Source organism: Stutzerimonas stutzeri (genome assembly GCF_000935215.1).
Classification (GTDB): Bacteria; Pseudomonadota; Gammaproteobacteria; order Pseudomonadales; family Pseudomonadaceae; genus Stutzerimonas.
In genome coordinates this window covers 54,680-100,836 of record NZ_JXXD01000143.1, presented here as the reverse complement: position 1 = coordinate 100,836, position 46,157 = coordinate 54,680, and the positions used below count along the sequence as shown (strand labels likewise).

At 62.7% G+C, this 46,157-nt stretch carries 39 protein-coding genes and 1 riboswitch (1 of these 40 cut by a window edge); of the genes, 19 read left to right on the top strand and 20 right to left on the bottom strand.

All coding sequences use genetic code 11. The features are described from left to right. Positions 1-22: 22 nt before the first annotated feature. From LO50_RS15585 to LO50_RS15565, 5 genes are all read right to left on the bottom strand, one after another. A complete protein-coding gene (locus LO50_RS15585) occupies positions 23-1,447 on the bottom strand; it encodes an AdeC/AdeK/OprM family multidrug efflux complex outer membrane factor (RefSeq protein WP_044315566.1) in 1,425 nt (474 codons plus the stop codon). Next, a complete protein-coding gene (locus tag LO50_RS15580; RefSeq protein ID WP_044315565.1) occupies positions 1,444-4,581 on the bottom strand; it encodes an efflux RND transporter permease subunit in 3,138 nt (1,045 codons plus the stop codon). The genes LO50_RS15585 and LO50_RS15580 overlap by 4 nt, the downstream gene beginning before the upstream one ends. Before the next feature lie 13 nt (positions 4,582-4,594). Further along, complete coding sequence (locus LO50_RS15575) at positions 4,595-5,737, bottom strand: efflux RND transporter periplasmic adaptor subunit (protein WP_044315564.1); 1,143 nt, start codon at positions 5,735-5,737, stop codon at positions 4,595-4,597. A 265-nt stretch (positions 5,738-6,002) separates the two neighbouring features. Further along, positions 6,003-6,578: a YceI family protein gene (locus tag LO50_RS15570; RefSeq protein WP_044315563.1), complete on the bottom strand. Its 576-nt coding sequence runs from the start codon at positions 6,576-6,578 to the stop codon at positions 6,003-6,005. Positions 6,579-6,603: 25 nt separating this feature from the next. Next, a complete protein-coding gene (locus tag LO50_RS15565; protein WP_023446062.1) occupies positions 6,604-7,158 on the bottom strand; it encodes a cytochrome b in 555 nt (184 codons plus the stop codon). A gap of 162 nt (positions 7,159-7,320) precedes the next feature. On the opposite strand from LO50_RS15565, the gene LO50_RS15560 reads away from it, so the two are divergent. After that, positions 7,321-8,727, top strand: coding sequence for an adenosylmethionine--8-amino-7-oxononanoate transaminase (locus LO50_RS15560; RefSeq protein ID WP_023446063.1), 1,407 nt, complete (start codon positions 7,321-7,323; stop codon positions 8,725-8,727). A gap of 81 nt (positions 8,728-8,808) precedes the next feature. After that, on the top strand, positions 8,809-9,525 hold the full coding sequence (locus LO50_RS15555; protein WP_044315562.1) for a 16S rRNA (uracil(1498)-N(3))-methyltransferase: 717 nt from the start codon (positions 8,809-8,811) through the stop codon (positions 9,523-9,525). 24 nt (positions 9,526-9,549) lie between these two features. Here the strand turns inward: LO50_RS15555 and LO50_RS15550 are convergent, their stop codons facing one another. The 8 genes from LO50_RS15550 to pilG form a co-directional block, all read right to left on the bottom strand. Further along, positions 9,550-10,020 carry a chemotaxis protein CheW gene (locus tag LO50_RS15550; RefSeq protein ID WP_031298038.1) on the bottom strand — a complete coding sequence of 157 codons (471 nt, stop codon included), beginning with the start codon at positions 10,018-10,020 and terminating at the stop codon, positions 9,550-9,552. Next, positions 10,017-11,069 carry a chemotaxis protein CheB gene (locus tag LO50_RS15545; protein ID WP_044315561.1) on the bottom strand — a complete coding sequence of 351 codons (1,053 nt, stop codon included), beginning with the start codon at positions 11,067-11,069 and terminating at the stop codon, positions 10,017-10,019. Before LO50_RS15545 ends, LO50_RS15550 begins: the two co-directional genes overlap by 4 nt. Next, a complete protein-coding gene (locus LO50_RS15540) occupies positions 11,062-18,240 on the bottom strand; it encodes an Hpt domain-containing protein (RefSeq protein ID WP_044315560.1) in 7,179 nt (2,392 codons plus the stop codon). The genes LO50_RS15545 and LO50_RS15540 overlap by 8 nt, the downstream gene beginning before the upstream one ends. Before the next feature lie 11 nt (positions 18,241-18,251). Continuing rightward, positions 18,252-19,118: a CheR family methyltransferase gene (locus LO50_RS15535; RefSeq protein WP_031298039.1), complete on the bottom strand. Its 867-nt coding sequence runs from the start codon at positions 19,116-19,118 to the stop codon at positions 18,252-18,254. A gap of 61 nt (positions 19,119-19,179) precedes the next feature. Then, a complete protein-coding gene (locus tag LO50_RS15530; protein ID WP_044315559.1) occupies positions 19,180-21,228 on the bottom strand; it encodes a methyl-accepting chemotaxis protein in 2,049 nt (682 codons plus the stop codon). Between the two features lie 75 nt (positions 21,229-21,303). Then, a complete protein-coding gene (locus LO50_RS15525) occupies positions 21,304-21,840 on the bottom strand; it encodes a chemotaxis protein CheW (RefSeq protein WP_023446068.1) in 537 nt (178 codons plus the stop codon). 41 nt (positions 21,841-21,881) lie between these two features. Beyond that, complete coding sequence (gene pilH, locus LO50_RS15520) at positions 21,882-22,247, bottom strand: twitching motility response regulator PilH (protein ID WP_003303135.1); 366 nt, start codon at positions 22,245-22,247, stop codon at positions 21,882-21,884. A 43-nt stretch (positions 22,248-22,290) separates the two neighbouring features. Further along, entirely contained in the window at positions 22,291-22,698 is a 408-nt protein-coding gene (gene pilG, locus LO50_RS15515; protein WP_003282729.1) for a twitching motility response regulator PilG, read from the bottom strand. 236 nt (positions 22,699-22,934) lie between these two features. Between pilG and gshB the strand changes: the two genes are divergently transcribed. From gshB to LO50_RS15480, 7 genes are all read left to right on the top strand, one after another. Then, positions 22,935-23,885 (top strand): glutathione synthase, encoded by a 951-nt coding sequence (gene gshB / locus LO50_RS15510; RefSeq protein ID WP_014818751.1) that lies wholly within the window; start codon positions 22,935-22,937, stop codon positions 23,883-23,885. Between the two features lie 87 nt (positions 23,886-23,972). Continuing rightward, positions 23,973-24,866 (top strand): energy transducer TonB, encoded by an 894-nt coding sequence (locus LO50_RS15505; RefSeq protein ID WP_044315558.1) that lies wholly within the window; start codon positions 23,973-23,975, stop codon positions 24,864-24,866. A 66-nt stretch (positions 24,867-24,932) separates the two neighbouring features. Further along, complete coding sequence (locus LO50_RS15500; RefSeq protein WP_044315557.1) at positions 24,933-25,502, top strand: YqgE/AlgH family protein; 570 nt, start codon at positions 24,933-24,935, stop codon at positions 25,500-25,502. Then, on the top strand, positions 25,499-25,927 hold the full coding sequence (gene ruvX, locus LO50_RS15495) for a Holliday junction resolvase RuvX (RefSeq protein WP_003297208.1): 429 nt from the start codon (positions 25,499-25,501) through the stop codon (positions 25,925-25,927). The genes LO50_RS15500 and ruvX overlap by 4 nt, the downstream gene beginning before the upstream one ends. A 21-nt stretch (positions 25,928-25,948) precedes the next feature. Next, positions 25,949-26,461, top strand: coding sequence for a bifunctional pyr operon transcriptional regulator/uracil phosphoribosyltransferase PyrR (pyrR, locus tag LO50_RS15490; protein WP_023446072.1), 513 nt, complete (start codon positions 25,949-25,951; stop codon positions 26,459-26,461). 47 nt (positions 26,462-26,508) lie between these two features. Next, on the top strand, positions 26,509-27,525 hold the full coding sequence (locus LO50_RS15485) for an aspartate carbamoyltransferase catalytic subunit (RefSeq protein WP_003303145.1): 1,017 nt from the start codon (positions 26,509-26,511) through the stop codon (positions 27,523-27,525). Then, on the top strand, positions 27,525-28,799 hold the full coding sequence (locus LO50_RS15480) for a dihydroorotase (RefSeq protein ID WP_003303146.1): 1,275 nt from the start codon (positions 27,525-27,527) through the stop codon (positions 28,797-28,799). Before LO50_RS15485 ends, LO50_RS15480 begins: the two co-directional genes overlap by 1 nt. A 77-nt stretch (positions 28,800-28,876) precedes the next feature. On the opposite strand, the gene LO50_RS15475 is transcribed toward LO50_RS15480, so the two are convergent. Beyond that, positions 28,877-29,272, bottom strand: a complete 396-nt coding sequence (locus tag LO50_RS15475; protein ID WP_003282737.1) for an NINE protein — start codon at positions 29,270-29,272, stop codon at positions 28,877-28,879. A 133-nt stretch (positions 29,273-29,405) separates the two neighbouring features. Here LO50_RS15475 and LO50_RS15470 point away from each other — a divergent pair, with 133 nt between their 5' ends. Together LO50_RS15470 and LO50_RS15465 are read left to right on the top strand one after the other, a co-directional pair. Continuing rightward, positions 29,406-30,617, top strand: a complete 1,212-nt coding sequence (locus LO50_RS15470) for a putative DNA modification/repair radical SAM protein (RefSeq protein WP_003303148.1) — start codon at positions 29,406-29,408, stop codon at positions 30,615-30,617. After that, positions 30,617-31,453, top strand: a complete 837-nt coding sequence (locus tag LO50_RS15465; protein ID WP_003303150.1) for a TIGR03915 family putative DNA repair protein — start codon at positions 30,617-30,619, stop codon at positions 31,451-31,453. The genes LO50_RS15470 and LO50_RS15465 overlap by 1 nt, the downstream gene beginning before the upstream one ends. On the opposite strand, the gene LO50_RS15460 is transcribed toward LO50_RS15465, so the two are convergent. Both LO50_RS15460 and pilT read right to left on the bottom strand, forming a co-directional pair. Then, the gene (locus LO50_RS15460; protein ID WP_003303152.1) at positions 31,450-32,595 is read right to left on the bottom strand and encodes a PilT/PilU family type 4a pilus ATPase; all 1,146 of its coding nucleotides are present in this window, start codon (positions 32,593-32,595) and stop codon (positions 31,450-31,452) included. The two genes, LO50_RS15465 and LO50_RS15460, sit on opposite strands and share 4 nt — an antisense overlap. A 60-nt stretch (positions 32,596-32,655) precedes the next feature. Further along, on the bottom strand, positions 32,656-33,690 hold the full coding sequence (gene pilT, locus LO50_RS15455; protein WP_003303153.1) for a type IV pilus twitching motility protein PilT: 1,035 nt from the start codon (positions 33,688-33,690) through the stop codon (positions 32,656-32,658). A 64-nt stretch (positions 33,691-33,754) separates the two neighbouring features. On the opposite strand from pilT, the gene LO50_RS15450 reads away from it, so the two are divergent. The 3 genes from LO50_RS15450 to LO50_RS15440 all read left to right on the top strand — a co-directional run bounded on the left by LO50_RS15450 (position 33,755) and on the right by LO50_RS15440 (position 36,416). Further along, positions 33,755-34,450 (top strand): YggS family pyridoxal phosphate-dependent enzyme, encoded by a 696-nt coding sequence (locus tag LO50_RS15450; RefSeq protein WP_003303155.1) that lies wholly within the window; start codon positions 33,755-33,757, stop codon positions 34,448-34,450. Positions 34,451-34,460: 10 nt separating this feature from the next. After that, a complete protein-coding gene (gene proC, locus LO50_RS15445; RefSeq protein ID WP_003303156.1) occupies positions 34,461-35,285 on the top strand; it encodes a pyrroline-5-carboxylate reductase in 825 nt (274 codons plus the stop codon). A gap of 312 nt (positions 35,286-35,597) precedes the next feature. Then, positions 35,598-36,416, top strand: coding sequence for a M48 family metallopeptidase (locus LO50_RS15440; protein ID WP_014821312.1), 819 nt, complete (start codon positions 35,598-35,600; stop codon positions 36,414-36,416). A 22-nt stretch (positions 36,417-36,438) separates the two neighbouring features. Here the strand turns inward: LO50_RS15440 and LO50_RS15435 are convergent, their stop codons facing one another. The 4 genes from LO50_RS15435 to LO50_RS15420 form a co-directional block, all read right to left on the bottom strand. Next, on the bottom strand, positions 36,439-36,882 hold the full coding sequence (locus tag LO50_RS15435) for an ester cyclase (RefSeq protein ID WP_041014797.1): 444 nt from the start codon (positions 36,880-36,882) through the stop codon (positions 36,439-36,441). An 84-nt stretch (positions 36,883-36,966) separates the two neighbouring features. Then, positions 36,967-37,554, bottom strand: coding sequence for a TMEM165/GDT1 family protein (locus tag LO50_RS15430; protein ID WP_014821310.1), 588 nt, complete (start codon positions 37,552-37,554; stop codon positions 36,967-36,969). Positions 37,555-37,644: 90 nt separating this feature from the next. Continuing rightward, positions 37,645-37,761, bottom strand: a riboswitch (yybP-ykoY riboswitch). Between the two features lie 54 nt (positions 37,762-37,815). Continuing rightward, a complete protein-coding gene (locus LO50_RS15425) occupies positions 37,816-38,814 on the bottom strand; it encodes a methyltransferase (RefSeq protein WP_044315556.1) in 999 nt (332 codons plus the stop codon). Between the two features lie 87 nt (positions 38,815-38,901). After that, a complete protein-coding gene (locus LO50_RS15420; RefSeq protein ID WP_044315555.1) occupies positions 38,902-39,861 on the bottom strand; it encodes a 2-hydroxyacid dehydrogenase in 960 nt (319 codons plus the stop codon). 68 nt (positions 39,862-39,929) lie between these two features. On the opposite strand from LO50_RS15420, the gene LO50_RS15415 reads away from it, so the two are divergent. From LO50_RS15415 to LO50_RS15395, 5 genes are all read left to right on the top strand, one after another. Beyond that, the gene (locus LO50_RS15415) at positions 39,930-40,559 is read left to right on the top strand and encodes a LysE family translocator (RefSeq protein ID WP_003285859.1); all 630 of its coding nucleotides are present in this window, start codon (positions 39,930-39,932) and stop codon (positions 40,557-40,559) included. 106 nt (positions 40,560-40,665) lie between these two features. Continuing rightward, a complete protein-coding gene (locus tag LO50_RS15410; protein ID WP_044315554.1) occupies positions 40,666-42,351 on the top strand; it encodes a fatty acid--CoA ligase in 1,686 nt (561 codons plus the stop codon). Between the two features lie 169 nt (positions 42,352-42,520). Then, the gene (locus LO50_RS15405) at positions 42,521-43,165 is read left to right on the top strand and encodes an MBL fold metallo-hydrolase (protein WP_044315553.1); all 645 of its coding nucleotides are present in this window, start codon (positions 42,521-42,523) and stop codon (positions 43,163-43,165) included. Between the two features lie 138 nt (positions 43,166-43,303). Further along, the gene (locus LO50_RS15400; RefSeq protein WP_044315552.1) at positions 43,304-43,957 is read left to right on the top strand and encodes a YiaD family glycine zipper/OmpA-like lipoprotein; all 654 of its coding nucleotides are present in this window, start codon (positions 43,304-43,306) and stop codon (positions 43,955-43,957) included. Between the two features lie 148 nt (positions 43,958-44,105). Then, positions 44,106-46,157, top strand: the 5' portion of a protein-coding gene (locus tag LO50_RS15395; RefSeq protein ID WP_044315551.1) for a CHASE domain-containing protein. The gene runs 1,665 nt beyond the window's last position; the window shows 2,052 of its 3,717 coding nt (coding positions 1-2,052); its start codon is at positions 44,106-44,108; its stop codon lies off the right edge, out of view.

Here is a 46,157-nt window from a genome sequence, read left to right as displayed (position 1 = left end):
CGGGGGCAGCCGTCGATGTCACTCAGCCCTCGGCAGGCGCCGCCTGTGGCATTCCCCGCCAACCGCCACCCAGGGCCTTGAACAGATTGACCTCGCTGGTCATCTGCGCGAGGCGATCGCTGATCAGCTGCTGCTGCACGCTGAACAACTGGCGCTGCGCATCGAGCACGGTCAGATAGCTGTCCACGCCGGTGCGATAACGGCGCTCGGCAAGGTTGTAGTAGTCCTCGCTGGTCGCCAGCAGATCCCGCTGCGCCTGCACCTGGCGGGTGTAGGTGGCCTGCGCCGCGAGACCATCGACCACTTCGCGGAATGCGGTCTGGATCGCCTTCTCGTATTGCGCGACCTGGATGTTCCTGCTGATCTCTGCGTAGTCCAGATTCGCGCGCAACTGGCCGGCATTGAAGATCGGCACGCTGATGCTCGGCGAGAAACTCCAGTAACCGGAACCGCCGTCGAACAAGCCGGACAGCTCACGGCTGGCGGTCCCTGCCGCGCCGGTCAGGCTGATGCGCGGGAAAAAGGCCGCACGCGCGGCGCCGATGCTGGCATTGACCGCACGCAGCTGGTACTCCGCCTGGAGAATATCCGGGCGTTGCTGCAGCAGGTCCGAGGGCAACCCGACCGGCAACGTCGCCAGCTGGGTGCGCTCGAGACCTTCGCCGCTCGGCAGACCGGCCGGTAGGCTCTGGCCCAGGAGCAGGGTCAGGGCATTGCGGTCCTGCGCCACCAGGCGGGTGTACTGCTCGATGCTCACCCGCGCGCTGTCCACCGCACTGCGTGCCTGACGCAGTTCCAGCGCCGAGGCGACGCCGACATCGAAGCTGCGCTGGGTCAGGCCCAGGCTTTCCTCGTAGGTCTTGAGCGTGTCACGGGTGACCTGCAGCAGCGCCTGATCGGCCTGCAGCGTCAGCCAGGCATTGGCGACACTGGCGATCAGGCTGATCTGCGTGCTGCGCTGCGCGGCCTCGCTGGCGAAGAACTCTTCCAGGGCCTGGTCGCGCAGGCTGCGCAGGCGGCCGAACAGATCCAGTTCCCAGGACACGCCGAAGGTGGCGCTGTACTGACTGCTGATGGCCGGCTCGCCGCTCATGTTCAGATCGCCCGGTGTACGGCTGCGGGTGCCAGCGCCATCGGCGCTCACCGCCGGCAGCACATCGGCGCGCTGCACGCGGTACAGCGCACGGTAGGCATCGACGTTCAGCGCGGCGACGCGCAGGTCGCGGTTGTTCTCCAGCGCGACCTCGATCAGCTGCTGCAGCGCCGGATCACGGAAGAACTCGCGCCAGCCGAGCGCCTGCGCCCGAGCCTCGGGGGATGGCTTCGAATAGACTTCGCCCTGCGGCCAGTCGGCCGGGACCGGCGCATCCGGACGCTGATACTCGGGGATCAGCGAGCAGCCACTCAGCGCCGCCACGAGCGCCAGACTCAACAGAGACTTGTTCACAGCGAGTCCTCCTTCACACCTTCGTTGGCGGGCTTCGTGCGGTCGAAGATTGTGCAGATCATCACGTAGAACAACGGAATCCAGAAAATCGCCAGCACCGCAGCGGAGATCATCCCGCCGATCACGCCAGTACCGATGGCGTGCTTACTGCCCGCGCCAGCCCCGGAAGCAAGCGCCAGCGGCACCACCCCGAGAATGAACGCCAGCGACGTCATGATGATCGGCCGCAGACGCATGCGACATGCCTGCAATGCCGCATCGACATGGCTCATGCCCTGCTCGTGCAGCGCCTTGGCGAACTCCACGATAAGGATCGCGTTACGCGCCGACAGACCAATGGTAGTGACCAGGCCCACCTGGAAGAACACCTCGTTGGAAAGGCCGCGCAGCAGCGTAAAGGCAAGCGCACCGACGATGCCAAGCGGCACCACCAGCATGACCGAGAACGGAATCGACCAGCTCTCGTACAAGGCCGCCAGGCAGAGGAACACCACCAGCAGCGACAGGGCGTAAAGCGCCAGCGTCTGCGAGCCGGCCAGCCGCTCCTCGTAGGATTGCCCGGTCCAGGAATAGCCCACCCCCGGCGGCAGCTGAGCGGCGATGCGCTCCACCTCGGCCATGGCATCACCCGAGCTGTAGCCGGGCGCCGGCTCGCCGAGCATCTCGATCGCGCTGACGCCGTTGTAGCGGGACAGCTTCGGCGAACCGTAAGTCCATTCGCCGCTGGCAAAGGCGCTGAACGGCACCATCTCGCCGGCATCGTTACGCACATACCACTTCTGCAAATCCTCAGGGCTCATGCGCGCGTCCGGAACGCCCTGCAAATACACCTTCTTCACCCGCCCTCGATCGATAAAGTCATTGACGTAGCGCCCACCCCAGGCGATCGACAGGGTGCTGTTGATCGCCGCCAGCGAAACGCCCAGTGCCCGCGCCTTTTCATCGTCGATAAGCACCTGATACTGCGGTTCGTCGCGCAGGGTATTGGGCCGCACCCGGGTCAGCACCGGACTCTGGCTGGCCAGCTGCATGAACTTGTCGCGGGCCTGCTGCAGCACTTCCTGGCCAACGCCGGCGCGGTCCTGCAGGAACAGGTTGAAACCGGTGGCGTTACCCAGCTCCATCACCGCCGGCGGCGCAAAGGCGAATACCTGAGCGTCACGGAAACTGGCGAAATGTTGCTGCGCACGCTGAGCCAGGGCGAATACGCCGTCCTCCTCGTTGGTCCGCTCGCTCCAAGGCTTCAGGCTGATGAAGGCGATACCCGAGCTCTGACCGCGGCCGGCGAAGCTGAAGCCGGTCACGGTAAAGACGGAACGAACGATGTCGCCCTCCTCTTCCAGCAGATAGCTGCGCATGGCGTCGATGCTCTGCTGGGTGCGCTCGGCAGTCGAGCCCGACGGGGTCATGACCTGAGCGAACAGGACGCCCTGGTCCTCTTCCGGCAGGAAGGCGCTGGGAATGCGGTTGAACAGCACCACCATGACGCCGACGATCAGCACATACAGCAGCAGGAACGGCGCCTTGCGCTTGAGCACGGCTTTCACACCGCGCTCATAGCCATTGACGCTGCGCTCGAAGGAGCGATTGAACCAGCCGAAGAAACCGCGTTTCTCGTGATGGTCGCCCTTGTCGATCGGCTTCAGCAATGTGGCACACAGCGCTGGCGTGAAGATCAGCGCCATCAGCACCGAGAGCACCATCGCCGATACGATGGTGATCGAGAACTGCCGGTAGATGACCCCGGTCGAGCCTCCGAAGAAGGCCATCGGCAGCAGTACCGCCGACAGCACCACACCAATGCCGATCAGCGCGCCCTGGATCTGGCCCATGGACTTGCGCGTCGCCTCCAGAGGCGAGAGCCCTTCTTCGCGCATCACCCGCTCGACGTTTTCCACCACCACGATGGCGTCGTCGACCAGCAGGCCGATGGCCAGGATCATGGCGAACATGGTCAGCGTGTTGATGCTGAAGCCGAACACCGCCAGCACGCCGAAGGTGCCCAGCAGCACCACCGGTACCGCGAGCGTCGGAACCAGCGTCGCGCGGAAGTTCTGCAGGAACAGGTACATCACCAGAAACACCAGCACGAACGCTTCGAGCAGCGTTTGCATGACACCGGTGATGGAGGCGGAGATGACCGGCGTAGTGTCGTACGGGTAGACCACATCGACGCCCGGCGGGAAGAACGGCTTGAGCTCGTCGATGGTCTTGCGCACGCCTTCGACAGTATCCAGCGCGTTGGCGCCAGTGGCCAGTTTCAACGCCAGGCCGGCAGCCGGCTTGCCGTTGAAATGCGCGCTGACCGAGTAGTTCTCACCGCCCAGCTCGACCTTGGCGACATCACCCAGACGCACCTGCGAGCCGTCGCTGTTGACCTTGAGCAGGATGTTGCGGAACTGCTCCGGAGTCTGCAGACGGGTCTTGCCGATCACCGTGGCGTTGAGCTGCTGCCCGGGCAGCGCCGGCAAGCCACCCAACTGGCCGGAAGACACCTGGACGTTCTGCGCCTGGATCGCCGAGCTGACATCCTCCGGCGTCAGGCTGAAGTTGTTCAGCTTGGCTGGATCGAGCCAGATGCGCATCGCGTACTGGGCACCGAACACCTGGAAGTCGCCCACACCCTTGGTCCGCGAGATCGGGTCCTGCATGTTGGCGACGATGTAGTTGGCCAGGTCGCGTTGATCCAGACTGCCGTCAGTCGATACCAGACCGATGATGATGAGGAAGTTGCGCACGGCCTTGGTGACGCGGATGCCCTGTTGCTGAACCTCTTGCGGCAGCAGCGGCGTTGCCAGCTGCAGCTTGTTCTGCACCTGGACCTGAGCGATATCGGGGTTGGTGCCCTGATCGAAGGTCACGGTGATTTCCATGCTCCCGTCGGAGTTACTCGACGAACTGATGTAGCGCAGCCCGTCGATACCGTTGAGCTGTTGTTCGATGACCTGCACCACGGTGTCCTGCACGGTCTGTGCAGAGGCGCCCGGGTAGGTCACCGAGATACCGACCGCGGGTGGGGCGATGCTCGGATACTGGTTGACCGGCAGGTTGAGGATGGACAGGCCGCCGGCGAGCATGATCACCAGAGCAATCACCCAGGCGAAGATCGGCCGGTCGATAAAGAAGTTGGACATGACTAGGAACCCCTCAGCCTTCTTGGCCTTGGGGTTGTGCAGACACCCCACCGCGATTATCGACATTGGTAGCCGGAGCCACCTCGACCTCGGCCCCCGGCCGGATGAACTGCAGGCCTTCGGTGATCACGCGGTCGCCCGGCTGCAGGCCGTCACCGACCAGCCAGCGATTGCCCACGGCACGCTCGGTCTTGATCGGGCGCACTTCCACCTTGTTCTCGGCATTGACCACCATGGCGGTCGGGTCACCCTTGGTGTTGCGCGTGACGCCCTGCTGCGGAACCAGGATCGCCTCGCTCTTCATGCCGGCCACCAGCTGCGCATGGACGAACATGCCCGGCAGCAGATTCTTGTCCGGATTCGGGAATACGGCGCGCAGCGTCACCGAGCCGGTACCGGCATCCACCGTGACTTCGCTGAATTCGAGTTTGCCTTCGTGACCGTAATCGCTGCCATCCTCCAGTTTGAGGGTGACCTTGGCCGCGTTATCGCCAGACTTCTGCAGACGACCCTCGGCCAGGTCGCGCCGCAGCGCTAGCAGGTCTCGAGCCGGCTGGGTCACGTCGACATAGATCGGGTCAAGCTGCTGAATGGTCGCCAGCTCCTGGGCCTGACCGTTGCTGACCAGCGCACCCTCGGTCACCGCGGAACGGCCGATCCGGCCGGAAATCGGCGCCAGCACCTTGGTGTAGCGCAGGTCGATGCGCGCGCGCTCCAGCTCTGCTTCGGCCTGCAGGCTGGCTGCGCGGGCCTCGTCATAGGCCTGCTTGCTGACGGCCTGGTCCTTGACCAGCTCGGCATAACGGTCGGCCAGCGACTTGCTGGACGCCACGCTCGCCTGGGCGCTCTTCAACGTGGCTTCGTATACCGATGGATCAATCTGATACAGCTGCTGCCCGGCCTTTACGTCACTGCCTTCGGTAAACAGGCGCTTCTGGATGATGCCGTTGACCTGCGGTCGCACCTCGGCGATGCGGTAGGCGCGGGTACGCCCGGGCAGCTCGGTGGTTACCGCGAACGGCTCCGCCTGCAGGGTCACGATACCGACCTGGGGCTTCTGCTGGGCCGGAGGTGCTGCTTCTTCCTGACAGCCGGCCAGGAAAACAGCCATGGCGAGAATGGACATCAGGGCAGCATTGGCTGACTTGATTGGCATGGTTAGACCTCTTGAAAACCTGGCAGGCGGGAGTGGGCAACAGCACACCGCAGACGCGGAGAGCGGAAAGGGCCGAAATATACTTACATCCATGACTGTCTGTAAACCTGAAAAGACTCGTCGGACCTGCTGCAAATATTGCAAAAGGTGTGTTCATAGGCCCGTTCGCCACAGCTTTGTCCGCTGCGCAATCCGCGCCGATACATAATCCAGGCAAACGCAGAACGCCGGCAAGATGCCGGCGTTCGGGTTCCACGGGGAGCGTTTACTTGCGCACACCTTCGACCGAGATGATCAGATCGACCGTTTGCGACGCCGGCCCGAGATCCATCTTGATGTCGAAGTCCTTGAGCGTCAGCGTGGTACTGCCTTCGAAACCGGCACGGTAGCCACCCCAGGGATCATCACCTTCGGCGATGAACTTGGCAGCGATCACCACCGGTTTGGTCACGCCGTTGAGGGTCAGGTTGCCGCTGATGTCGGCAGTGCCGTCACCGGTCGACTTCCCCGAAGTCGACTCGAAGGTCGCTGCCGGGTGCTTGTCGACGTTGAGGAAGTCATCGCTGCGCAGGTGCTTGTCGCGCTCGGCGTGGTTGGTATCGACGCTGGCGGTCTTCAGCGTGACCTTGACCTTGCTCGCTTCCGGCCTGTCCGCATCGAAGCTGAAGCTGCCATCGAAATCCCTGAACGTGCCCCACAGCCAGCTATAGCCGAGGTGGCTGATCTTGAAATTGACGAAGGCGTGCTGGCCCTGCTTGTCGATGGCGTAGTCGGCAGCGAATGCCTGGCCACCGACCAGTGCGGAACCGAGGACCAATGCGGCGAGGGTTTTCTTGAGCATCGATGGATTCTCCTATCGGGGGTGATTAACCGGCACTACGACCGAGCATGCGCTTGAGTGTCGCGTCGCGGTCGATGAAATGGTGTTTGAGCGCAGCCAGGGCGTGTACCACGGCGAAGATCACCAGCGCCCAGGCAGCGTATTCGTGAACAATCCCGGCGCTGTCGGCCTGATCGGGGATGGAAGTGATCAGCGCCGGCACCTCGAACAGGCCGAACACGCTGATCGGCCGGCCATCGGCGGTGGAGATCAGGTAACCCGAGATCATTACCAGGAACAGGCCGAGGTACAGCAGGCTGTGACCAAGCCTGGCCGCGATCCGGGTCAGCCGCCCCTGACTCGCCAGCGGCGCCGGCGCAGGGCTGACGAAACGCCAGAGCACCCGCAGCAGCATGATCAGAAACAGCGCGATGCCAATGCTCTTGTGCAGGTCCGGTGCGGTGCGATACCAGCTGCTGTAGTAGTTCAGCCCAACCATCCAGAAGCCCAGGCCGAACAGACCGAATACGGCGATGGCCACCAACCAGTGCAAGGCAATGCTGGTCAGCCCATAGTTCGTTGAGGAGTTACGCCAGTGCATTGAATCTTCCTTCAAATTCAGGCCTAGAAGCCTAGCCGGTTACCTATCGGAATAGAGCGCATTTTTTTCGCTTTGAAACATCGAGTAAATCGATGACTGATCGCATCAAGTCATGCCCCAGCGCTTCTGCTAGGCTTCGCGACTCATTGCGGAGGAGTAACGATGAGCCTGAACGACAGCTGGATGCAACGCGACCTTGCCGTACTCTGGCATCCCTGCACCCAGATGAAAGATCACGAGCAGCTGCCGCTGATTCCGATCCGCCGCGGCGAAGGCGTCTGGCTGGAGGATTTCGACGGCAAGCGATACCTGGATGCGGTCAGTTCCTGGTGGGTCAACGTCTTCGGCCATGCCAATCCGCGCATCAATCAGCGCATCAAGGATCAGGTCGACCAGCTCGAGCACGTGATGCTGGCCGGCTTCAGTCATCAGCCGGTGGTGGAGCTGTCGGAGCGCCTGGTCGCCCTGACACCGGCCGGACTGGACCGCGTCTTCTATACCGACAACGGTTCGACCGGTATCGAAGTGGCGCTGAAGATGAGCTTTCACTACTGGCGCAACAGCGGACGTGGCCAGAAGCAGCGCTTCGTCACCCTGACCAACAGCTATCACGGGGAAACCGTCGCCGCGATGTCGGTGGGTGATGTCGCCCTCTTCACCGACACCTACAAGCCGCTGCTGCTGGACACCTTCAAGGTGCCGAGCCCGGACTGCTACCTGCGACCCGAGGGTGTGAGCTGGGAAGAGCATTCGCGGCAGATGTTCGCGCACATGGAACAGACCCTTGCCGAGCACCACCAGGACATCGCCGCGGTCATCGTCGAACCGCTGATTCAGGGCGCCGGCGGTATGCGCATGTACCACCCGATATATCTGAAGCTGCTGCGCGAGGCCTGCGACCGCTACGAAGTGCACCTCATCCACGACGAGATCGCGGTCGGCTTCGGCCGCACCGGCAGCATGTTCGCCTGCGAGCAGGCTGGCATCACGCCAGACTTCCTCTGCCTGTCCAAAGCCTTGACCGGCGGCTATCTGCCGATGGCCGCAGTGCTCACCACCGACCGGATGTACCGGGCGTTCTACGACGACTATTCGACGCTGCGCGCCTTCCTCCATTCGCACACCTACACCGGCAACCCGCTGGCCTGCGCCGCGGCACTGGCGACCCTAGATATCTTCGCCGAAGACAACGTGATCGAAGCGAACAAGGCGCTGGCCGCGCGCATGGCCAGCGCCACCGCGCACCTGGTCGAGCATCCGCACGTGGCCGAAGTCCGCCAGACCGGCATGGCACTGGCTATCGAGATGGTTCAGGACAAGGCCAGCCGCACGGCCTATCCCTGGCAGGAGCGTCGCGGCCTGAAGGTCTATCAGCACGCGATGGAGCGCGGAGCGCTGTTGCGCCCGCTCGGCAGTGTGGTGTATTTCCTGCCGCCCTATTGCATCACCGAGGAACAGATCGACTTTCTCGCGGCAGTCGCCACCGAGGGAATCGACATCGCCACCCGAGATGCCTCCGGGGTATCGGTCCCGGTCGGTCCATACCCAGGCTTCAGAGACCCGGGTTGATGTGGAGCATCGGCAGCCTGCGAGCCAGGCTGCCGATGCTTTAGACTTGCCGCTTCCAACTCGCCGCCTGCAGCTGCCTCCATGCGCCTATCCCGTTTTTTCATCGACGCCCCCCTTTCCCTTGGCCAGCACTCACTGCCTGACGCATCGGCCCACTACATAAGCCGGGTGCTGCGGCTTTCGGCCGGCAGCGCGGTTCAGCTGTTCGATGGCAGCGGCAGTGAATTTCGCGGCGAACTGCTGGAAGTCGGCAAGAAGTCCGTCGCCGTCGAACTGCACGAACGCCTGACGGGGATGCCAGAGTCACCTCTACAGATCCACCTCGGGCAGGGTCTTTCCCGCGGTGAACGGATGGATTGGGCCATTCAGAAGGCCACCGAGCTAGGCGTAACGCAGATCACGCCCATCGTCAGCGAGCGTTGCGAAGTGCGCCTCAACGATGAGCGTGCCGACAAACGTCTGGCCCATTGGCGGCAGATCGCGATCAGCGCCTGCGAGCAATGCGGCCGGTCGGTGCTGCCGGTCATCCACCCGCCAATGAGCCTGCGTGACTGGTTGCCTGTCGAGGCAGACCTGAAGCTCGTGCTGCATCCAGTGGCCGCGCCGCTGACGAGCCATGCCAGACCGCAGACACTGGCTTTCCTGATCGGTCCGGAAGGAGGCTTGAGCGAGAGCGAAGTCGAACAAGCAGCCAATCAAGGGTTTCAGCCTGCTCGACTCGGCCCGCGAGTGCTGCGCACCGAGACCGCTCCGGTGGTGGCGCTGAGCGTGGCACAGCAGCTCTGGGGCGATTTCTGACGACGTACCGGGTGGCGGCCTCGATCAGATCAGGCCAGCATCGGCGAGCTTCTGCTCCAGACCGATCAGATCGGGGATTCGCGGCTGCACGTCGCCAAGGTTGACCGCATCCAGTTCGAGCGGGGCAAGCGTGACATCCGCGCGCGCGAGGCTGGCGTCGACCTTGATCGAGTGCGGGATGCCTTGCACCAGCAGCGCGATGAACTTGACGTGGTCGCGCCCACCAACCGCGTTGAGCACGGCAACCCGTGCCGAACTGCCAACCGGTTGTGCCTGGCCGCTGGACGCGGCCTCGAACGACAGCAGTGGTAGGCTCAGGTCACGCCACTGCACCTGCCCGAGAAACCATGCGGGCATGCCCTGCACCGCTTGCGGAGCGCGATAGGGAATCAGCTCGGCGACGGCCACGTTGGGCACCAGCAATACGCGATCGGCGAGCGGCATCAGCAGCCCGGTGAGGCTTTCCGCCTCTGGAGAAACGACCATTTGACTCATGAGTTATCCCGTTGAAAAGACGTGGCGGGCGTACCGACCTGGCTGACCAGATGATTGACCAAGGCTTGCGCCAGCTCGCGAGGGTCACCGCTGTAGGAGCTGTAGCCACCTTCGCGAAGATTGTCCGGCATACTTGAGCAGGCACAGGAGTCGGCGCGCTGCGTCCAGACCCTGCCACCCTGACGCAGCACATACGCGGCTGCCGCACTGCCGTCGCTGCCCATGCCACTGAAGGCAATGACACCGCAACGCTGGCCGAACTGCTGGGCCAGATTCAGCATCATCTGGTCGATCGACGGGCTATACGGTTCAGGCCAGCAACGACCGTTCAGGCGGGTGCTGCCATCGAACTCGAACCCGAGTTCCTCTCCGATCGGCGCGATGATCACTTCTCCGCAGCGCACCGGCTGGCCAGGGCGCACCTGTTGAACCTGCCACTGACTATGTCGGCCCACGGCCTGGGACAACGCCGACTCGAAGCTGGCTTCGATATGCTGGGCATAGATGAAACCGACTGGCAGGCCGCCAGGCAGCGCGTCCAGGAAGGCCTTCACGGCTTCCGGCCCACCGAGCGAAGCCGCCAGCAGCCATACCTGGGTCGCCGCTTCACCGGCATGCAGCGCGCTATCAGCCAGCAGCGGCGGTAGCGTCAGGCGCTCGGGGCGTTGTCCTTCACCCTGCAGTACGTCCAGACGCGGCCCCACTGCCCGTGACGGGTCACCGATCAGGCGCTTCAGCTTGCTGAACAGGCTGCGCTCCCAACGTGGGTAGAACTCCGAATGCCGCTCCGGCGCATGCCCCTCACCGAACAGCACCCGCGTGGTGTCGCGCTCAAGCAACGCATCCACAAGAGGCGAATCTTCGGTCTGCGCCAGATCGACCAGCCAGAGATCGGCCTCGGTGCTATCCAGGTCTGCCGGCTCGAGGCGCGCCGGGTCATTGTTCAATACCACCTGATAGCCACTGCCGGTCAAAGCCTGCTGCAGCACGTGACGCTGCAGAGAGGTGTCGGCGAGTACCGCAATGCGGGCGCAGAGAACTTCAGACATCGGCGTGAACCAAGCGCTGAATGGCCTCGAGCAACACCGATTCCTGATAGGGCTTGCCAAGGTATTCGTTGACGCCGATGGTCAGCGCGCGATCACGGTGCTTCTCGCCGGTACGCGAGGTGATCATGATGATCGGCAGATCCTTCAAACGCTCGTCGTGGCGAACCAGCGTGGCCACCTCGAAGCCGTCCATGCGCGGCATCTCGATATCCAGCAGCATGATGTCCGGCTTGCGCTCCTGCAGCTGAGTGATGGCATCCACCCCGTCCTTGGCGGTCAGAACGTTCATGCCATTGCGCTCCAGCAGACGACTGGTGACCTTGCGCACGGTGACCGAATCGTCAACCACCATGACCAGTGTCGGCCGTTCGGTTTCGACCTCGACCGGCTCCTGCACCTGATCGATAAGGCGCGGCTGTTGCAGCTGAATGAGCTGGTGCGCATGGAGCACACGGATGGTCGCCAGCAGGTCCAGAATCACCACGACCCGGCCATCGCCGAGGATGGTCGCACCGGAAATGCCATGTACGCCGGCGAACTGCAGCCCGAGGCTCTTCACCACGATTTCACGAGAACCGGCGAGGCTGTCGACCTGTACCGCAACGCTGTGCTCTTTCGAGCGCACCAGGATCACCGGCAGCGGCAGGCTCTGCCCCACCAGCTTGGGCTTCTGGCCGTTGTTCAAGAGATCGCCGAGGTAACGCAGCTCGTAAGCCTGACCGGCATATTCGAAGCGCGGCGCATCCGGCTGGTAATAAGCTTCCAGCTCGTATGGCGAGACACGCACGATACCTTCGATGGTATTCAGCGGAATCGCATACAGATCCTCGCCGGAGTAAACCATCAGCGCGCGGTTCACCGACACCGTGAACGGCAGGCGAATCAGGAAGCGCGTGCCCTGACCGAGCGTCGACTCGATGCTCATCGACCCGCCGAGCTGCTTCACTTCCGAGTGCACCACGTCCATGCCCACGCCGCGTCCGGAGATCTGCGTGACGCGCTCCGCGGTGGAGAACCCGGCTTCGAGGATGAACTGCAGGATTTCATGCTCGGACAGGTCGCTATCGGAGGACATCAGCCCGCGCTCGATCGCCTTGCGCCGCACCGCGTCCAGATTGATGCCACCGCCGTCGTCGGCCAGCGTCAGCACGATATCGCCGCCCTCACGGGCCAGATCCAGGCGTATCACGCCCTGCTCGGGCTTGCCGGCAGCACGACGACGCTCGACCGGCTCGATACCGTGATCGACGGCGTTGCGCAGCATGTGCTCCAGCGGCGCAACGATTCGCTCAAGCACGCTGCGGTCCATCTCACCGGTGGCGTTGCCGACCATGAACTCGACCTGTTTGCCGAGCTCGCCAGCGACCTGCCGCACGATTCTGCGCAGGCGCGGCACCAGGCGCTCGAAAGGAACCATGCGGGTACGCATGAGGCCTTCCTGTAGCTCGGTATTGACCCGAGCCTGCTGCAGCAGCAGCGTTTCAGCGTCGCGATTACGCGCAGCCAGGGTTTCCTTCAGATCGAGCAAGTCGGACGCTGACTCGAACAGTGCGCGCGAAAGCTGTTGCAGCTGCGAATGGCGGTCCATTTCCAGCGGGTCGAAATCGTCATAGCCGGCGCGCTCGGCTTCAGCCTGGTAACGGCTGAGAATCTGCGCCTGGGTTTCGGTATCCAATCGGCGCAGCTGGTCGCGCACCCGCTCGATGGTCGCTTCCATCTCGCCAAGGGTGAAGCCGACGTCGCTGACCTGCTGCTCGACTCGACCGCGGAAGATCGATGTTTCGCCCGCCAGGTTGACCAGACCCTCCAGCAGTTCTGCGGGAACCTTGACCAGCTCCTGCGGTGCCCGCCGCGCAGCGGCTTCCTGGGCGGCCAGCTGTGCGCGTCGAATGAATGGCAGCACCTTCGCCGGGCTGGTACTCGGCTTCGGCAAGGTACTGGCCGCGACGATCGGTTGTTCCAGAGCCACCGGCTCGCGCGGCAACTCTGGCTCGAGCTCCGACGACTCAGGTTGCGAAGCGTCGCTTCCGTCGCTCGCCAGGCCCGCCCGAAGCAGCTCGACATCCTTCAGCAGCGCGTCGTAGCCGTGCTGCACATCGAGAAACAGGCTATCCGGCCACGGGGCGCCCTGCTGCTGCGCCTCGCTCAACCGCTGCTCCAGATCGTGGGCCATGTTGCCCAGTGCGGTCTGCCCAGCCAGCCGCGCACCGCCTTTCAGCGTGTGCAGCACACGGAGCATGTCAGCCAACGGAGCGGCATCCTCACGGCCGGCATCCCAGCGACCGAGCGCTGATTCCATTTCCTCCAGCAGGTCGTCAGCTTCCTCGACAAAGATGTCGAGAATTTCGGCTTCGGCAGACTGCTGCGCATCTTCCTGAGCGGCCTTCAGCGACACGCTGCTGGGAATGCTCAGTTGCTCATCGGGGTTGTTGCGAAAGTGGCGAATCGTCTCGATCAGCGCATCACCCGATGGCACCGGTTGGTGGGCCCGCACCGCCTCGAGCATTTCCGCCAGGCGGTCCTGGCAGGCCTGCAGAAGGCCGAACAATTCCGGGCTGGCCCGGTAGCTACCGGCGCACAGGCCTTCGTAAAGAAACTCGAGCTCGTGGGAGAGATCACCGATTTCACGGATATCAGCCATCCGGGCCCCGCCCTTGAGGGTATGCAGATCGCGCTGCAATGCCTCGAGTTCGAAGCTGTTGTCGACATCCGCCATCCAGCGTTGCAAACCACCCGCAGCACTCTCGATGAGGTCGAAACCCTCCTCGAGGAAGATCTCCACTAATTCGGGATCGCGCTCGACTGCGTCGTGCTCCTCGGCGGCCGGCACAGCTTCGAACGCTTCCGGCACCTCATCCAGCTCGGGAAGGCCGAGGTCGATCTCATCCAACTCTTCGCTGACCGGGATATCCGAAGCGCGGCTATCGTCCGCTGCAGTTTCGTTGTCGCCTTCATCCGCCTCGGCAGAAGTCTCATCGACATCGAGCAGCGGTAAATCAAACGCATCGGCGCTAAGCGGCTCATCCAGCGATTGAGCAGGATCGTTCTCCGGTCGGATCAGGTCAGGACCCGCATCCGTCTCGAGTAGGGAAGCATCAGTCGAATCAACGCCGTCGAATGCCGGCAGGGCACCCTGACGGAAGGCTTTCATCGACTCGATGAGTGCATCAGCACTGCTCATCGGCATCTCGCCCTGCAGCTGCTCGAGCTGCAGCGCCAGATGATCGTGGCTACGCTGCAACAGCGCTGCAAGCGGGGCGGAATGGACGTAGCGACCGTCGGAGAGCCCCTCGTAAAGCGACTCCAGCTCATGGGCGAGGTCGCCGATCGGACGGATTGCTGCCATCCGGGCGCCGCCCTTGAGGGTGTGAAGGTCGCGCAGCAGAGCCGAGAGCGCCATCTGGTTGGCCGGATCAGCGAGCCAGCGATCAAGCGCATGGCCGGCGCTTTCCATCAGGTCAACGGCTTCGTCGAGAAAGATCTCAACCATTTCGTGATCGAGATCGTCCTGCGCCTCGTCTTGCGGGGCGTCTTCTTCGGGCCAGGCTTCGGCTTCGGCTTCGGCTTCGGCTTCGGCTTCGGCTTCGGCTTCGGCGGGCAATTCTGTCAGCGAAATCTCGCCAGGAGCAGCAACCGGCACGGGGTCGCCCGGCTGCTCCAGAACCAATGGATCAATGGCTTCGGCGAGCAGTGCTTCGAGCCGCGCCACCAACTCCGACTGCTCACTCACCTGCAGCGCGGCAGCTACCTGATCCATCATGCCGACCAGCGCTTCATGGCCCTGCTCGACGTCGTCGAAGAAGCGCTCGCTAACAGCCAGTCGCCCCTCCTCAACCACCGCGTACAAACGCAGCAGCACCTGGCACAACGCTTCCATCTGCGGCAGGTCGGCCATTTTCGCGCCCTGTCCGAGCGTGGTCAGCTCCTGCAGCAGAGCGGAGAGTTCCTGACGCTCGGCAGGATGCTCGCGCCAGCTGCGCAGCAAATCTTCGGCATCCAGCAGGATGTCCATGCCTTCAGAGAGGAACAGCGCGATCACGCTCGGATCGCGGACCTCACCAGCATCGTTATGCTGGCGGGCGCCGGCTTCGACCAATCTGGCCTGATGCAGGGCGTGCACCTTGGCCAGGAACTCCGGGGCGCCTTCTATCGGCGCCAACGGTTCATGATCGAGATTGGCCAGCCCCTGGCGTAACAACAGCTCGGCCTCATGCAGCAGCTCGGCTTCGGCCAGATCCATCTGGATCAGGTTGGTCTTGAATTCCTTGACCATCTTCTCCAGAGGCGTTGCGATTTCCGCCACCGGCAGGATGCCGGCCATGTGCGCACTACCCTTGAGCGTGTGCAAGGCACGTTGCAGTGCATCGGTCACCGGCTGCGGCAGGCGCTGGGCGCAATCGGCGAGAAAACTGACCAGCGTGGTCAGATGCGATTCGGCCTCGTTGCGAAAAATTTCCAGCAACTGGGGGTCCAGTGCGTCGTCATCGTCTTGCGGCGCTGCGGAGGGGGCAGGCTCGTCCGCAATCGCAGCAGGCGTCTCAGCAGGCTGCGAAAGCACCACTGACTGCCCCTTGGCCAGGGCATGCGCTGCTGCCGCAAGGTGATCGACGTCATCACGCTGGCGCTGGGCCTTGGCTGCGAACTCATCGACGAGGGCCGGCATCAGCGCAACGACATCGCACACGACCTGCCTCACCGAGTCGGTCGGCTGGATGCTGCGATCGAGAACCCGATTGAGCAGGTTCTCGATGGACCATGCCAACTCGCCGATGACCAGTGCACGCACCATCCGCCCACTGCCCTTGAGCGTGTGGAATGCACGTCGCACTTCGCCCAGGGCATCCTTGTTGTCACTGTCGGCAAGCCAGAGTGGCAACTGCTCGCCAATCGCCTCCAGAACTTCTGCTGCTTCCTCGATGAAGACTTCCAGCAGGTCCTCGTCGACCGGTTCTTCGTCGGCAGGAGGCGGCAGGAGGCTAGGCGGTACATCCTGAGCAGGCGGGTTGATGGCTGCGACCGGCGCCGCCATGACTTCCTCAAGGCTGAGTACAGGCTCGACTTCGACCTGCAGGCTTTCAGGTTCGGAATAATCTGGCAGGCTCACTTCCGGAAGACCGAGCTCGGCGACCTGCGCATCGCTCCATTCGCTCAGGTCCGACTCATCTTCAAGTGAGTCTGGAGGCGTTTCGGATGCCGGCATCTCTTCTGGCAGGTTGAAAATGATTTCTTCATCGCTGGACAGGTCTTCCAGCGTCCACTCGCTTTCCTCGGCCTCCGCCGCGATCTCCGCATCATGACTCTCGAGTGGCGCTTGCGCCTCGCTCAAGAAATCAGGGTCCATCGGTGCCGGAGATTCTTCCTGATCGACCGCAACGGAGTCGAATGCATCCAGACTTGCGTCCGGCTCTTCAGGCAGCACTTCGATCTCGTCCAGCGGATCGGCGAATTCGTTCTCGACCGCCGCGACCTTCATCGGAGCATTTGCATGTCCCAGCGAGTAGCCAAGGTTCTGCAGACTTTCTTCGGCCACATCCAGAATCAGATCGCCCTGGGTGCCGCAATCCTCGGACAGTCGCTCGAGGTAATACTCGACGCTGGTGATCGCGTCAGCCAGGGTATCCAGGCTCTGCCAGTCCGGCACGGCCTGTCGCGCCAGAAGCTGATCCTGGATGTAGCCATTGCAGGCTTGCAGCAGGGACGCAGCACGCTCCAGGGGAATCATCGCCAGGCCGCCGCGAACCTGAGTGAGCAGATCCGGCACCCGGGCCAGATGCTCGTGGTTCCATTGCGAGGCAATGAATTCGATGATTGCGTCCTTGGCCTGCTCCAGCCCGTTACGCGCTTCGCGAATGACCAACTGGTGAATCTGGGCAACATCGGTGGTCGGCAGGTGGCTTGCTTCGCTGCGCTCCTCCGTGGGACCGCCGACCATGCCGGCCAACGTGGCCTCGACATACAGCAACGCACCGGCGATATCCATCAGGATGGCGTCGTCGGGCGCCTGCTGCCCCTGCGCTACGGACTGGACGAGGACGATCTGATCGAGAATGATCTTGCGCGGTTGAGCGAAGCCGAGCACTGCCAAGGTATCGGCGATCTGCTTGAGCGGGACCTCGAGGCTGGACAGCTCGGCAATGACCTTGCGATCGCTGCGCACGAACAGGTCCAGGCTGTCCTTTACCCGCACCAGCTCTTCACAAAGGGCAGCGACCACCGAGCGCATCGCACCACGGTCGGGACCAGCCAGCTGAGCACGCTCCTGATCGACCACGGCGCTGTCCGGCAGCGCTTCGTCGAGGCGGTAAAGCTGCTTTAACGCCTGGATACGGGGCGTCTGCCCCGGCGCCTTGGCGACGTAGAAGAGCAGGTTCTTGATCAGCTCATCGGGCGCAGCCTGATTTAGGCCATCAGCGCCTTCCTCGACCAACCGCTTGAGCTGCTTGTCTACCTGTCGCAACAAGGTGCGGACGGAGGTGCCGTTGCTCACGCCGCCACTGGCCAGACCTTCGACCATGCCCGAGGCGATCTGCCATAGCGCCGCCAGTGGCGCATCCTTGCAGAGCATTTCCAGGCGGGCGAATACGCGCACCATGTAGCCGAGATTGGTCGGCAGGTCCTGGTTGCGAATCACCCCAACCAGCGCAACCTGCAACATCTGGCGCAGCTTGCGCAGCAGGGCCGGCAGCTCGTTCGTACGCAGACGCTCGACCGACTCCTGGGAAAGCGCCGGCGTGCGTCCGGACAGGTCGGGTGAAAATAGGCTGGTTTCAGAAAGCAGCTTTTCACCGCGAGCGGCGCGCAGGTCGTTAAGCAGCGGCAGCACCACCATCGGCAGGTCGCGGCGCGCACTCTGAATGCGGTCCAGATAGGCAGGCAGCTGCAGGATGGCCTGCATCATCACCTCGAGCGCCTCGCCCTGATTGGCCACCCGCTCGTCGAGCAGGGCCCGCGCCAGCTGCTCCATTTCCTCGGCGAGCAATGCTGCGCCGAAGAACTCCACCATCTGCAGAGTGCCGTGGACCTGATGCACATAGGTCAGGCAAAAGCGCATCCGGGTCGAGTCCTGTGGGTTCTCGACGAACGCCTCCAGAGCCTGACGCGCCTGCTTAAGCGTCTCGGCAATCTCGCCTTTCACCCACTCCAGGGCGACATAATCGTGCCGATCACCCATAGCGACTCCGCTCATAAACTTTTCCGGGTAAAAGCCAGAACCTGATCGTTGGCCACCGGAAGCAATCCCGGATGCTGCCAGCCGACCACTTCACCTACACCGATCACCAACAACCCCCCCGGAGCCAGGCAATCTGCCAGGCGATTGAGGATTTCTCGGCGACGCCAGCGGCGGAAATAGATCAGCAGGTTCTGACAGAAAATAACGTCCATGCTGGAAACGGGCGAGTTCGCCAGTTCCAGCACATTGAGCCTTGCAAAGCACACACGTGCGGCCAGGCCGGGAATCACTTGAAAACGATCATCGGATAGCGACAGGAAATAACGCTCACGCAACGCCGGTTCGACCTGCTCCAGCTTGCGCGCGCTGTAGACCGCTGTTCGGGACTTGGCCAGCGCGCTCAGACTGATATCCGTACCGGTGACCCCGAAGCTGCCGTCGAATTCGCGTCCCGCCAGCGCCTCGGCGGTGGCCATGGCTAGCGAGTACGTCTCTTCACCACTTGCGCAACCCACGCTCCACAGCGCCAGGGGTCGCTTGATCGACTCCTGCTCCAGACGCTGGCGCAAGTAGGTTTCGAGCAGATCAAAAGAAGCGGGATGACGGAAGAAACGTGTTTCCTGAACGGTCAGCCTGTCCATGAGGGTCGACCACTCGACAGCACCACGGGGGCCGGAGGTGACCTGCCGATAGTAGCTGGCATAGTCGGGAGCACCGACCTCGCGCATGCGAGCGCTCAGATTGGTCTGCAGGAAGCTGCGCCTGCGTTCGCTGACGACCATGCCGGAGCGCTCTTCGAGGAGCGTCTGCCAGTCATGGAATTCCGCCGGCGACATATCGGCCAAGGGCTCCAATGCCCAGTCAAACCTCGGCTGCATGCCCTGCCCCTCGCTCATGATCATCGGCGGCAGCCATCAGATGACTGCCGCACTGCTCAAGTCAGGCCTGATCCGGAGCATCCGGCAGGGTAAAGCCGGAAACGGAATGGCGCATCTCGTTGGCCATCTTGGCCAAATTACCGATGCTCTTGGCCGTAGCGGTGGTACCCGACGAGGTCTGCGAGGTGATCTCCTGGATCACGTTCATGGTGTTGGAGATGTGGCCGGCCGAAGAAGCCTGCTGACGTGCCGCGTTGGAGATGTTCTGGATCAGCGCCGCAAGCGTCTTCGATACCTTCTCGATCTCTTCCAGTGCCACACCGGCGTCCTGCGCCAGACGCGCACCGCGCACCACTTCGGAGGTGGTCTGTTCCATCGAGATGACCGCCTCGTTGGTGTCGGTCTGAATGGTCTTTACCAGTGCCTCGATCTGCTTGGTCGCCGCGGAAGAGCGTTCAGCCAGGCGCTGTACTTCGTCCGCTACAACGGCGAAGCCGCGGCCTGCGTCGCCCGCCATGGATGCCTGGATCGCCGCGTTGAGTGCAAGGATGTTGGTCTGGTCGGCAATGTCGTTAATCAGGCTGACGATGTCACCGATCTCCTGGGACGACTCACCGAGACGCTTGATCCGCTTGGACGTGTCCTGGATCTGCTCGCGAATGTTGTCCATGCCGGTGATGGTGTTGTGCACCACCTCGTTACCCTTGTTGGCAATGGCTACCGAACGTTCTGCTACCGCCGAGGATTCCGCGGCGTTGGCCGATACCTGGTCAATGGAAACCGCCATTTCGTTGATTGCAGCAGAAGCACCGGCAATTTCCTGGGCCTGGTGTTCGGAGGCCTCGGCGAGGTGCATTGCAGTCGCCTGGGTTTCCTGCGCAGCGCCCGATACCTGAACAGCGGTCTGGTTGATGGTGGCTACCAGTTCGCGCAGCTGGTCGATGGAGTAGTTGATCGAGTCGGCAATCGCACCGGTGAAGTCTTCGGTAACGGTCGCGGCCACCGTCAGGTCACCGTCTGCGAGGTCGCCGATTTCATCGAGCAGTCGCAGAATCGCAGCCTGGTTACGCTCGTTCTTCTCAGCGGTTTCGCTCAGGCGGCGGCGTGCTTCCTGAACCATTACCAGACCAATCAGGATGATCGAGGCCAGCGCAATGGCGCCCAGCACGTAACCGAGGATGGTGTTGAGATAACGGGCATCGGCGCGGCTCTGCAGGCCTTGCGTCAGCGCGGAGGTCTTGTCGAGCAGGGTCTGCGAAACCTCGAAGATGCTGTTCGCCGACTCGCGCACCTGGAACAGTTCAGGCGACGTTTCGAGAATTTCGTCCACCGATCCGGATACGAACTGGAAGAGCTCAGCGATCTCCGAGAGACGATCCAGCGCCTCTTCGTCGGCCACCGCAGTGATGCCCATGGCGACGTTGCCTTCGATCATCGCATTCAGGACTCGACCGAACAGACTGGCATCACGACCAAACATATCGGCCGCCTGAACCGAGTCCTGGTCACCGGACAGCACCTTGTTCACCGAACCGAGGATACGCTCGGCCAGCAGCGACTGGCGCTGGGCAACCGAAACCTGCGCTGCTGGCGCACCACTTTCCAGCAGGATGTCGACGACCTCCTCGTACTCGACCTGGAGCTGAGGAATGGTTTCGGCGAGGGTGCTGGCTACCTGGTGGAGCGACAGGACAGTCTGCTCACTGGCCAGGATGGCGTCGGTATCGCGACGCAGCGTGTTCCAGTCCTGCTCCACCGCGTTGACTTCATCGCGCAACGATTCGGGAACCGCCGGCAGACCGATGTCCTCGTTTCCTTGCGAGAGATAGGCCCAGCGCTGGTTGAACTCGTTCCGGGCCTGCTTCAGAGACGCGAACGCCTCCTGCGTGCCGGTCGCCGCTTCCACGGCATCCTTGGCGATCTGCTGGGACAGTACGCGCAGCTCTCCTGCGTGAGCGATGTATTCGTTATCGTGATCGGCCTGAGTGTTGACGTACGCGAAGTTCGCGAACAGCAGCACGATCGATACGATCAGCACGATAAACAAACCGGTGGTCAGCGTATTGCTGCGCACCCCGCTCAACAAAGCATTAGCATTCATTTTGATCATTATCCGGCCCCCGCCTGGACCCCCGTCGTTTCCATCCAAGAACCAAAAGGCCGACCTTGGTCGACCCACCTACAACTAAAACGCGACGTCCAGAAACGCCTGATGCGTAGCCAACGCGTGCGGGCTGAAGACCAGCCAGGGCTGCTCGCGCTGGAACACACCATGAATGAATGGCTGAATTGATGCCTCGATCGGAGGCAACTCCTCCGAGAAGGTTTCCACCGCGAAATGCTGCATGCCGAAGACTTCATCGACAGTCAGTCCGGCGAACACTTCCTGGTGATCCACCACCAGCACCCTGCGCTGCTTACGCAGTGCCGAAAGCTCAAGCCCGAAATACCCACAAAGGTCCATCACAGGCAACAATCTGCCGCGCACGTTCGCCACGCCCTTTACCCAACTCTTGACGCCGGGAAGCAACGTATAGCGCGGCTCATGCAGGATTTCGCCAACCTCCCCCATTGGAGCGACGAACAAGCGCCCCCCCATCCGAAAGCCGATCCCTCCCCAGGTTTGTACGGCTTCCTGCTGAGAAGGCAGGCCTGCCGCGTACGTGCGGCAACGTTTATCTAGCTCCAGCAACTGCTGAAACGGCGTTTGCATGTCAGGCATGCTGGCCACGTCCCTTTGTCCGAGTGTTGGCTACCGCGGCGTCAGCCCGCCAGAACGGCATTCAGGGTCTTCAGCAATGTGGCTTCGTCCACCGGCTTGGTCAGGTAATCCTTGGCGCCTTGGCGTTTGCCCCAGACCTTATCGGTTTCCTGATCCTTGGTGGTGACGATGATCACCGGAATGTGACTGGTTTCAGAATCTTTGGTCAGTTGGCGCGTAGCCTGAAAACCATTCAGCCCGGGCATGACAATATCCATCAACACGGCATCCGGCTTTTCCTGACGAGCCAGAGCGACGCCGTCAGCGCCATTCTCTGCTTTAAGCACCACATGGCCATTCTTCTCAAGCATGGCGGTGAGCTTGTACATTTCGGTCGGCGAATCATCAACAATCAGAACGCGAGCCATGATTTCTCCATAGGAAGGCTTCAGCGGCAAACAATGCCGAACTTCAGGATGCTTGCTCCACCGGTGCGAAATCAGGGACATGCGCCTTGATCGCACCGAGCAGCTCTTCTTTGCTGAACGGCTTGGTAAGGTATTGATCGGATCCGACAATACGCCCTTTGGCCTTGTCGAACAGGCCATCTTTGGAAGACAGCATGATCACCGGCGTCGACTTGAAGGAACTGTTGTTCTTGATCAACGCACAGGTCTGATAACCGTCCAGCCTGGGCATCATAATATCGACAAAGATGATGCGGGGATGAGTATCCGCAATCTTGGCGAGCGCATCGAAACCGTCCACAGCGGTGATGACATCGCAACCTACTTTCTTCAGCAGGGTTTCAGCAGTGCGACGAATCGTTTTCGAATCGTCGATCACCATGACCTTCAAGCCCTCGGAGTGCTGTTCCATTTCGCCCTACCATCGCCTCGGTGAGTCGTAGTTTATCGTTATGTCAGTGCGCCGGAGGCCCTGCCACCGATGGGCTGCACCCAATCGCCGGACCTTTTTAGCACACTCCTCATGCACACGCTATCAACCGGAAAAGCATCCGGATTTTCCTTGACCCAGTGCACAACCACAGCCAATCTGCAGCGACATTTTGAGCCACTGGCGGCGCTTCGCCGCCCATTGCCGGAGAACACCCCATGACCGTTCGCGTCGGGATCATCATGGACCCTATCGCGCAGATCGCCTTCAAGAAGGACAGCTCGCTGGCCATGCTGCTGGCTGCCCAGGCGCGAGGCTGGACACTGTTCTACATGGAGCAGCGCGATCTATATCAGCTCGGCAATCAGGCCCGGGCGCGCATGTGCCCGCTGCGGGTATTCAACGACCCACAACATTGGTTCGAGAAGGATGGGGAGGTCGATGCGGCCCTGACTGATCTGGACGTGATCCTCATGCGCAAGGACCCGCCTTTCAACAGCGAGTATGTCTACGCAACCTATCTGCTGGAACTGGCGGAAAAGGCCGGAACGCTGGTGGTCAATCGACCGCAGAGCCTGCGCGACTGCAACGAGAAGTTCTTCGCCACCCAGTTTCCACAATGCACCCCGCCGACACTGGTCAGTCGGCGCTCGGACATTCTCCGCGAGTTCGCCCGCGAGCACCGTGACATCATTCTCAAACCCCTCGACGAGATGGGCGGTGCATCGATCTTTCGTCATCGCGAGGGCGACCCGAATCTGTCGGTTATTCTCGAGGTTCTGACCGAGCATGGCAGCCGCCAAATCATGGCGCAGCGATACATTCCCGCGATCAAGGACGGCGACAAGCGCATCCTGATGATCGATGGCGAGCCGATCCCCTATTGCCTGGCGCGAATCCCCGCCGCTGGCGAGACGCGCGGCAATCTGGCCGCGGGTGGTCGCGGCGTGGCACAGCCGCTGTCGGATCGCGACCGCGAGATTGCAGCGATCGTCGGCCCGGAACTACGCAAGCGCGGCTTGCTGTTTGTCGGCCTGGATGTGATCGGCGACTACCTCACCGAAATCAACATCACCAGCCCGACCTGCATCCGCGAAATCGACAATGCTTTCGATACCCGCATCGGCGAACGGCTCATGGACGCGATCGCGGCGAAGCTGCAAGGTTGAACCAGCTAACAGCTTTGAGCTTGGAGCTTGCGACTCCAAGCTCAAAGCCGGCAGACTGCGCGGCACTTCGAGCCGACCCGACCTGCGATGAACGCCGCTATCCGCCATCCCGTGCCTGAAACCACCCGAGTCCGCCCGGCGGACAGGCTCGGCTTCACGCTTTTTCTGGCTACCGCATTGCATCTGGCCTTGATTCTCGGGCTTGGCTTTACCCTCTCCGAGCCGAAGCAGATCAGCAAGACGCTGGAAATCACTCTGTCGACCTTCAAAAGCGAAGAGAAGCCCAAGGAAGCGGACTTCCTCGCCCAAGACAATCAGCAGGGCAGCGGCACGCTGGAGCACAAGGCCACGCCGAAAACCACCGAGCAAGCGCAGTTCCAGGATACCGAGGTACGCAAGGTGACCCAACCGGCAGCACCGCCTCGCAGCACCCGGCCGGAACCGGCGAAGACCGTCGTCACCACTCGCAGCCCACAGCGCGAAAAGGCCGACGTCAAGCAACAGACGCCACCGCAGCCCGAGCCGCAAGCAGCGCCGGCATTCGACAGCTCACAACTGAGCGCCGAGATCGCCAGCCTCGAAGCCGAGCTGGCGCAGGATGTCGAGCGCTATGCCAAGCGCCCCAGGGTCAGCCGACAGAACAGCGCCGCCACCATGCGCGACATCAGTGCCTGGTATCGCGACGAATGGCGCAAGAAGGTCGAGCGCATCGGCAACCTCAACTATCCCGACGAGGCCCGCCGCCAGCAGATCTACGGCAGCCTGCGCATGCTGGTGACCATCAACCGCGACGGCACCATCCAGGAGCTGCGCGTGATCGAGTCATCCGGCAAGCCAGTGCTGGACGATGCCGCGCTGCGCATCGTGCGACTGGCAGCGCCTTTTGCGCCCTTCACCGGCGAACTGGCGCAGAAGTTCGACCAGGTGGAGATCATCCGCACCTGGCGTTTCGAGCGCGGCGACAGGCTTTCGAGTCGCTGAAATCGGCAGCCTGGCGAACCGTCGCACCTGTAGCCGGAACGCGGTGCAACGCTTAAGCTAACGCGCATGAAAAGCACCGCGCCCAGCTACCTCAAGCATCACTTCCTGATCGCCATGCCGCAGATGGCCGATCCGAACTTTGCCCAGACGCTGATCTACCTGATCGAACACGGCGCAGAAGGCGCCATGGGCCTGATCGTCAATCGCCCGAGCGGGCTGAGCCTGGCTGATGTGCTGGAGCAGCTGCGCCCGGACGAGCCGATCCCCCCACTCTGCCAGAGCCTGCCGATATTCTCCGGCGGCCCAGTGCAAACCGATCGCGGCTTCGTTCTGCATTCGCCCGACCAGCAATTCCAGGCCACCCTCTCCCTCGGCCCGCTGGGCATGTCCACATCGCAGGACGTCCTGTTCGCCATTGCGGACGGCCAGGGGCCTGCCCGGCACTTCGTGGCCCTCGGTTATGCCGGCTGGGAAGCGGGACAGCTGGAAGCCGAACTGGCCGATAATGCCTGGCTCAGCTGCCCCGCGGATACCGAGATCCTGTTCGACCTACCTTATGACCAACGCCTGAACGCCGCGGCAGCATCACTCGGCGTCGACCTGCGCCTGCTCAGCACCCAGGTCGGCCACGCATGAGTGCGCCGCGACTGCTGCTCGGCTTCGACTACGGCACCAAGCAGATCGGCGTCGCTGTCGGCCAGGTCATTACTGGGCAAGCACGTGAACTCTGCGTACTCAAGGCGCAGAACGGCGTGCCGGACTGGCAACAGATCGAAGCGCTGATGCGCGAATGGCAGCCCGATGCGCTGGTCGTCGGCCTGCCGCTGAACATGGACGGCACGCCCAGCGACATGAGTGCCCGGGCGGAAAAGTTCGCCCGCCGACTCAACGGTCGCTTCAACCTGCCGGTGCACACTCACGACGAACGCCTGACCACGTTCGAAGCCAAAGGCGAGCGTCTGCGCCAGGGCCAGCACGGCGGCTATCGCGATCGCCCGGTGGATGCCCTGGCCGCAGCCCTATTACTGGAAGGCTGGCTGAGCGATCACCCTGCCGCCTGATCAGACCTGTAAGGAGACACAATGATTCTGCCCAATCCCGAACAGCTGCTGCCCGAGATGGTCGCCACACTGAAGCAGCACCTGATTGATCGCGACATCCAGGAGCCGCGCTTCATCGGTATCCGTACCGGCGGCGTCTGGGTGGCCCAGGCGCTGCTCGCAGCCCGCGCGCAGAACGAACCGCTCGGCATTCTCGACGTGTCCTTCTATCGCGACGATTTCACCCAGAAGGGCCTGCACCCGCAGGTGCAGCCGTCGGAGCTGCCTTTTGAGATCGAAGGCCAGCACCTGGTGCTGATCGATGACGTGCTGATGACCGGCCGCACCATCCGCGCCGCGCTCAATGAACTGTTCGACTACGGTCGTCCTGCCAGCGTAACGCTGGTCTGCCTGCTCGACCTGAACGCGCGTGAGCTGCCGATTCGCCCTGACGTGGTCGGCGCCACGCTGTCGCTGGCGCCCGAACAGCGCATCAAGCTGATCGGACCGGAGCCATTGGCCCTCGAACAACAGATGGAAACCAGCGGCTCCTGAGCGAGCCGGCAAGTCCGCCCCACAGCCCCGCCAACCGAGATCCTGCGATGACGCCCACCGACGCCAAGCGCCCGCTACAGTTGAACGACCAAGGCCAGCTGCGCCATTTTCTCTCCCTCGACGGCCTGCCGCGCGAGTTGCTCACCGAGATCCTGGACACTGCCGATTCATTCCTCGAAGTCGGCGCACGGGCGGTGAAGAAGGTTCCACTGCTGCGCGGCAAAACCGTCTGCAACGTGTTCTTCGAGAACTCCACGCGCACCCGCACGACCTTCGAACTGGCGGCGCAGCGGTTGTCGGCAGACGTTATCACGCTGAACGTCTCGACCTCCTCCACGAGCAAGGGCGAGACCCTGACCGACACGCTGCGCAACCTGGAAGCCATGGCCGCGGACATGTTCGTGGTGCGCCACGCCGACTCCGGCGCCGCCCATTTCATCGCCGAGCACGTCAGCCCGGAGGTCGCGGTGATCAATGGCGGCGACGGGCGCCATGCGCACCCGACCCAGGGCATGCTCGACATGCTCACCATCCGCCGCCACAAAGGCAGCTTCGAAAACCTCTCGGTCGCCATCGTCGGCGACATTCTGCATTCGCGGGTGGCGCGCTCGAACATGCTGGCCCTGAAGACACTGGGCTGCCCGGACATCCGCGTCATCGCGCCGAAGACCCTGCTGCCCGAGGGCATCGAGCAATACGGTGTGCACGTGTTCAACGACATGAACGAGGGACTGCGCGATGTCGACGTGGTGATCATGCTACGCCTGCAGCGCGAGCGCATGCAGGGCGGCCTGCTGCCCAGCGAAGGGGAGTTCTACAAACTCTACGGCCTGAACACCCAGCGTCTCGCACTGGCCAAGCCCGACGCCATCGTCATGCACCCGGGCCCGATCAACCGCGGCGTGGAGATCGAGTCGGCGGTAGCCGACGGCCCGCAATCGGTGATCCTCAATCAGGTCACCTATGGCATCGCCATTCGCATGGCCGTGCTGTCCATGGCGATGAGCGGCCAGGCGGCGCAGCGCCAGATCGATTCTGAATCCGTATCCGAGGAGCAGCAGTGATGGTGGCAACCCGAATCCTCGGCGCACACGTGATCGACCCCGTCAGCGGGCGCAACGAAATCGCCGATATCTACCTGCAGCACAACAAGATCGCCGCCATCGGCCAGGCGCCAGCCGGCTTCGAAGCACAACAGACAATCGACGCACAGGGTCTGACCGCCGCACCCGGCCTGGTCGATCTTGCGGTAGCCCTGCGCGAGCCCGGGTACAGCCGCAAAGGCAGCATTGCCAGCGAAACCCTGGCGGCAGCGGCCGGCGGCATCACCAGCCTGTGCTGCCCGCCGCAAACGCGACCGGTGCTGGATACCGCGGCAGTCACCGAACTGATCCTCGATCGCGCCCGTGAGTCGGGCCATGCCAAGGTGTTCCCCATCGGCGCGCTGACGCGCAACCTGGCCGGTGAGCAGCTTTCCGAGTTGGTCGCGCTGCGTGAAGCCGGCTGCGTCGCGTTCGGCAACGGCCTTACCGAATTTGCCAGCAATCGCAACCTGCGCCGTGCGCTGGAGTACGCGGCCACCTTCGATCTGACGGTGATTTTCCACTCCCAGGACCGCGACTTGGCCGAAGGCGGGCTTGCTCACGAAGGCGCCGCCGCCAGTTTCCTCGGTCTGTCGGGGATTCCGGAGACCGCGGAGACCGTAGCACTGGCACGCAATCTACTGCTGGTCGAGCGCTCCGGCGTGCGCGCGCATTTCGCCCAGCTGACCAGCGCCCGTGGCGCGGAGATGATCGCCCAGGCACAGGCTCGCGGCCTGCCGGTGACGGCCGACGTGGCGATGTATCAGCTGATCCTCACCGATGAAGCGCTGCACGGTTTCTCCAGCCTGTATCACGTGCAGCCACCATTGCGCAGCGCAGCGGATCGCGATGGCCTGCGTGAGGCAGTCAAGGCCGGCGTCATCTCGGCGATTTCCAGCCATCACCAGCCACACGAGGCCGATGCCAAACTGGCCCCGTTCGGCGAAACCGAACCGGGCATCAGCAGTGCCGAAATCCTGCTGCCACTGGCGCTGACATTGGTGGACGACGGCTTGCTCGACCTGCCGACCCTGCTGGCGCGCCTGACCAGCGGTCCCGCTGCAGCACTACGCCTGCCGACCAGCGCCCTGCAAGCTGGCCAGCCGGCGGACCTGGTGCTGTTCGATCGACACAGCTCGACGCTGGTCGGCGAGCGCTGGTATTCCAAAGGCCGCAACTGCCCGTTCATGGGCCACTGCCTGCCGGGCGCGGTGCGTTACACCATCGTCGACGGCCACATCAGCTTCGAAGGCTGACGCGAAAGATCTGCGCAGGCTGGACATCAACCCGTCCATGCCTGCCAGATTTCTAAAGTGTTTCCTGCCCTACCCGTTCAGCTCCGCGCCAGATTGCGCTCGGATATCTGCGAGTTCAGCGTCCAGAAGTCGTAAAGCACACCGATAAAGAACAAGCCACCGGTGAACAGGTAAAGGATTCCTGTGATCCACTTACCCTGATACATGCGGTGCACGCCGAATACACCGAGGAAGGTCAGCAGTATCCAGCCGACCGTGTAATCGATGGGCCCCGGCTGGAAGCGCATGTCCGCTTCACGATCCATCGATGGAATCAGAAACAGGTCGATGATCCAGCCGACGAAGAACAGGCCGAGGGTGAAGAACCAGATGGTGCCAGTGATGGGTTTGCCGTAGTAGAAGCGGTGGGAGCCTAGAAAACCGAATATCCACAGGAGATAGCCGATCAGCGTGCTATGGGTGTTCTGCTGCATCCGAACCTCGATGTGCGATTGATGAGTGACGTCCAGCTTATCCGATAATGCGCCTGAACTGCCCCGCCAGACGGGCCTTGCCGCCATACGCAACCGTGATACTGTATATGCAAACAGTATCACGGCCACCATGATGCAATTGATCGACAAACTCAGCGTGCTCGCCGACGCGGCCAAATATGACGTTTCCTGCGCCAGCAGCGGCGCGCCGAAGCGCAGCTCGAAGGGCAAGATCGGACTCGGCGCCACCAATGGCATGGGCATCTGCCACAGCTTCACGCCGGATGGGCGCTGTGTCGCGCTGCTAAAGATCCTGCTGACCAACTTCTGCCTGTACGACTGCCAGTACTGCGTCAATCGCCGCTCCAGCGATGTACCGCGGGCGCGCTTCACGCCGGAAGAAGTGGTCAGCCTGACGCTCGACTTCTACCGCCGCAACTGCATCAGCGGCCTGTTTCTCAGCTCCGGCATCATTCGCTCGGCGGACTACACCATGGAACAGCTGGTGCGGGTCGCCAGGCTGCTGCGTGAGGAGCATGAGTTTCGCGGCTACATCCACCTCAAGACCATTCCCGATGCCGACCCACTGCTGATCGCCGAAGCCGGCCGCTACGCCGACCGGCTCAGCGTGAACATCGAACTACCGACCGAAACCAGCCTGATCCGCCTGGCTCCGGAAAAGCAGGTGGTGACCATCAAGCAGGCCATGCACACCATTCACCAGGGCGAAACCGAGGCCAGCGTGGAGAAACGGGCACCGCGCTTCGCACCCGCCGGGCAGAGCACGCAGATGATCGTCGGCGCCGACAACACCGACGACAGCACCATCCTGCAGACGGCCCAGTCGTTGTACGGCAGCTACCGGCTGCGCCGGGTCTACTATTCGGCATTCAGCCCGATTCCGCACAGCCCCAACACCGTGCCGTTCGCGGCGCCACCGCTGATGCGCGAGCATCGCCTGTATCAGGCCGACTTCCTCATGCGCGGCTACGGCTTCAAGGCCGGCGAACTGCTCAGCGGGCCAGGCAACCTCGCACTGGATATCGACCCGAAGCTCGCTTGGGCGCTGGCGCACCGCGAACAGTTTCCGGTGGACCTCAACCGCGCCGAGCCAACGATGATCGCCCGCATCCCCGGCATCGGCATGCTCAGCGCAAAACGCCTGGTGGATCTGCGCCGGCAGAAGCGCATTCGCTTCGAGGATCTGACCCGTCTGCGCTGCTCGCTCGAGAAAGCCAAACCCTTCGTCATCACACAGGACTACCGACCAAGCCTGGCAGGACAGGAGTCGGCCATGCTGCGCCAGCACCTGCGCGACACACCCGCGCAACTGGCGCTCTGGTAATGCTCACGGTGCGCTTCGATGGAAGCTTCCAGGCGTGGCGAAGTCGCGCCCGCGCGCTGCTGCAGAGCCGCGTCGCACCACATGAAGTGAACTGGGCAAGCGACGACGAAGCGACAGGGCTGTTCGACGATCCCTCGCCTGCACTTTCAGCGGAAAGCGGACCGCGCATTCGCGTCCCCCGACAGCTGCTGGACGAACTCGAAATGGCCGCGCGCTATCGCACCGAGCAGCGCTGGAGCCTGCTGTATCGCGTGCTCTGGCGGGTCTCCCAGGGCGACTCGAGTGCGCGAATGGTCGGCGACATCGATGGCAGCGAGCTGCATGGGCGAATCAAGGCAGTCCGTCGCGAGGCCCACCACCTGCATGCCTTTCTTCGCTTCAGCCCACTGCAGGCCAATGACGGGCCGCAACACGTCGCCTGGTTCGAACCTGCGCATGACGTACTGCCCTGGGCGGCAGGGCATTTCACTGAACGGATGGGTGGCAACAGCTGGCTGATTGCGACGCCGGAAGAAGGGGTTTGCTGGGATGGCCGGGAGATGTACTACACCCGCCCCTGTCCACCACAGTGGCGACAGCTGGCGCAGAACGCAGCGGACCCCGGCGGCGAGCTATGGAAGGCGTATTACGAGAGCACGTTCAACCCGGCCCGACTGAACCGCGGCGTACTGGAGAGCAACCTGCCTGTGCGTTTCTGGAAGAACCTTCCTGAAGGCATGTTGATCCCGCAACTCATGAGCCGCGCGCGTGCCGGCGCGCAGCGTGACGGCCAGGCCGAGCGCGTCGCCGCGAGAAGCGGAAAGCGCATCGGCCGGGATGCAAAACAGCCCGACTAGCGGAAGCTGCGGCCTGGATCGTCTTCACTGACCTCAAGGCTCAGACCCTGCGACACGCTGGTCAGATGCTCGCCATCGGTTTCCGATCCCAGCTTGATCAGCAGACGCAGGTCGTTGGCCGAGTCGGCGTGCAACAACGCATCTTCGTAGGTGATTTCGCCCTGCACGTAGAGGTTGTACAGCGCCTGATCGAAAGTCTGCATGCCCAGTTCGGTGGAGCGCTTCATCAGCGACTTGAGCTCATGCACCTCGCCCTTGCGGATCAGGTCGGCCGCCAGCGGCGTATTGATCAGCACCTCGATCACCGCCCGCCGCCCCTTGCCGTCGGGCGTCGGCACCAGTTGCTGGGCGACGATGGCCTTGAGGTTGAGCGACAGATCCATCCACACCTGGTTGTGACGATCAGGCGGGAAGAAGTTGATGATGCGGTCCAGCGCCTGGTTGGCGTTGTTGGCGTGCAATGTCGCCAGGCACAGGTGGCCGGTTTCGGCGAAGGCCACGGCGTAGTCCATGGTTTCACGGGTACGGATCTCGCCGATGAGGATCACGTCCGGGGCCTGGCGCAGGGTGTTCTTCAGGGCCACCTCGAACGAGCTGGTATCGATACCGACCTCGCGCTGGGTGACGATGCAGTTCTGATGCTGGTGGATGAATTCGATCGGGTCTTCGATGGAGATGATGTGCCCGCTGGAGTTCTTGTTGCGGTAGCCAATCATCGAAGCCAATGAAGTCGACTTGCCGGTACCGGTGGCGCCGACGAACAGCACCAGCCCGCGCTTGGTCATCGACAGCTTCTTGAGGACATCCGGCAGCTTGAGTTCTTCGATGGTCGGAATGTTGGTTTCGATACGCCGCAGCACCATGCCGGCGAGATTGCGCTGGTAGAACGCACTGACCCGGAAACGGCCGATACCGCGGGCGCTGATGGCGAAGTTGCACTCGTGGTTCTCGGTGAACTCGCGGCGCTGTTGCTCGTTCATCACACCGTGCACGGTCTCGCGGGTCATTTCCGGCGACATCGCCGTCTTGCTGACCGGCATGATCTTGCCGTTGACCTTCATCGAAGGCGGCACGCCTGCGGTGATGAACAGATCGGAGCCGCCCTTTTCCACCATCAGGCGCAGAAGTTTCTCGAATTCCATCGTCGTACTCGCAATCGTGGCAAGCGCCGCATCGGGCGGCGCCCGGTAGTTGTCAGGCGTTTAGAAGTTCTCTGGCTGCTTGGCCTTTTCCTTGGCGCTGTCTCGCGAGATCAGCCCTTTGGCGAGCAGTCCCTTGAGGCACGAGTCGAGGGTCTGCATGCCCAGCGAGCCGCCGGTCTGGATCGAGGAATACATCTGCGCCACCTTGTCCTCGCGAATCAGGTTACGGATCGCCGGCGTGCCGATCATGATCTCGTGGGCCGCCACACGACCGCCGCCGACCTTCTTCAGCAGGGTCTGCGAGATCACCGCCTGCAGCGATTCGGAGAGCATCGAGCGGACCATGGACTTTTCTTCGGCCGGGAACACGTCGACCACACGGTCGATGGTCTTGGCGGCGGAGGTGGTGTGCAGGGTGCCGAACACCAGGTGACCGGTTTCCGCAGCGGTCAGCGCCAGGCGGATGGTTTCCAGGTCGCGCATTTCGCCGACGAGAATGATGTCCGGGTCTTCACGCAGGGCCGAACGCAACGCCTCGGAGAAGCCCAGAGTGTCACGATGGACCTCGCGCTGGTTGACCAGGCACTTCTTCGATTCGTGAACGAATTCGATAGGGTCTTCGATGGTGAGGATGTGGTGGTACTTGGTGTTGTTCAGGTAATCGAGCATCGCCGCCAGGGTGGTCGACTTGCCCGAGCCGGTCGGCCCGGTGACCAGCACCAGCCCGCGCGGCACATCGGTGATCTTGCGGAACACCTCGCCCATCCCCAGGTCTTCCATGGTCAGCACCTTGGACGGAATGGTCCGGAACACCGCGCCGGAACCGCGATTCTGGTTGAACGCGTTGACGCGAAAACGCGCCACGCCCGGCACTTCGAACGAGAAGTCGGTTTCCAGGAATTCCTCGAAATCCTTGCGCTGCTTGTCGTTCATGATGTCGTAGATCAGCGCATGCACCTGCTTGTGGTCCATGGCCGGCAGGTTGATTCGCCGCACGTCGCCATCGACGCGGATCATCGGCGGCAGGCCGGCGGAAAGGTGCAAATCCGACGCACCCTGCTTGGCGCTGAAGGCCAGCAGTTCTGTGATATCCATGGGACTCCCCAATTACAAGCAAGCAGGTAGAATGCCGCGCAGACCCAAGGCGGCGGCGCAAGTAATGTCCACGATAGAGAAGAATATTGCAAAGGTCGCAGCGCGCATCCGTGAGGCGGCGCAAGCTGTGGGACGCGACCCTGCATCGGTCGGCCTGCTGGCGGTGAGCAAGACCCAGCCAGCCGCCGCCATTCGCGAGGCCGCCGAAGCCGGCGTGCGCGATTTCGGCGAGAACTATCTGCAGGAAGCGCTGGACAAGCAAGCCGAACTGAGCGAGCTGCCGCTGGTCTGGCACTTCATCGGCCCCATCCAGTCGAACAAGACCAAATCCATCGCCGAACACTTCGACTGGGTGCACTCGGTGGATCGCCTGAAGATCGCCCAGCGCCTGTCCGATCAACGTCCAGCCGAACTGCCGCCACTGAATATATGCCTGCAGGTGAATGTCAGCGGCGAGGCGAGCAAATCCGGCTGCGCGCCAGAAGAACTGCTACAGCTGGCGCAGGCCGTCGCCGCGATGCCGCGTCTGCGCCTGCGTGGACTGATGTGCATTCCCGCACCAAGCGAAGACCCCGCAGAGCAGCGCGCCGCCTTTGCCCGCCTGCGCGCATTGCGCGATGAAGATGAACTGCCACTGACACTGGATACGCTGTCCATGGGCATGAGCCAGGACCTCGAAGCGGCCATTGCCGAAGGCGCGACCTGGGTCCGCATCGGCACCGCACTGTTCGGCGCCCGCGACTACGGGCGCCCTCAATAAAGGAATCGCTATGACCTCACCCCGCATCGCCTTTATCGGCGCCGGCAACATGGCTGCCAGTCTGATCGGCGGACTGCGCGCCCAGGGCGTCGCAGCGGACGCCATTCGCGCCAGCGATCCAGGCGCCGAACAGCGCGCGAAAATCAGCGCCGAGCATGGCATCCAGACGTTCGCGCAGAACGCCGATGCATTGGCCGGCGCCGATGTGGTGGTGCTGTCGGTCAAGCCCCAGGTGATGCAGGCGGTCTGTCAGGATCTGACTCCTCATCTGGCCCACGGCCCCCTGATCGTCTCGATCGCCGCCGGCATCAGCTGCGACAGCCTGCAGCGCTGGCTGGGCCCGCGCCCTCAGGCGATCGTGCGTTGCATGCCCAACACGCCGGCCTTGCTACGCCAAGGCGTCAGCGGCCTGTTCGCCAATGCCCAGGTCAGCGACATGCAGAAACAGCAGGCCGAACAGCTGCTATCGGCCGTCGGTATCGCGCTGTGGCTCGAAGAAGAGCGCCTGATCGATGCGGTAACCGCCGTTTCCGGTAGCGGTCCGGCCTATTTCTTCCTGCTGATCGAGGCGATGACGGTGGCCGGTGAGCAGCTCGGCCTGCCCCGCGAGACCGCCGCGCAACTGACCATGCAGACCGCGCTGGGCGCAGCTCGCATGGCGTGTGAAAGCGATGTCGATGCCGCCGAACTGCGGCGTCGCGTCACCTCGCCGAACGGAACCACCGAAGCGGCGATCAAAGCCTTCCAGGCGGGCGGCTTCGAGCAACTGGTGCAGCAGGCGCTGAACGCCGCCGCACAACGCTCGGCCGAACTGGCCGAACAACTGGGTCAATAGGGTCTGTTGACGTTTCGTTCGCGGCCGCGCCGGCGCCTGTTCTTGCACGAGGCAAGGCATGAGGAGAGAAGTTTGGTCGTTCCAAATGAGCGACGAATAACGCCGCACCGCGCAAAAACAGGCCCGGCCCTTCGGGTTGCGCGGCAAATGGCGCCATGCGGCGTTGCGGGACTTGGCAAGGGAACCACCATTACCTGCGTCCCGCGCCTGCGGAACGCCGCCCGGCCATGGCGCCATTTGGCGCAGCAACGTGGCTTGCGACGAAACGGGAACAGACCCTAGGATACGGCGCAGGTTTTCCGGAGAGACTCGATGTTCAAGCCGCACAGATTGTCGCTGTTGGTCGCCGCTGCCGTGCTGGCGGGCTGTCAGGCCGTCAACACCACCAGCGGCGGCGCCGTAGGCGTCGACCGCAAGCAGTACATGTTCAGCATGCTGTCGACCGAGCAGGTCAACCAGATGTACGCCCAGTCTTATCAAGAGACGCTCAGTGCGGCGTCAAGCAAGGGTGTGCTGGAGAAAAACAGCGCAATCACCAAGCGGGTCAACGGTATTGCCCAGCGGCTGATCGCCAAGGTGCCGGTGTTCCGCCCCGATGCCGCGCAATGGAACTGGGAGGTCAACGTCATCGACAGCCCGGAGCTTAACGCCAACTGCGGCCCGGGCGGCAAGATCATCTTCTACACCGGCCTGATCGAGAAGCTGAAGCTCACCGACGACGAGATCGCGGCCGTGATGGGCCACGAGATCGCCCACGCATTGCGCGAGCACGGTCGCGAAGCCATGTCCAAGGCCTATGGCGTGCAGATGGCGACGCAGCTGGGGTCGGCCATGGGCGTCGGTACCGGCGGCCTGCAACTGGCGAACATGGGTGTGGAATATCTGATGACGCTGCCCAACAGCCGCGGCAACGAGAACGAAGCGGATCTGATCGGCCTGGAGCTCGCGGCGCGCGCGGGCTACAACCCGAATGCGGCGATCACGCTGTGGGAGAAGATGGCTTCGGCCGGTGGTTCGGCACCGCCCGAGTTCATGAGCACGCACCCGTCGTCCACCACCCGCACCGCGGCGTTGAAGACGAATATTCCGAAAGTGATGCCGCTCTACGAACAGGCCCGCAGCGGCCGTTGAGCGATGACCTGTCGCCGGCCGTTCAGGCCGGCGACAGCAGCGTCGAAAGGGGTGTCTCGATACCCAGTTGCTGATGCACGCCTTCGAGGTCGATGAGCGTGTGGATTTCCTCGATATCGCCAGCCGGGTTCAGCGTCCAGACGCTCATCACGGCGATCGCGAGAATCTTGTCGGCGACCGAGTAGCCGAACAGCGGCGTCGCCAGCGTTCCCATCGCCGTGCTTGAGGTGACCACCTTGTGGCCCTCGCATATGCACTCATCCACCACCACTTCCAGATCCGGCATGGCTGTACGCACATTGCGCACGAGCTCGGCGAAACCTGCGCTGTTCAGCGGCTGGCCGATGAATGAACCCTTGTAGGCGAAATACTTGCTCTGCATCTGTTCGGAAAGGGCCAGGCGGCCCTTGTTCCAGCTCAGATCGATATGGTTGCAGACTCGTTTCTTGCGTCCATCCGCTGACATGCAGCCTGATCTCCTCGGGGCGCTGATGTGCGCTGCGGTAGCGCACTCTATCAGCTCCCCGGTGGCGCAGATTTGCGCTGGGTATCAGCCTGAGACAATCGTGCTCATGGACAGCGCCTGATAGCCGGCGTACAGCGCGAGTGCGGCAAAGCCGGCCGCGGCGACCCGGCGGATCAGCGTCAACGGCAGGCGGTCGGCGGCGAAGTGGCTGATCAGCACCACCGGAACGTTGGCCAGCAGCATGCCGACCGTGGTGCCGAGGATGACCAGAATGAATTCCGGATACTGTGCGGCGAGCATCACCGTCGCGACCTGGGTCTTGTCGCCCATCTCGGCAATGAAGAAGGCGATCGTTGTCGCGACGAAGGGGCCGTAGGCGCGGCCCAGCTTGGCATCGTCGTCATCCAGTTTGTCCGGCACCAGCGTCCACAGCGCGACCGCGGCGAAGCTTGCCGCCAGTATCCAGCTCAGCGCCACCGGCGAAAGCAGGCTCGATACCCAGCTGCCGACCGCGCCGGCGGCGGCATGGTTGGCCAGTGTAGCGACGACGATGCCCCAGATTATCGGCCACGGTCGCCGATAACGCGCCGCCAGCAGCAGCGCGAGCAACTGCGTCTTGTCGCCGATTTCGGCGAGCGCAACGATCAGGGTGGGGACGAAAAACGATTCCAAGCGGCATTCCTTTAGGGCGGGTCGACAGATTCACCATGACATGCGCAGCCTGCCCGCCCGGGTCAGGTGTACATGTCATGGGTCTTGTCAAACCTGGCCTGGCGTATCGTTACGCGCTGGCCGGTCGCATGCGCCATGGTCTGCGGACCAAGTATGTTGACGCATGCCGGACGAGCAGGGCGCTCGTCGGAGACTACTCCCCCAAGGACGGCGGCGAGTTTGCCGCAACCGGCCGGTCGGTGCAACCGCCGGTCGCTGGCATCAGGGGCGCACGGCGCGGTAGATACGGAAGCCGTCGCGCTCGGCAAGCGTGTGACAGGGGCCAAGATGCTGCTCGACCAAGGGGGGATACCTGAGGAACGCGTTGGCTACCAGGCGCAGCTCGCCACCGCTGACCAGGTGCTCGGCGGCGCGCTCGATCAGCGCCTCGCTGGCCCGGTAGCTGGTGTGCACGCCTTGGTGGAACGGCGGGTTGCTGACGATCGCCGCCAGGTGTCGTGGCGCGGCGTCGATGCCATCCCCGGCAATCACTTCAGCTTCGAGTCCGTTCGCGGCGAGCGTCCTGCGGCTGCTCTCGATGGCGAAGGCGTCCACATCCAGCAGCAGCAGATTGCTTTGCGGATAGCGACGCTTGAGCGTGGCGCCGAGAATGCCGGCCCCACAGCCGAAGTCGAGCACGCGCCCACTTGGGAGGTCATCGAGATGCTCGAGCAGCAGGGCGCTGCCGACATCCAGGCGACCATGGCTGAACACGCCGGGCAGGCTGATGACCTGCAACGGGCCGTCCGCCAGCTCGAGGGTGAAATGGTGCGCCAGGGCGTCGAGCTCCGGTACGCTCGGCGCCTGCTCGATGTCGACCTGCCAGAGCTGGCAGTGGCGGGCGCTGTCGAGTTTGCGGGCGCGGCCCAGGCTGGTTAGCTGCTTGGCGGCACGCTCGACGCCGGCTCGTTTTTCGCCGACCAGGTACAGCTGGCGACCTTCAAGGTGCGCCGCCAGTGCTTGCAGCAGATAGTCGGTCAGTTCGCGGGATTTTGGCAGGAATAGCACGGCGGCTTCGAAGTCGCCCTGTGGTGGAGAGACGCCGAAGCTGCAACGTCCGCTGAAGCGCTTGTTCAGCAGTTGCTGTTCGCCTGCGTGCCAGCTCCAGCCGACAGCGCTTTCGAGCTGACCCAGCAGGTCGTCCGCGGGCAGGCCTGCCAGCAATAGCCGCCCTTGAAACAACCCAGTCTTACGCAGCAGCACTTCGCTTCGAGGGTCCATCGGCGTCTCCCTGAAAAAGTCCGGGAGCTTAGGGGCTATGGGCTATTGCTCGCAAGCTGGGCAAGGCTATTGCCTGCAGGCCTGAACTCAGTTCACCTGACGAATCGGCGCGCCAGCGAAGAAAGCCGTCGCGTTCTCGGCCAACTGGCCGACGATCCGCTGACGTGCCTCCCGACTGCCCCATGCGCTGTGCGGGGTGATGATCAGGCGCGGCAGGTCCGGGGCCAACAGCGGGTTGTCGTCGCTTGGCGGCTCACTGGTCAGCACATCGGTAGCGGCTCCGCCCAAATGACCGTGGCGCAGCGCGTCGGCCAGCGCCTGTTCGTCGACCAGACCGCCGCGGGCGGCGTTGATCAGGAACGCGCTCGGCTTCATCAATTGCAGTTCGCGCGCACCGATCAGATTGCGCGTCTGCTCGGTCAGTGGGCAGTGCAGCGTCAGGGCGTCCACCTGCGGCAGTAGTTCTTCCAGGTCCAGACGCTCCGGGCGCTTTGGTCGCCCCGGCAGGTTGCCGACCAGCACGCGCATGCCGAATGCCTCGGCCAATCGAGACACCGCGCTGCCGAGTTCGCCATGGCCTAGCAGGCCAAGGGTCTTGCCTTCCAGCTCGACGATGGGGAAGTCCAGCAGGCAGAACTGGCCGCTTTCCTGCCAGCGGCCGCGGGCGACCGCCGCCTGGTAGTCGGGCAGGCGCGTGGCCAATGCCAGCAACAACATCAGCGTGTGCTGAGCAACGGTCGGGGTGCCGTAGGCCTGGCAGTTGCAGACAACGATGTCGCGTTCGCCGGCAGCTTGCAGGTCAATATTGTTGACCCCTGTGGCCGAGACCAGGATCAGCTTGAGATCGGGGCAGGCCGCCAGGGTGTCTGCATTCAGCGCCACCTTGTTGACGATGGCCACCTGCGCGCCACGCAGACGCTCGACAATCTGATCCGCCGTGCTTTGCTCATGCAACACGAGCTCGCCGAACGCGTCCTGCAGCGGGGTCAGATCGAGGTCACCTTGGTCGAGCGGAGAAAGATCGAGGAAAACGGCGCGACTGGACATCAACTGTACCTTTCGAAGAAGCCGGGGCTGGTCGACAATGAAACCCGGCATTATGTGGAGAGCGGATTGTGTACTGGATGGAATTTATGACCGTGGCGCTGGTGCATCTACTCGCAGTGGCGAGTCCCGGGCCGGATTTCGCGGTGGTGGTGCGCGAAAGCGTAACCCAGGGGCGGCGCACTGGAAGTTGGACAGCATTGGGCGTTGGCTGCGGGATATTCGTGCACGTCGCCTACTCTTTGCTTGGCATTGGCCTGATCGTCTCGCAGTCGATTGTGCTGTTCAACCTCTTCAAGTGGCTGGCGGCTGGCTATCTGCTCTATCTCGGTTGGCGTGCCCTGCGTGCACGGCCGATGAACCTGGATGTGGAGGATGGCGCGAGTGCGCGGGCAAATCGCTCGGCGTGGCAGGCGTTCGCTGTTGGCTTCGTCACCAACGGTCTGAATCCCAAAGCCACGCTGTTCTTTCTCTCGTTATTCACAGTAGTGATCAGTCCTGATACGCCGCTGTTGGTGCAGGCCGGTTACGGCGTCTACCTCGCCGGCGCCACTGCGCTGTGGTTTCTGCTGGTGGCCTGGCTGTTCAGTCGAGGCCGCGTGCGTGCTGGCTTTGCGCGAATGGGTCACTGGTTTGATCGGCTCACTGGCGCGGTACTGATCGGTCTTGGTGTACGTCTGGCCGTCAGCGAGATCGGTTAACACGCTGAAACGAGGTGCGCGGAAAATAATCCTTTGGACTGATTTTGCATGGGGGCGGACGCTCTAGAGTGCTGCTTACAACTCCAACAAGAACAGGATGCCCCTCATGCTGCAGACCCGTGTCATCAAGCCCGCGGCGAACGCCTATCAATATCCCTTGTTGATCAAGCGCCTGCTGTTGTCCGGCGTGCGCTACGAGCGCACCCGCGAGATCGTCTACCGTGACCAGCTGCGTTACGACTACCGTACCCTGAATCAACGTGTTGCCCGGTTGGCCAACGTGCTGACCGAAGCTGGTGTCAAAGCGGGCGACACCGTGGCGGTGATGGATTGGGACAGCCATCGTTATCTGGAATGCATGTTCGCCATACCGATGATTGGCGCAGTGGTACACACCATCAACGTGCGGCTCTCGCCGGACCAGATTCTCTACACCATGAACCATGCCGATGACCGCTTCGTGCTGGTCAACAGCGAATTCGTGCCGCTATACCAGGCGATCGCCGGTCAGCTGACCACGGTACAGAAGACGCTGTTGCTCACCGATGGCAGCGAGCACGACGTTGGCCTGCCCGACTGCATCGGCGAATACGAAAGCCTGCTGGCCGCTGCTGCACCGAGCTACGACTTTCCCGATTTCGACGAGGATTCGGTCGCCACGACCTTCTACACCACCGGTACCACTGGCAACCCCAAGGGAGTTTACTTCACGCATCGCCAGCTGGTGCTGCACACCCTCGCAGCAGCTGTGACCGTCGGCTGCCGCGAGAATCCGCAGCTGATGGGCTCGGGTGACGTCTATATGCCGATCACGCCGATGTTCCATGTGCACGCCTGGGGCCTGCCCTATGTGGCCACCATGCTGGGCCTCAAGCAGGTTTATCCAGGCCGTTACGATCCCGAGTATCTGATCGAGCTGTGGCGGCGCGAGCAGGTGACTTTCTCCCATTGCGTACCGACTATCGTGCAGATGCTGCTCAACGCCAAGGCGGCCCAGGGCACCGATTTCAAAGGCTGGAAAATCACCATCGGCGGTAGCGCACTGACTCGTGGCCTCTACGACCAGGCCAAGGCCTGCGGCATGAGCCTGATCGCTGCCTACGGCATGTCCGAGACCTGCCCGCTGATATCCGGGGCGCACATCAACGACGAGCTGCTTGAGGCTGACGAAGACAGCCGCAGTACCTTCCACCTCAAGGCCGGTGTTCCGGTGGTGCTGGTCGATGCGGCGATTCAGGCCGCCGACGGCAGCTTTCTGCCCGCAGACGGTACCTCACAGGGCGAACTGGTATTGCGCGCGCCGTGGCTGACGCAGGGCTATTACAACGAGCCGGAGAAGAGCGAAGAGTTGTGGGCCGATGGTTGGCTGCACACCGGCGACGTCGCGGTGATCGACGAGATGGCCAATATCGAGATTCGCGACCGCATCAAGGACGTGATCAAAACGGGCGGTGAATGGCTGTCATCCCTCACCCTAGAAGGGCTGATCAGTCGTCACGAGGCGGTGCGCGACGTCGCCGTGGTCGGTGTGCCGGACGAGCGCTGGGGCGAGCGCCCCTTTGCTCTGGTGGTTCTGGCAGAAGGCCGTGCTTTGAGCGCTGATGAGCTACATGCCTTCCTCGAGCCGGCGGTAGCCGAAGGGCATATCAACAAATGGGCGATCCCCAAGCAGATCGCCGTGGTATCCGAAATACCCAAGACGAGTGTCGGGAAGCTGGACAAGAAGCGCATCCGTAGCGAAATAGCACGCTGGCAGGACGAAGCTGCTTCACCGAAGACCTTGACCAGCTGAGCCGCTGCTGCCTGTGACCCAGGTGTCCAGCAGGGCTGCACGAGGCTCTGCCGGATGCCCAAAGGTGTGCGGCTTTCCATTTCGGATCAGCCATCGGTAGTTGGCCAATGACACAATCGGCACCGGCTGCGCACCGGCGTAGCAAGAAATTGCCGAAATAGAGGACCTCATGGCCGTCACTCAACCGATGCTGATCCGCGAAACCTTCCCCGTCGGGCCTTTGCAGTGCAACTGCACGATTATCGGTGACCCGGTAAGCAAGACGGCCATCGTGGTCGATCCAGGTGGCGACCCGGAGCTGATCATGGCGCGACTGGAGGCTCATGGCCTGAAAGTGGTGAGCATCATCCATACCCATGCGCATCTGGATCACTTTCTGGCTTCGGGACAGATGAAGGAAAAGACCGGCGCCACGCTGCATCTGCACAAGGCTGATCAGTTTCTCTGGGACAACCTGGAAATGCAGTGCCGCATGTTCGGTGTGCCGTATACGCCGGTGCCAGGGCCTGATAAGTGGCTGGCCGATGACGAGGAACTGGCCTGCGGTTGCGGTGTGGCGTTGCACACTCCGGGGCATACGCCAGGCTCGATGAGTTTCTGGTTCGCTGACGCCAAGCTGTTGATCGCCGGCGATACACTGTTCCGTCGCGGTATCGGGCGTACCGACCTTTGGGGTGGGGACTACTCGAGCATCGAGCGCTCCATCAAGCAGCGACTCTACTCGCTCGACGAAGAGGCCACCGTGGTGACTGGCCATGGTCCGGACACTCGTCTGGGAGACGAGATGCGCGAGAATCCTTTCGTTCGCGCCTGAATGCCTGGCCGTTGGACAGGTTCTGTTGCACGGTTCCTATCCTTGGTAGTGGTCGGTGGTAATCTAGCGCCGCATTCAGGGCTGCGCTCGCAAGGGCTGGGGGACTGCCCTGGTAACTGACAAGAGAAGGAAGTAACTATGAAAATGCTGAACATGACCGCTCTGGCTGCAGGCGTCGCCCTGTTGGTCGGTTGCACCACCAACCCCTATACCGGCGAGCAGCAGGCTGGAAAAGCGGGTGTTTATGGCGGTATCGGTGCCGTCAGCGGCGCGGTCATCGGTGCTGCGACTTCCAGCAAGAAAGATCGCACCAAGGGCGCGTTGATCGGTGCAGCGGTCGGTGGTGCGGCTGCCGGTGGCTATGGCTACTACGTCGACACCCAGGAGGCCAAGCTGCGCCAGACGTTGCAGGGCACCGGTGTTCAGGTTCAGCGCAATGGTGACAACCTGACGCTGATCATGCCCGGCAACATCACCTTCGCCAGCAACTCGGCGGATATCTCCAGCAGCTTCTACCCGACCCTGAATTCCCTGGTGCAGGTGTTCAAGGAGTTCAACAAGAACGGCGTCGATATCGTCGGCCACACCGACAGCACCGGCTCCCTGCAGCTGAATCAGGACCTGTCCAACCGCCGCGCCCAGAGTGTTGCTTCCTACCTGGTCGGCAATGGTGTGGCCGCTTCGCGGATTTCTTCCTACGGTGCCGGCCCCAGGCAGCCGATCGCCAGCAACGATACAGCTGCCGGTCGCGCGCAGAACCGCCGCGTCGAGATCAACCTGCGTCCGCTGTAAGCATTCATAGGCCGCGGGGCTGCAACGGCCTCGCGGGCGTCGAAATTCAGACGCCATAATTCCGTTTATCTCTGCTTCCATTGAACCTCTCTGCGCTATTCGTATCTGACATTCGATAGCACGCCAGTTGTGGCACAGAGGAGGTCGAATGGATGATCGTACCGCTCTCCATTCCCGCAGGTCCTGGTTGCCATTATTGGTCGCTCTGGCCCTGATGGCGGGCCTGGGTGGATGGATCGGCTGGCAGTGGCATGTCCAGGAACAGCGCAGCAAGGTCGAGCAGGAGCAGCGCTTCACCTTCGCTGTGGATGACATCGAACACACGCTACGCGAGCGGATGCGCGCCTACGAGATGGTCTTGCGGGGGCTTGCTGGCGTCGTTGCCGGCAGCGACGAGGTCCGCATCGATGACTGGGCGCGGGCCGTGGACCAGCTGCAGCTGCAGGACTTCTATCCGGGCATCCAGGCTGTCGCGCTGGCGCGGCATGCGACGCCGGAAACCCTCACCACCCTGATCGACCAGATTCGCGCCTCCGGCCGCGAGCGCTTTCGCATGTATCCGCCGGGCGACCGCGAAGAGTACGTGGTGACCGACTACATCCATCCGACCGACTGGCGCAATCGGCGGGTGCTCGGTTTCGATCTGTTCAGTGAGGCGACCCGCCGCGAGGCGATCATCAGTACGCGCAACAGTGGCAATCCGGTGCTCACGGGGCCGTTGCGCCTCAAGCAGGAAACCGAGCAGAACGTCCAGGTGGGTGTTCTGTTGTTCTTTCCGATCTATGCGGCGACGGCGCCGGTCACCACCGAGGAGGAGCGTCAGCGCGCCTTTGTCGGCACCCTGCACGGCGCGTTCCGTCTGACCGACCTGATGGAAGGCATACTCGGCTCGCGCAGCCGAATGCTGCAACTGCAGCTGTTCGATGCCGCCAATCCGGAGTCGCCACTGCTCACCGGACGTGCGCCGGTCAGCGCCGACGCCAAGTTCCAGCGCATTCGGAATATTTACATGTACGGCCGCAGCTGGCAGCTGCAGGTGGCCAGCACGCCGGAATACGAGGCGGTGCTGCGTGACAACAATCGGGCCTTCAGCCTCGCCGCGGCGCTTATGGCGGCGGCATTGTTCTCGTTGCTGGTGGGCGGCTATTTGTATCTGCGCGAACGTGCGCTGCGCAACAGTCAGGTATTGAGCCTGCAATTGCAGGAGCGCGAGGCGCGCTTCCGTCAGCTGATCGAACAATTGCCGGTGGCGACCCTGCTATGCAACGCCGGTGGGCGCATCGAACTGGCCAACCAGAGCGCCGGGCAGCTGTTCGGCAGCTCGACGGAGCTGCTGGCCGGCGAGCGTGTGAGTCGTTACGTGCCCGGCGTGCTCGGCGAGCAGGTGCTCGGGCAACTGCGCGAAACCAGTCAGCTCGAACTGCAGGCGCAGCGCGAGGACGGCAAGGCGATCCCGGTTGCCGTCAGCCTGACCAGCTTCAGACATGACGATGTCTTGTATTACGTCCTGAATCTGCTCGATCTGCAGGCGCGCAAGCGCGACGAGGAGCGCTTCCGTAATGTCGTCGAGGCCTCGCCCAATGCCTTCGTGCTGGTGGATACCCGCGGCGACATCGTCATGGTCAATCGCCAGACCGAGCTGCTGTTCGGCTATGAGCGCCAGGAGCTGGTCGGGCAGCCCGTGGAACTGCTGTTGCCCGAAGCCTTGCGCGAAGCGCATCGCGGTCTGCGCCAGGGTTATGCCGAGAATCCGGAACCACGTCGCATGGGCGGCAACCGCGAGCTGTTCGGCCGCCACCGCGACGGCAGCGCGTTGCCTGTGGAAATCGGCCTGTCGCCCTTGCGCAGTGGCGACGAGCAGCTGGTGCAGGCTGTGATCATCGATATCAGTCACCGCAAGGCGGCCGAGCGTCGCTTGCGCGAGCAGGCCGACCAGCTGGCAGTAGCCAATCGCTACAAATCCGAGTTCCTCGCCAATATGTCCCACGAGCTGCGCACGCCGCTCAATAGCATTCTCATCCTCAGCGATCAGCTGCGTCAGAACGGCTCGGGCAACCTCAACGACAAGCAGGTCCGGCATGCCGACATCATTCATCGCGCCGGTCATGAGCTTCTGCAGTTGATCAACGATGTGCTGGATCTCGCCAAGATCGAGTCCGGCCATATGCAGCTCAAGCTGGAGCCGCTGAACCTGCGTGAG

Bases quoted from the DNA above. Each gene is read 5' to 3' on its own strand.
- LO50_RS15560 (WP_023446063.1), top strand. From the start codon at position 7,321: ATGAGCCTGAACGACAGCTGGATGCAACGCGACCTTGCCGTACTCTGG.
- pilG (WP_003282729.1), bottom strand. From the start codon at position 22,698: ATGGAACAGCACTCCGAGGGCTTGAAGGTCATGGTGATCGACGATTCG.
- LO50_RS15575 (WP_044315564.1), bottom strand. From the start codon at position 5,737: ATGCCAATCAAGTCAGCCAATGCTGCCCTGATGTCCATTCTCGCCATG.
- pyrR (WP_023446072.1), top strand. From the start codon at position 25,949: ATGATTCTGCCCAATCCCGAACAGCTGCTGCCCGAGATGGTCGCCACA.
- LO50_RS15450 (WP_003303155.1), top strand. From the start codon at position 33,755: ATGTCCACGATAGAGAAGAATATTGCAAAGGTCGCAGCGCGCATCCGT.
- LO50_RS15580 (WP_044315565.1), bottom strand. From the start codon at position 4,581: ATGTCCAACTTCTTTATCGACCGGCCGATCTTCGCCTGGGTGATTGCT.
- LO50_RS15535 (WP_031298039.1), bottom strand. From the start codon at position 19,118: ATGCAGCCGAGGTTTGACTGGGCATTGGAGCCCTTGGCCGATATGTCG.
- LO50_RS15435 (WP_041014797.1), bottom strand. From the start codon at position 36,882: ATGTCAGCGGATGGACGCAAGAAACGAGTCTGCAACCATATCGATCTG.
- ruvX (WP_003297208.1), top strand. From the start codon at position 25,499: ATGAGTGCGCCGCGACTGCTGCTCGGCTTCGACTACGGCACCAAGCAG.
- LO50_RS15545 (WP_044315561.1), bottom strand. From the start codon at position 11,069: ATGTCTGAAGTTCTCTGCGCCCGCATTGCGGTACTCGCCGACACCTCT.
- LO50_RS15440 (WP_014821312.1), top strand. From the start codon at position 35,598: ATGTTCAAGCCGCACAGATTGTCGCTGTTGGTCGCCGCTGCCGTGCTG.
- pilT (WP_003303153.1), bottom strand. From the start codon at position 33,690: ATGGATATCACAGAACTGCTGGCCTTCAGCGCCAAGCAGGGTGCGTCG.
- gshB (WP_014818751.1), top strand. From the start codon at position 22,935: ATGACCGTTCGCGTCGGGATCATCATGGACCCTATCGCGCAGATCGCC.
- LO50_RS15485 (WP_003303145.1), top strand. From the start codon at position 26,509: ATGACGCCCACCGACGCCAAGCGCCCGCTACAGTTGAACGACCAAGGC.
- LO50_RS15555 (WP_044315562.1), top strand. From the start codon at position 8,809: ATGCGCCTATCCCGTTTTTTCATCGACGCCCCCCTTTCCCTTGGCCAG.
- LO50_RS15400 (WP_044315552.1), top strand. From the start codon at position 43,304: ATGAAAATGCTGAACATGACCGCTCTGGCTGCAGGCGTCGCCCTGTTG.
- LO50_RS15405 (WP_044315553.1), top strand. From the start codon at position 42,521: ATGGCCGTCACTCAACCGATGCTGATCCGCGAAACCTTCCCCGTCGGG.
- LO50_RS15525 (WP_023446068.1), bottom strand. From the start codon at position 21,840: ATGCCTGACATGCAAACGCCGTTTCAGCAGTTGCTGGAGCTAGATAAA.
- LO50_RS15460 (WP_003303152.1), bottom strand. From the start codon at position 32,595: ATGGAATTCGAGAAACTTCTGCGCCTGATGGTGGAAAAGGGCGGCTCC.
- LO50_RS15570 (WP_044315563.1), bottom strand. From the start codon at position 6,578: ATGCTCAAGAAAACCCTCGCCGCATTGGTCCTCGGTTCCGCACTGGTC.
- LO50_RS15465 (WP_003303150.1), top strand. From the start codon at position 30,617: ATGCTCACGGTGCGCTTCGATGGAAGCTTCCAGGCGTGGCGAAGTCGC.
- LO50_RS15425 (WP_044315556.1), bottom strand. From the start codon at position 38,814: ATGGACCCTCGAAGCGAAGTGCTGCTGCGTAAGACTGGGTTGTTTCAA.
- LO50_RS15565 (WP_023446062.1), bottom strand. From the start codon at position 7,158: ATGCACTGGCGTAACTCCTCAACGAACTATGGGCTGACCAGCATTGCC.
- LO50_RS15550 (WP_031298038.1), bottom strand. From the start codon at position 10,020: ATGAGTCAAATGGTCGTTTCTCCAGAGGCGGAAAGCCTCACCGGGCTG.
- LO50_RS15530 (WP_044315559.1), bottom strand. From the start codon at position 21,228: ATGATCAAAATGAATGCTAATGCTTTGTTGAGCGGGGTGCGCAGCAAT.
- proC (WP_003303156.1), top strand. From the start codon at position 34,461: ATGACCTCACCCCGCATCGCCTTTATCGGCGCCGGCAACATGGCTGCC.
- LO50_RS15470 (WP_003303148.1), top strand. From the start codon at position 29,406: ATGCAATTGATCGACAAACTCAGCGTGCTCGCCGACGCGGCCAAATAT.
- pilH (WP_003303135.1), bottom strand. From the start codon at position 22,247: ATGGCTCGCGTTCTGATTGTTGATGATTCGCCGACCGAAATGTACAAG.
- LO50_RS15420 (WP_044315555.1), bottom strand. From the start codon at position 39,861: ATGTCCAGTCGCGCCGTTTTCCTCGATCTTTCTCCGCTCGACCAAGGT.
- LO50_RS15505 (WP_044315558.1), top strand. From the start codon at position 23,973: ATGAACGCCGCTATCCGCCATCCCGTGCCTGAAACCACCCGAGTCCGC.
- LO50_RS15540 (WP_044315560.1), bottom strand. From the start codon at position 18,240: ATGGGTGATCGGCACGATTATGTCGCCCTGGAGTGGGTGAAAGGCGAG.
- LO50_RS15500 (WP_044315557.1), top strand. From the start codon at position 24,933: ATGAAAAGCACCGCGCCCAGCTACCTCAAGCATCACTTCCTGATCGCC.
- LO50_RS15480 (WP_003303146.1), top strand. From the start codon at position 27,525: ATGGTGGCAACCCGAATCCTCGGCGCACACGTGATCGACCCCGTCAGC.
- LO50_RS15475 (WP_003282737.1), bottom strand. From the start codon at position 29,272: ATGCAGCAGAACACCCATAGCACGCTGATCGGCTATCTCCTGTGGATA.
- LO50_RS15410 (WP_044315554.1), top strand. From the start codon at position 40,666: ATGCTGCAGACCCGTGTCATCAAGCCCGCGGCGAACGCCTATCAATAT.